At 64.9% G+C, this 57,671-nt stretch carries 37 protein-coding genes and 2 pseudogenes (1 of these 39 running past the window's edge); 21 read left to right on the top strand and 18 right to left on the bottom strand.

Annotation, left to right across the window (positions count from 1 at the left end):
* Both ACFKCF_RS50115 and ACFKCF_RS50110 read right to left on the bottom strand, forming a co-directional pair.
* Positions 1 to 53, bottom strand: partial view of an NACHT domain-containing protein gene (locus ACFKCF_RS50115; RefSeq protein WP_394502941.1) — the beginning only. The gene continues 3,325 nt to the left of window position 1, outside the view; 53 of the gene's 3,378 nt are visible here — the first part of the coding sequence; the start codon lies at positions 51 to 53; its stop codon lies beyond the left edge, outside the window.
* Positions 54 to 411: 358 nt separating this feature from the next.
* Positions 412 to 3,069: a DEAD/DEAH box helicase gene (locus ACFKCF_RS50110; RefSeq protein ID WP_394502939.1), complete on the bottom strand. Its 2,658-nt coding sequence runs from the start codon at positions 3,067 to 3,069 to the stop codon at positions 412 to 414.
* Positions 3,070 to 3,234: 165 nt separating this feature from the next.
* On the opposite strand from ACFKCF_RS50110, the gene ACFKCF_RS50105 reads away from it, so the two are divergent.
* Both ACFKCF_RS50105 and ACFKCF_RS50100 read left to right on the top strand, forming a co-directional pair.
* On the top strand, positions 3,235 to 6,663 hold the full coding sequence (locus ACFKCF_RS50105) for a helicase-related protein (protein ID WP_394502937.1): 3,429 nt from the start codon (positions 3,235 to 3,237) through the stop codon (positions 6,661 to 6,663).
* A gap of 462 nt (positions 6,664 to 7,125) precedes the next feature.
* On the top strand, positions 7,126 to 8,994 hold the full coding sequence (locus tag ACFKCF_RS50100) for a DUF262 domain-containing protein (RefSeq protein WP_394502935.1): 1,869 nt from the start codon (positions 7,126 to 7,128) through the stop codon (positions 8,992 to 8,994).
* Positions 8,995 to 9,667: 673 nt separating this feature from the next.
* On the opposite strand, the gene ACFKCF_RS50095 is transcribed toward ACFKCF_RS50100, so the two are convergent.
* The 4 genes from ACFKCF_RS50095 to ACFKCF_RS50080 form a co-directional block, all read right to left on the bottom strand.
* Positions 9,668 to 10,366 carry a hypothetical protein gene (locus ACFKCF_RS50095; protein ID WP_394502933.1) on the bottom strand — a complete coding sequence of 233 codons (699 nt, stop codon included), beginning with the start codon at positions 10,364 to 10,366 and terminating at the stop codon, positions 9,668 to 9,670.
* A 37-nt stretch (positions 10,367 to 10,403) separates the two neighbouring features.
* The gene (locus ACFKCF_RS50090; RefSeq protein ID WP_394502931.1) at positions 10,404 to 12,338 is read right to left on the bottom strand and encodes a hypothetical protein; all 1,935 of its coding nucleotides are present in this window, start codon (positions 12,336 to 12,338) and stop codon (positions 10,404 to 10,406) included.
* Positions 12,339 to 12,340: 2 nt separating this feature from the next.
* The gene (locus tag ACFKCF_RS50085; RefSeq protein ID WP_394502929.1) at positions 12,341 to 13,282 is read right to left on the bottom strand and encodes a hypothetical protein; all 942 of its coding nucleotides are present in this window, start codon (positions 13,280 to 13,282) and stop codon (positions 12,341 to 12,343) included.
* Positions 13,283 to 13,827: 545 nt separating this feature from the next.
* Positions 13,828 to 16,236, bottom strand: a complete 2,409-nt coding sequence (locus tag ACFKCF_RS50080) for an HD domain-containing phosphohydrolase (RefSeq protein WP_394502927.1) — start codon at positions 16,234 to 16,236, stop codon at positions 13,828 to 13,830.
* 591 nt (positions 16,237 to 16,827) lie between these two features.
* On the opposite strand from ACFKCF_RS50080, the gene ACFKCF_RS50075 reads away from it, so the two are divergent.
* From ACFKCF_RS50075 to ACFKCF_RS50020, 12 genes and pseudogenes are all read left to right on the top strand, one after another.
* Positions 16,828 to 17,760, top strand: coding sequence for an HNH endonuclease (locus ACFKCF_RS50075; protein WP_394502925.1), 933 nt, complete (start codon positions 16,828 to 16,830; stop codon positions 17,758 to 17,760).
* 258 nt (positions 17,761 to 18,018) lie between these two features.
* Entirely contained in the window at positions 18,019 to 18,246 is a 228-nt protein-coding gene (locus ACFKCF_RS50070) for a hypothetical protein (RefSeq protein ID WP_394502923.1), read from the top strand.
* Positions 18,243 to 19,877, top strand: a complete 1,635-nt coding sequence (locus ACFKCF_RS50065; protein WP_394502921.1) for a DNA methyltransferase — start codon at positions 18,243 to 18,245, stop codon at positions 19,875 to 19,877. The genes ACFKCF_RS50070 and ACFKCF_RS50065 overlap by 4 nt, the downstream gene beginning before the upstream one ends.
* Before the next feature lie 184 nt (positions 19,878 to 20,061).
* Positions 20,062 to 21,144, top strand: coding sequence for a hypothetical protein (locus tag ACFKCF_RS50060; RefSeq protein WP_364856685.1), 1,083 nt, complete (start codon positions 20,062 to 20,064; stop codon positions 21,142 to 21,144).
* Positions 21,145 to 21,160: 16 nt separating this feature from the next.
* Positions 21,161 to 24,088: an AAA domain-containing protein gene (locus tag ACFKCF_RS50055; protein ID WP_364856683.1), complete on the top strand. Its 2,928-nt coding sequence runs from the start codon at positions 21,161 to 21,163 to the stop codon at positions 24,086 to 24,088.
* Positions 24,085 to 25,272 (top strand): hypothetical protein, encoded by a 1,188-nt coding sequence (locus ACFKCF_RS50050; protein WP_364856681.1) that lies wholly within the window; start codon positions 24,085 to 24,087, stop codon positions 25,270 to 25,272. Before ACFKCF_RS50055 ends, ACFKCF_RS50050 begins: the two co-directional genes overlap by 4 nt.
* A gap of 561 nt (positions 25,273 to 25,833) precedes the next feature.
* Positions 25,834 to 26,862, top strand: coding sequence for a hypothetical protein (locus tag ACFKCF_RS50045; RefSeq protein WP_394502919.1), 1,029 nt, complete (start codon positions 25,834 to 25,836; stop codon positions 26,860 to 26,862).
* A complete protein-coding gene (locus ACFKCF_RS50040; RefSeq protein WP_394502917.1) occupies positions 26,846 to 27,361 on the top strand; it encodes a hypothetical protein in 516 nt (171 codons plus the stop codon). The genes ACFKCF_RS50045 and ACFKCF_RS50040 overlap by 17 nt, the downstream gene beginning before the upstream one ends.
* Before the next feature lie 116 nt (positions 27,362 to 27,477).
* Positions 27,478 to 27,757: pseudogene (locus ACFKCF_RS50035) on the top strand (transposase family protein); the annotation flags it as partial.
* Positions 27,758 to 27,954: 197 nt separating this feature from the next.
* Positions 27,955 to 28,221: a transposase gene (locus tag ACFKCF_RS50030; protein ID WP_394502915.1), complete on the top strand. Its 267-nt coding sequence runs from the start codon at positions 27,955 to 27,957 to the stop codon at positions 28,219 to 28,221.
* The gene (locus tag ACFKCF_RS50025) at positions 28,218 to 29,588 is read left to right on the top strand and encodes a transposase (RefSeq protein ID WP_394502913.1); all 1,371 of its coding nucleotides are present in this window, start codon (positions 28,218 to 28,220) and stop codon (positions 29,586 to 29,588) included. Before ACFKCF_RS50030 ends, ACFKCF_RS50025 begins: the two co-directional genes overlap by 4 nt.
* Before the next feature lie 22 nt (positions 29,589 to 29,610).
* A pseudogene (locus tag ACFKCF_RS50020) lies at positions 29,611 to 29,807 on the top strand (transposase family protein); the annotation flags it as partial.
* 99 nt (positions 29,808 to 29,906) lie between these two features.
* Here ACFKCF_RS50020 and ACFKCF_RS50015 read toward each other — a convergent pair.
* The gene (locus tag ACFKCF_RS50015) at positions 29,907 to 30,581 is read right to left on the bottom strand and encodes a hypothetical protein (protein ID WP_394502911.1); all 675 of its coding nucleotides are present in this window, start codon (positions 30,579 to 30,581) and stop codon (positions 29,907 to 29,909) included.
* A gap of 123 nt (positions 30,582 to 30,704) precedes the next feature.
* Positions 30,705 to 36,143: a LamG-like jellyroll fold domain-containing protein gene (locus tag ACFKCF_RS50010; RefSeq protein ID WP_394502909.1), complete on the bottom strand. Its 5,439-nt coding sequence runs from the start codon at positions 36,141 to 36,143 to the stop codon at positions 30,705 to 30,707.
* 556 nt (positions 36,144 to 36,699) lie between these two features.
* On the opposite strand from ACFKCF_RS50010, the gene ACFKCF_RS50005 reads away from it, so the two are divergent.
* The 3 genes from ACFKCF_RS50005 to ACFKCF_RS49995 all read left to right on the top strand — a co-directional run bounded on the left by ACFKCF_RS50005 (position 36,700) and on the right by ACFKCF_RS49995 (position 39,975).
* Positions 36,700 to 36,840: a hypothetical protein gene (locus ACFKCF_RS50005; RefSeq protein ID WP_394502908.1), complete on the top strand. Its 141-nt coding sequence runs from the start codon at positions 36,700 to 36,702 to the stop codon at positions 36,838 to 36,840.
* 394 nt (positions 36,841 to 37,234) lie between these two features.
* Entirely contained in the window at positions 37,235 to 38,443 is a 1,209-nt protein-coding gene (locus tag ACFKCF_RS50000) for a plasmid pRiA4b ORF-3 family protein (protein ID WP_394502906.1), read from the top strand.
* 482 nt (positions 38,444 to 38,925) lie between these two features.
* Positions 38,926 to 39,975 (top strand): hypothetical protein, encoded by a 1,050-nt coding sequence (locus ACFKCF_RS49995; RefSeq protein WP_394502904.1) that lies wholly within the window; start codon positions 38,926 to 38,928, stop codon positions 39,973 to 39,975.
* Here the strand turns inward: ACFKCF_RS49995 and ACFKCF_RS49990 are convergent.
* Entirely contained in the window at positions 39,972 to 40,472 is a 501-nt protein-coding gene (locus tag ACFKCF_RS49990; RefSeq protein WP_394502902.1) for a hypothetical protein, read from the bottom strand. The genes ACFKCF_RS49995 and ACFKCF_RS49990 overlap by 4 nt on opposite strands.
* An 889-nt stretch (positions 40,473 to 41,361) precedes the next feature.
* On the opposite strand from ACFKCF_RS49990, the gene ACFKCF_RS49985 reads away from it, so the two are divergent.
* From ACFKCF_RS49985 to ACFKCF_RS49975, 3 genes are read left to right on the top strand one after another with little or no spacing between them, the layout of a single operon-like run.
* A complete protein-coding gene (locus ACFKCF_RS49985) occupies positions 41,362 to 42,201 on the top strand; it encodes a vWA domain-containing protein (protein ID WP_394502900.1) in 840 nt (279 codons plus the stop codon).
* 2 nt (positions 42,202 to 42,203) lie between these two features.
* Entirely contained in the window at positions 42,204 to 43,016 is an 813-nt protein-coding gene (locus ACFKCF_RS49980; RefSeq protein ID WP_394502898.1) for a protein phosphatase 2C domain-containing protein, read from the top strand.
* Positions 43,017 to 43,019: 3 nt separating this feature from the next.
* Complete coding sequence (locus tag ACFKCF_RS49975; RefSeq protein ID WP_394502896.1) at positions 43,020 to 45,149, top strand: hypothetical protein; 2,130 nt, start codon at positions 43,020 to 43,022, stop codon at positions 45,147 to 45,149.
* Between the two features lie 82 nt (positions 45,150 to 45,231).
* On the opposite strand, the gene ACFKCF_RS49970 is transcribed toward ACFKCF_RS49975, so the two are convergent.
* The 6 genes from ACFKCF_RS49970 to ACFKCF_RS49945 are packed head-to-tail and all read right to left on the bottom strand — an operon-like array spanning position 45,232 to position 50,201.
* Complete coding sequence (locus ACFKCF_RS49970) at positions 45,232 to 45,414, bottom strand: hypothetical protein (RefSeq protein ID WP_394502894.1); 183 nt, start codon at positions 45,412 to 45,414, stop codon at positions 45,232 to 45,234.
* A gap of 60 nt (positions 45,415 to 45,474) precedes the next feature.
* The gene (locus tag ACFKCF_RS49965) at positions 45,475 to 46,293 is read right to left on the bottom strand and encodes a class I SAM-dependent methyltransferase (protein WP_394502893.1); all 819 of its coding nucleotides are present in this window, start codon (positions 46,291 to 46,293) and stop codon (positions 45,475 to 45,477) included.
* A gap of 14 nt (positions 46,294 to 46,307) precedes the next feature.
* Positions 46,308 to 47,918, bottom strand: a complete 1,611-nt coding sequence (locus ACFKCF_RS49960) for an ABC transporter permease (RefSeq protein WP_394502891.1) — start codon at positions 47,916 to 47,918, stop codon at positions 46,308 to 46,310.
* Positions 47,915 to 48,847, bottom strand: coding sequence for an ATP-binding cassette domain-containing protein (locus ACFKCF_RS49955; protein WP_394502889.1), 933 nt, complete (start codon positions 48,845 to 48,847; stop codon positions 47,915 to 47,917). Before ACFKCF_RS49955 ends, ACFKCF_RS49960 begins: the two co-directional genes overlap by 4 nt.
* Positions 48,848 to 48,880: 33 nt before the next feature.
* Entirely contained in the window at positions 48,881 to 49,531 is a 651-nt protein-coding gene (locus ACFKCF_RS49950; RefSeq protein WP_394502887.1) for a TetR family transcriptional regulator, read from the bottom strand.
* A 43-nt stretch (positions 49,532 to 49,574) separates the two neighbouring features.
* The gene (locus tag ACFKCF_RS49945; RefSeq protein ID WP_394502886.1) at positions 49,575 to 50,201 is read right to left on the bottom strand and encodes a zinc-binding dehydrogenase; all 627 of its coding nucleotides are present in this window, start codon (positions 50,199 to 50,201) and stop codon (positions 49,575 to 49,577) included.
* Positions 50,202 to 50,641: 440 nt separating this feature from the next.
* Here ACFKCF_RS49945 and ACFKCF_RS49940 point away from each other — a divergent pair, with 440 nt between their 5' ends.
* The gene (locus tag ACFKCF_RS49940) at positions 50,642 to 51,808 is read left to right on the top strand and encodes a tyrosine-type recombinase/integrase (RefSeq protein ID WP_394502884.1); all 1,167 of its coding nucleotides are present in this window, start codon (positions 50,642 to 50,644) and stop codon (positions 51,806 to 51,808) included.
* A 784-nt stretch (positions 51,809 to 52,592) separates the two neighbouring features.
* Here ACFKCF_RS49940 and ACFKCF_RS49935 read toward each other — a convergent pair.
* The 3 genes from ACFKCF_RS49935 to ACFKCF_RS49925 are packed head-to-tail and all read right to left on the bottom strand — an operon-like array spanning position 52,593 to position 57,511.
* Positions 52,593 to 53,417, bottom strand: coding sequence for a hypothetical protein (locus ACFKCF_RS49935; RefSeq protein WP_394502882.1), 825 nt, complete (start codon positions 53,415 to 53,417; stop codon positions 52,593 to 52,595).
* Positions 53,418 to 53,463: 46 nt separating this feature from the next.
* On the bottom strand, positions 53,464 to 54,036 hold the full coding sequence (locus tag ACFKCF_RS49930) for a DUF4240 domain-containing protein (RefSeq protein ID WP_394502880.1): 573 nt from the start codon (positions 54,034 to 54,036) through the stop codon (positions 53,464 to 53,466).
* Positions 54,037 to 54,079: 43 nt separating this feature from the next.
* Positions 54,080 to 57,511 carry an RHS repeat domain-containing protein gene (locus ACFKCF_RS49925; protein WP_394502879.1) on the bottom strand — a complete coding sequence of 1,144 codons (3,432 nt, stop codon included), beginning with the start codon at positions 57,509 to 57,511 and terminating at the stop codon, positions 54,080 to 54,082.
* Between the last annotated feature and the right edge of the window lie 160 nt (positions 57,512 to 57,671).

Here is a 57,671-nt window from a genome sequence, read left to right as displayed (position 1 = left end):
ACAAGTGCCGAATCCTCACGCCCCAAGAGGCGAACGGCCTCGTCGTACGTCATAGACACCCGCCGCGCCATCCGCTCCCCCTCCAACCAACTGGAACTCTCAAGAGAGATGTAGCACACGTCCCAGTTCCCGATGTGCGATCCAGATCACGAGAGATATACAGAAACGATCACCTAGGGTGATTAGTCCAAGATTGCAATGACTTGTCCGATTCATTCCTCGATATAACTGACGCGGTGAACCCTTTCATCCTGGGTAGCGGCGCTTTTCGACGAGCTGCCGATACGTCCGTGTTCAGCCGCAGGAACGCGGCCGCATGTCGCGGTTCCTGTGGCCCACGCGCCATCCGAAAGGGCCAGAACGACCGATGGTATCGAGGAAGACCCGCGAGCCGCTGCAGGAGCGCGAAGGTCAGGTCTCGGCGGAGGCGCGCTCGGCGAGGCGTTTGCGCTCAGCGGCCACAACTTCCCGGACGAGTTCAGCCTCGGTCAGGTCCACCGCTTCGGGAGTGGAATCAGCCATTTCGCTGACCCGGGCAAAGTCGTTGAACAGCCGCTTCTTTCCGGCCAGCAGCTCGACGATCCGTTGATCGACACTGTCCTCTGACAGCAATCGGTGGACCTGCACCGAGTGCACCTGTCCCATCCGGTGCGCGCGGGCTATGGCTTGGGCCTCGGTCGTAGGCTTGAGCTGAGGCTCACAGAGGACGACAACGGATGCGGACTGGATGTTGAGCCCAACGCCGCCGGCCACGATCTGGGCAACCAGAACAGCGCCGTGCTTGGCCGACGAGAACCTGTCGACCATCTGCTGACGTTGGCTCGCTGGCACCGACCCTGTCAGTGGCCCGAACACTGGCCCCGGCAGCGACCGGGCAACCAGGTCGAGTACTTCCCTGAAGTGCGAGAACACAATGACCCGCCGCTCGTTCTCCTCCGCCTCGCGGACGATCTCGATCAGCCGTTGCACTTTCTGGGACTGGGGTCCTCGGAGCATGGCCGCCTGACGCATCTCCATGAAGTTCCCACGCTCGACGGCTGCGCGGTAGCGGGAAACATCCGCTACGGACATGGGCAGCCATTCCTCGATCTCGATGAGTTCCGGGAGTTCAGTCAGCACGTCCTCCTGGTTTCGGCGGAGGTATGCCGGCGCGATCTGCCGACGGAACGTCCTCGGCGAGAGATCCGTGGCATCGACGGTGATGTCAGGGCGCACGTAGGACGCCAGATTGCGGAACTCGTCGACTCTGTTCTCCAGCGGTGTGCCGGTGAGGAGGATGGCGCGGTCTGAGCGCGTGATGAGGTCGTTGGTTCTGATCGTTCGTAGCGCCTGTGGATTCTTGATGTAGTGGGCTTCGTCGACCACGACGCACGGCAGATCGCGGAGCTCCTTCAGGGCTGGCTCCCACCACGCCAGGGTTTCGTACGTCGTGATGGCGACCCCGCCATCACGCATCCATGTCCGGGCTGCGCGGTCGCGTTCCGGTCCGTGGACCCGATGCGCTCGCAGCTTCGACTTACCGGTCACCTCTCGCACCCAGTTGGTCACCACGGCGGCCGGGCACACCACCAAAAAGTGGGTCTCACCCCGGCTACGCAGGTGGGCGAGGACGGCGATGGCCTCGACGGTCTTGCCCAGGCCCATCTCGTCTCCGATGATGACCTTGCGTTGCACGAGGGCGAAGCGGGCCGCGAAGCTCTGATACCCGCGTAGTGATGCGGTCAGGTGTTCACCACTGAGCGCCTGGTCGCGCACCGCCTTAATGATCTCTTCTGGGAGATCTCCGTGCACCTTGTTCTCGTCCTCGGTGATAAAACCGAGCTCGGAGAGCATGGCGAAGTAGTCGGCGGGTCGTGCGAGGAAGTCGTCCCACGGGTCCGCACCGGCGCTCTTCATGCCGGACGTGGAGGAGGCGCCGAGCAACTCGGCTCGCCGTTTGACGATCTGGATGCTCTCGCGGAGTGCTGAAGGTGCGAGCATTCTGGTCGGAATCACGAGAAGGTGACTTGTCTCGCCTCTGATGGCTGTCCGCAACGGTGCGAGCTCGGCTGCACGTTCAAGGTCGGCTGACGCACCTCGGGTCTGACGACAGGCGTCCCATTCAGCGAGGCGGCGCAGCAGAAGGGTGGTCTCTGGACGGCGGCTGTTGATGTCGATGCGGACGGGCATCTCGTCGTACGTCGTCTGCCAGAGCGTCTGCGCCGCTCCGAGCATGCGCCGTGCTGAGGTCTCCCCGACGCCTGGAAGTGTCTGTAGGGACATGCCTATGTTCAGCACCTCCTGCACGCTGCTGATCTGCGCCTCGGAAAGCGCTCCCAGTCGGAGACGGTCGCGAGTGGCCGTCTTCAACGTCTCCACGGGCATCCCTTGCAGGATCCGCTGGACCTCGGCGCGTCGAACCCTTTCGCCCGCGTCGCGCGCAGCCGAGCGGTACGAGGCTTCGCTCGCGACAACCTTGGCGATGACAGCCAGCGCCTCAGGCAGGCCTTCGACGACCGATCGATCAAATACTTCGGGCTTTGGATCGGTCCGCCCGGAGATGAGGCCGAAGCGAAGGGCCGGGTCGAGCAGTGAATCGAATCCGAGTCGTGCCGGGCCGGACGCAGCGAAGACGGCGAGTTGCTCCACACGCGCGGGGGCGTTGGCCTTCATGAGCGCCGCATGCTGATGACGCAGGAACTCGCCCGCGGCGTCCGCCGACTGCTTCCTCGCCGATCCGGTGAAGAATCGACGCATACTGAGCAAGGGGTCGACGTCGGCGACAGCCCGCGGTACGTCCCCGGTAAGCAGTCGCAGCAAGGCACGGTCGTCGGCCGTCAGCCTAGGGAGGTTCGCGCGCTCCCACAGATGCCTGACGACGCCTGTGTCGCTCATCTCGAGTGGAACCACGTCCCATGTGGCCTCGCCCACCCGTGAGATACCAACGCTGCGTAACCGAAGATCTCGTTCGCTCTTGCTGGCGGCGTCCTGGACAGCATGGTGCCAGGCACTCACCTCGGCGGCTCGTTGACCCCACTGCTTAAAGTCCGCGACAAGGCGACGGATCTGCGTGCGTTCTGTTTTATTCATGCCTCGCCACAGGAATGATCGATGGGTTAGCGTAAGCGATGGTAAAGCACCCACCCGCGACAGGGAATGGAACCTTCCAAGGACGTAATGGGTGTCAACGTCCTACTTGTCAGTAATGTCGGTGCTCCTCGAAAAATCTGCAGGCTGGCGATCTGGAGGTAGCCGGTGAGGCTTGAGGATCTCTCGTCCGGCTCCCGGGTGGTCGGGGTAGTACCCGGCGAGACGGTCTCGGTGGTCGCCGCGCAGTGGCACGGCTCCGATGCCTTGGAGCTGACCTACAAGACCCTCAACGGGGGACTGGGCCAGCAGGTGCTCTTCCGAGCCGACGAGGCCAAGCTGAGTTTCTCTGATACAGGCAGCCGACCGTTCGACGCTGACGCCAAGGAATTCCGGCTGGTCGCCGAGGCACAGCGGATCTCCTTGGCCGGGCTGTTCGACCCAATGCTTGCAGTGGCCACCAGCGACGTGCAGCCGCTGCCCCACCAGATCCGCGCTGTGTACGGCGAAATGCTCGACCGCACGCCGCTGCGCTTCCTCCTAGCGGACGACCCTGGCGCCGGCAAGACGATCATGGCTGGCCTGTACATCAAGGAGCTCCTGCTTCGCGACGACGTGAAGCGCTGCCTGATCGTGGCCCCCGGGGGGTTGGTCGAACAATGGCAGGACGAGCTCTTCTTCAAGTTTGGCCTGCGCTTCGACATTCTTACCCCGGCCATGGTGGACGCCGCGTTCGGGGTAAGTGTGTTTGAGCACTACCCGCTGGTCATCGCACGGATGGATCAGCTAGCGCGCAACGAGGAGCTGGCTGCCCAGCTCCACGATGCCGAGTTCGACCTCGTCATCGTGGACGAGGCCCACCGGATGGGCGCGCACTACTTCGGTGGCAAGCTGAACAAGACCCGACGCTTCCAGCTCGGCGAGAGCCTGCGCGACCGCACCCGTCACCTGCTGCTGATGACTGCCACCCCACACGCGGGCAAGGAAGAGGACTTCCAGCTCTTTCTCACCCTGCTCGAGCGCGACGGCTTCGAGGGCAAGTTCAAGGCCGGCGTACACAACGCGGACACCACCGGGCTCATGCGACGCATAGTCAAGGAGGACCTGCTCACCTTCGAGGGCAAGCCGCTCTTCCCTGAACGCATCGCCCAGACCGTGCCATATGAGCTCACCGCGGACGAGCAGGACCTCTACGAGCGCGTCACCGAGTACGTGCGCGAGGGGATGAACCGGGCCGCGCGGCTGGACGACAAGCGCCGCAACACCGTCGGCTTCGCGCTCACGGTGCTCCAGAGACGCCTGGCCTCCAGCCCTGAAGCGATCTATCAGTCCTTGGTCAGACGCGCGGAACGACTCAAGCGCCGCCGCGACGACCTGATCCAGGGTCGTGGTGTCGCCGACGAGCCCACCCCGATTGACCTGGGCGACTGGGACGACGACGAACGCAGCGCCGAAGAAGTCGAGGAGGTCGAGGAGGAATTGCTGGACGCCGCCACCACAGCCCGCACCATTGAGGAGCTCAATACCGAGCTGGCCGACCTCGACCAGCTCATCCACGTCGCCCGCCAGGTCCGCAATCTCGATACCGACCGCAAGTGGGTCGAGCTGCGCAAAATCGTGGAGGACAACGACCTCATCCACCCCGGCGCCGAGAAACCACGCAAACTGATCATCTTCACTGAGCACCGCGACACCCTCGACTACCTGGCCCGCAAGATCCGCGCGATCTTCGGCAAACCCGACACGGTACAGACCATTCACGGCGGTGTACGGCGTGCCGACCGACGTACCGTCACCGAGGAGTTCACCAAGAACCCGGCCTGCCAGGTGCTCCTGGCCACAGACGCAGCCGGCGAGGGGCTCAACCTCCAGGCCGCCCACCTGATGGTCAACTACGACCTTCCGTGGAACCCCAACCGCATCGAGCAGCGCTTCGGCCGCGTCCACCGCATAGGCCAGACCGAGGTGTGCCGCTTGTGGAACCTCGTGGCCGCGAATACCCGCGAGGGCGAAGTGTTCACTCGGCTGCTGCAGAAGGTCGAGGAGCAGCGCAAGGCCTACGGCGGCAAGGTCTTCGACGTACTGGGATCGGCCTTTGACGAGACGCCTCTGCGCGAGCTGCTGATCGAGGCCATCCGATACGGCGACCTCCCCGAGACCAGGGCCAAGATGGAGCAGGTCATCGACGACTCAGTCGCCCACGGTCTCAAGGAGCTCATCGAAGAACGCGCACTCACCCACGACGCCATGTCGGACGCCGACCTGACACAGATGCAGCGGCTCATGGAGGAGGCACGCGCCCGCCGGCTACAGCCGCACTACATCGAGTCGGCCTTCCGCCTCGCCTTCGAGCGCCTCGGTGGCCGACTCACGAGACGTGAGCGCGGCCGCTACGAGATCACCCACATCCCCGCGACCATCCGCGCCGTCACCAAGTACGGCCCCGTCGCCACCCGCTACGAGCGAGTCACGTTTGAGCTGGACCGCATCGACGTCGCCGACAAGGCACGTGCCGACCTGCTCGCCCCTGGGCATCCGCTCCACGATGCCGTTGCCGACCTCACCATCGCCAAGCTCAGACCCGTCCTCGAGCGCGGCACCGTCCTGGTCTCCCCGGAGATCGAGGAGCCGAGCCTGTTGGTCGGTGTCGTAGAGGAGATTGTCGACGGCACCGGGGAGTCGATCGCCCGGCGTTTCGGCTACGCCTACGTCAGTGCCACCGGCCAAGTCACACCCACCGGCCCTGCACCATACCTCGACTGCGAGGCGGCCCCGCACACTCCTGCCGTGGCCGCAGCCACGAAACTGGCCTGGCTCGGTGAGGCAGAGTCTCAGGCCCGGACATGGATCATCGGCCACCAGCTCAAGGAATACCTCGCCGAGGTCTTACCCCGCCGGCTCGCGGAGGTCGAACGGACCCGGACGCGGGTAGAGCAGCGGCTGGCCCACGAGTCGAATCGGCTCATCAGCGAGGCAATCGCAGCCCGGGAAAAGGAGCAGACCGGCACCAAGCCGAAGGAAAGCTCCGACAGTCTCATGCGCAAGGCACAGGACCTCCAGACCCGCCGGGAGACCCGTTTGGCGTTACTGGACCAGCAGGCCCAGCTCGCCACCAAACCGCCCCGCATCATGACCGCCGCGCTCGTGCTGCCGCTGGCCATGGTCGATACCGAGATCGCAGCGGACGCCCCCATCCAGGCCAAGGAGACCAAGGCCGTCGAGCGGCGCGGCGTTGACCTGGTGCTGGCCGCCGAGCGTGCTCTCGGTCGGAAGCCACAGAAGCAAGCGTTCTACAACCCCGGTTACGACGTCCTGTCCATCCCCTCCGACGACGGCCCCTCGATCCGCATCGAGGTCAAAGCACGTCTGGAGGGAGCCGAGGACTTCTACGTCACCTACAACGAGATCGTCACCGGAAGGAACTCCGTCCCCCACTACCGGCTCGCCCTGGTCACCGTCAGCAAGGCAGGCCCTGAGCACGACCAGGTGCGGTACGTAGCCGATCCTTTCGTCGGCATCGACTTCGGCGACCTCGCTGCGACCGGCATCCGCGCCAGCTGGTCGAAGACCTGGACCGCCGGCATCGCGCCCTTCTGATTCACACAACTAAAGGAAAGTTGATGAAGCGCAAGCTGATCGGGGCAGCTCTCCCGCCGCTGGGGACGATCAACCGCGAGTCGGCTCAGGAGAAGTCAATCCGCCATGGCCACGCCACTACCGGAGTAACCCGGCCCCTGCTCAGGACACGCCGGTGGAGCGAATGGACCGCGACGGGGTCCCGACCAGCCCCACCGGCAAGGTGATGTTGATCAAGCGGCCAAGTGCGTACCGGCGGCCGGTGCATTTCTGCCGACCGCGCAGAGCCGTCGGGACAGCGCTGTTGACCCGGACCTGATGAAGAAGCTCGCGTTCCTACTGTTCGCCATCGCGGTGAGTTGGCCAAGAACGCGATCAGCTTCACTATCGTTGCGCAACTTGGGGCGACGTGGTCAACGCTTCCAAGACTGCCCCGGTCCAAGGTCTACAGGGCAAGTTCGATTAGAGCGGAGGACAATTCTGATGGGGTTCCAGACGCCGCTCTACAAGCTGGCCGACTACCTGAAGTGGACCACCAACGGGGAGATCCAGCTGCCTGACTTCCAGCGCGGCTACAAGTGGGAGGAGGAGCGGATCCGTCAGCTGCTCGTCACGGTCCTACAGCGCCATCCCATGGGGGTGGTGATGCTGCTCAAGACCGGCAACGACCAGATCCGCTTCAAGCCGCGTCCGATCGAAGGTGTGGTGCTTGCCAGCGGTACCGAGCCGGAATCCTTGCTCCTGGACGGGCAGCAGCGACTGACGTCGCTGACCCAGGCGCTGACCGGGGACGGCGTGGTGTCCACCAAGGACAGCCGCGGCAAGCTCATGGACCGGCGGTACTACGTCGATATCAAGCTCGCTCTCCAGGGCACGGACCGCATGGACGAGGCCGTCATCTCAGTTCCTGGTGACGGCGTGATCCGCACCAACTTCGGTAAGGACATCGTGCTCGATCTCTCCGATGAGGACAAGGAGAGAGCTGCTGGCTACTTCCCGTTCCGCCTGCTGTATGACCCGTTGCAGGCCGCAACGTGGCTCACCAAGCTGTTCGACATCTCGCTGATGCCGGAGTTCATGGCGAAGGTCCTAGGTCCAGCGGCGACGTACGATATCCCGGCGATCGAGCTGGACAAGGAGACGAGCAAGTCGGCTGTCGCCACCGTCTTCGAGAAGGTCAACACCGGTGGTCTGACCCTCAACGTGTTCGAGCTCCTCACCGCAACCTTCGCCGGCGACAAGGACTACTTTGACCAGCACGGCGAGGACTTCCGTCTCAACGAAGACTGGCTGAAGACCCAGGAGGTCTTCGCTACGCACCCGCTGTTGCATGCAGTGGAGAACACTGACTTCCTGCAAGCGGTCGCGATGCTTGCCACGCTCAAGCGTAACCAGGCCGACACCTCAGAGCGGCCCCCAGCGGTGTCGGCCAAGCGTGAGGACGTCCTCAAGCTCCAGCTGAGTGAGTACCTGGAATGGGTGCAGCCACTGCGCGCGGGCTTTCTGTGGGCGGCTACCTTCCTTGCGGACCTGCACATCTTCGACCAGCGCTCGGTGCCCTATGCCAAGCAGCTGGTGCCGATGGCGACGCTGCGGGTAGTGCTGGGCGACGACATAGATCTCCATGGGGTCCGTAACCGGATCAATCAGTGGTACTGGTGCGGCGTCCTGGGCGAGCTCTACGGCAGCGCCAACGAGACCCGGTTTGTCCGCGACCTCGAGCAGGTGCCGGACTGGGCACGCGGCAAGGACGGCGCCACGGTGCCGCGGACCATCCAGGACGCGGCGTTCGTGGAGTCCCGACTGCACTCGCTGCGGACACGCGGAGCAGCGGCCTACAAGGGAATCCATGCACTCGTCATCGCGGACAACGCGGCAGACTGGATGTACGACAAGACCTTCGACAAGGTCCAATACGTCGACATGAACGTCGACATCCACCACATCTTCCCGTACAAGTGGTGCCTCGACCACGGCATCGACGACGAGCGCCGCGAGAGCATCGTCAACAAGACGCCGCTGTCCGCAGCCACCAATCGCAAGATCGGCGGCGTTGCACCGTCGAAGTACATGACCGCCATCGAGAAGGCCGCAGGCATCCCTTCCGACCGGCTGGATGCCCTGGTCTCATCGCACCGATGTGATCCGAGTGCGATGCGTGCGGACGACTTCGACACCTTCTTCGTGGCGCGACGCGAGGCTCTGGTCAAGCTGGTGGAGAAGGCCATGGGCAAGACCGTCCAACGCGACGCTTCCGAGGGTGAGATGCAGGAGTCTGCTGACCAGTTCGACGCTGGCGACGACGCCATCATCCCGGACGAGGAGGAGCCTTATGGCGACGAGCAACCGTGATTGCATCGAGGAGATATTCGAGGTCACTGTGGCGCGACGTCAACACGAGTCCGGCCGATTCCAGGGGCGACCGCGAGCAACGCGCGGGCCTGCTCCGGGACGCAACTTTGCGAGACTCGATGGTACCCGCGCAACCGGCGGCTGACGTCGCCGGACTCTGCCAGGGGACGGTCCTAAAATCTCGCTATGGACCTTCAGGATGTGGGTAGCTCGGCCAAATTCCTCATCCATGACCGGGACGCCAAGTTCACCGCGGCCTTCGACGCGGTGATGACCGACGCCGGAATACGCATCGCCAAGCAGTAGCAAGGCCCGAATGGAGGCGCGGGTGGACGGCCGGCCGTGGCTATGGCGCTTGCAGGTCCAACCCGCCATACCAGATCGGCGTGCCAGCACAGCAGCATGCCCCATGTCACGAACAACCGCCGACGACCGGCCGGAAACAGCCGCGCCAGCGCGCTGATCACCGCCCGACCCTTCCACGACGGCCGAGGCATTGCCACCTGCCGACGCAACACCGCGAGCTGATAATGCAGGACCAAAATCTCCTCATACAGGGTTCGTGTTCCGTTTGCCCGCGCCAGGATGACACCCGTGGCAGGCCGATCGAGCCTTTGCTCGCGTCGAGTTAGTCACGAGACACGAGCACCCCGGTTTCGGGACGACGGCCGCCTCAGCCGGTCCGCCGTTCAAGTTCCTCTGTCATCTCCGCAAGGTCGCTCCAATCGACCAGGTCGAAGGACTTCTTCAAGAGCCAGAGGAGCCGTTGTTGGAGTACAGGTTCCTCGCTAATCCGGCCGGTGGCCGCCAGCAGAATGTGAGCTAGCCGTTCGACGTCGTCCTTGGAACTGTGGACTTCGGCGACGAGGGGGCGTACGTGCCGATCGAAGGTCTCCCAGGAAAGGTCGGGGTTCGGTTGGCTGAGGTGCTGCCTGAGCCACCAAAGGCTGGCTCGCGTGATATTCGACAGGTGGTCCTCACTCAAGGAAATGACGGCGTCGTCGGCGAGGACCGTTTCGAGACGGCCTGCCCTGCGTGCGTCCGAGAACCGCTCAGAGCGTACGAGATCCGGCTCAGACATGGAAACATACATGCGAGCCCGGAACTCTATATCCCCATAGGCAGGTGTTGGTTTCCAGCCTGCAAGCTTCATGGTCAGCTGCTGCTCAGCTTCGAACGCTTCTTCAGGGAATAACGTCTCAGTAACGTTCCGAGACGCTGCTTTCGTACCAGCAAGTGCAGCGGCGCGTGCCGCGTCGGCATTCGGGTGCTGCGGACGCTCCGGGTCGTGATCTCTTCGCGGAAAGGGCCGATACCAGACCCGCCCCCGTCCCTCAAAGGCGATGCCGGGCACAGTGGTCGGTAGGGTCATCGTTACCTTGACTGACCGTACTCGCCTCAGCTTTGCCTCATGCCTCTTCAGCAACGAAGCCCTCTTCCCTGCCGAGCAAGGATTCCGCGCTGTTGGACAGGTCAGTCGCAGCCGGCGCCTCAGCGGAGTGCTTAGGTCCCCAGATCAGGCGCCTCAGCATTGTGTCGCCGAACCTGTCGGTCTGGTCCGGGTCGTTCTTGGTGAGTGCCTCGAGGAAATCGAGGTTCATGTCCTGCTTGATAACGGTGGTGAACAGCTCGTCGACAGGCTCCTTCGGTATCAGGGCCTGCTTTACGGCTTCTCTCCAGAACAGCGCAGCACCGATGGCGGCCGTCCGGGTCTCAGCGCGGTTGTGAGCCTTCCGGAACGCGTCTGCCAGAGTCGCGAGACGCTCCGGGGACTCGAGATCTCGGCCGCCTTCACCACAGAGCACGACGAGCCCCTGGCCGGAGTTGGCGAGGCAGAGGAACGCTACGATGCCCGCGCGCTCGAGTTCGACCTTGCCGAGCCACTTGCGGATCGTCGTCAGCACCAGGGCCCGATGCTTGGAAGCCCCAAGAGCGGTGAAAGCGTCCACGAGGGCGGGGCTGACAGGGTCTGGGGACTTTAGCGCGGCCCGCCCCAGCCGGGTGAGCGCCAAGTTCGGGCTGGCCATCCCGAACTGGCCGCCACAGACTGCGGCGACGACGTCGACCTTCTCCTGCGACGGCTTGGCCGCGAGCCAGGTGTACAGGCGACCGCGTACGTATGCACCGAGCACAGGATCAAGCGAAGCCTTCATCAGTTCCTCGACGAGGAGCTCCGGCCGCTTACCGGATAGCTGTTCGAAGAGCTCCTGCACGAGGGAGCGGTCGTTCAGGCGGACCGCGAGCTCCATGAGCGAACTGACCACCCGCCTGGCATCGTCAGCATCGAGCTTCTGGACAATGTCGAGCGCCCAGGTTCGCAGCGTCTTCCGCTGATTCGGAAACTGATTCCACAGGTGGAGCCGGACCGCAGCGGCGAGGCCGTGAGACTGGGGATCCACCCTCACACCGCCGTCCACCTCGACGAGCTCGGCTGAGTCGAGCCGCTCGGAGGTGAAGGCGTCGGAGAAGATGTCGACGAGCGAACGAGTCTGGCCGATCTCCTGACGGAATGCCTCGGACATGGCGAGTACAGAATCCCGTCGGCCGCCATCACACATGGCCGCAGACCAGAGAAGAGTGCGGGCCCCAAGGTCAGAAGGGCAGACGGTCTTGAACCAGTCCCGCCAGCCGCGGAACTCCTCCGCGATCTGCTTGCCCGGGGTGTCCGGTTTCGCGGTGCGAAGGATATCCGTCAGGCGGAGCACTTCTCTGGCGCGTGGGGACGACTCCCAGATCTCGACGAGTGCTTCGTCCACCAGCCGGAAGGACAGGTGGCCCGCACCAGTGCGCTGCAGGATGCTCTCGGCGAGCTCTTTGCCTGGTGGAGTGGCCAGACGCACGATCCGCGCGCCGAGCTTGCCCAGCCACTGCTCCTTTACCTTGGCCTCGCAGGTGAGCACGACGAGCCTCGCGCCTCCGTCCACAGCCCAAGAGAGCAGCTCTGCACCGAAGTCGGCGGACGGGCACTTGTCGTACTCCGACATGTCGAGGACATAGCCGTGTCCCTGTGCTGCGGCGGGGAGAAGCTGCTTGCGTGGCTGCTCCCAGTTGGTCTGCAACCGGACGACCCGGTTGGTACCGCACTGCTCGCGGAGTCTGCGCAGGGCCGCGGTTCCCCGTCCTGTGCCGGGCGCGCCAACAATGACGAGGACACCGGGGTCGGAGACGATCACTTCGCTCCTCTTCCAGTCGTCGCTCTCTGGGTGGACGAAGAGGCCGTCGGCGGTGGGTCGCAGCTCCTCACCGCTAACAGGAACGGGCTCGACCGACTCGTCGCCCATGATGAAGGTCATGTTCTGTCCGAACCAGGTCGGGCCTTGGAACGTAGTCTCGGGAATGCTCATGGTCACTCCTTCGGCGAAGCCGGGGGGTAATGGGTGTTGATGGTCATGCCGTTGAAAACCTGCTGGGAGGCGAGATACGACGGGCCTTGGAACGTGACACCGCCCTCGAACCGGATTCCGCCTTCGAAGGGTGAGGTCTGTGCCGGCAGCGCAGGGAGTGCAATGCCATGCTTGCGCTGGAACCGAGTCCTCACCTGCTGGGCATCGAAGTCACCCGCGTGAGGGCCGATCGCTTCGGCGAGCTCAGCAAGCAGCACCAGCAAGACCGCGGCCGACTGGCCAGTGTTCCGGGCAAGTTCGGCGAGATTGTCGAGCCCGTCGCGCCAGTCTCGACCGTCCTCGAACGGTTCGACGCGCCACACATGTAGACGTGACAGCACCCGGTGGGTCAAGTGCTCGAGTCCGTCGGGTTCGGTGATGCCCGTCGCAGCGGACATTGCCTTGACGATCTGCGCATGCCGTGCACGTAGTCGCTGGCTCGTCACCTTCTCCACAAGGAGGCGCTGGAACGAAACGTGAGTGCTGTGAGCGCGTGCTCGAACTGCCAGATCATCCAGGTCAGCGAGGTCGTCGCTCGGCCCTGGCGCTGCCGCGCCGAGGAGGAGACGCCCGGTTTCCAGGGCATGCTCCCGAGTCTTCCAAGTCTCCGCAGCCTGGCCGAGTAACGAGATCAGCGCCTCACTGCTTCCCGTGACGGCCAGCTGCTTCTTGACCTGAAATTCGATCGTCGTGCTTTGGTGCGCCAGCCCTGCCCGCATGACGACGTCATCGAGCAGACTCCCTGCAACTCGCTGCTGCAATGCGACGCTCTCGACGGGCAGATCGATCCCCACGGGAACGTGCGCTCCGCGCAGCAGCCTGCTGAACGCCAAGGCTGCAACCCGGTACTCAAAGATCGTCCCTGCGCCCCCCGTTGCCTCTGGGGGCGCCACTCCGTACGCCATTTCCCCTCCCTGCTTCTGCGTTACTCACCACATTAGAAACGACTACCGACAAAATCGTAACTCGAATATCTATTCGATATTAGAGCGTCAGAGTTCCCGAGGGGGCACACGACTTCACCTAGTCATTCCTGTGGAGCTCCTGCTTCACCATGGGTGGATATGACACGTAAGCCGAGTGATATCGCTTATGGATCGCCAGCGGCATCGCCCAGGCCACGGTCGCATAGCGGATGGTGCCCTGGAGCGCTGCGGGCCTAGTCCTGAAGATCTCCCGGTCTGGCTACAGTGCCGCCCGTGCACCGGACCAAAACAGCCGTTAGTCATGGCAAATACGTGCGCAACTCCGACTTGCGATGCGAAATCTACTTGCACCGCATTGGGGCGGCGCCGGGTAACGGGCGGGACGTGTTCGTCGCCGGCGCCCAAGGCATCCCGTCCTACCTCGTAGCCGCCCACGCCGGGCGGACGCCGACCAGCGATCGATCACTCGGCAGGCTGCCTTGTACGGGTAAAGGAATGATCACTGGCGCGCACAGGACAACCGCTCACATCGGTTTCTTACCGTCGTTGCGGGCGAGTCCGGCGTTGAAGAGCGATTCAAGCTGGTCGTATCGGCCGTCAGCGATGCTTAGGAACGCTGTCACCATCTCAGGATCGAAGGACGCCCCCGATTCCTGACTCATGATTTCAAGAGCCGCTTCGATGCTCCTCGCAGGCCGGTAAGCACGTCCGGTGGCGACGGCGTCGAACACGTCGGCCACGGCAATCACGCGAGCGCTCTCCGGAATCTCCCTGCCCGCCAAGCCCCTCGGATAGCCGCGGCCGTCGAACCGTTCGTGGTGGTGAAGAATCCCCTCCATGGCAGCCTCGGTGAGGAGCATTCGAGCAGCTGGTTCCAGGAACTCGTCGAAGAGCTCCACCAGCCCCGCGACGATGCTCACGCCACAGCTTGTATGCGATTGAATCAGCACATATTCCTCCTGGGTGAGAGCTCCGTCTTTGTTGAGGACAGCGCCAGGGACTGCGAGCTTGCCGATGTCGTGAAACAGCCCAGCCAGACGTACCACCTCCAACGCTTCAGAGCACATCCCCATTCGATCGCCGATCATGGCGGCCAGCCGCGAGATACGTTCGCTGTGCCGGCGCGTGTGGGGGCTCTTGATATCCAGCGCAATCATCAGCATCTCTGCCAGATCATCTGCAGTCACTTCGCCGTCGAACGGCTCAGGTGGCCGAGCAGTGACGAGGTGGCCGGCATCGGCCCAGGCCCGCCATAGTGTGGGCGCGTCCTGCGGGCGTCCCTGTGCGATCAGGAGACCGGCCATTCGTACGGCGGCCGCTCTGTCACCGGTGCCAGCATCATTGGCCTGCCTGCGCGCGAGCTCCCGTTCTGCTCGGTTCTGTTCGTCGAGAAGGCCGATCAGCGTCGTTCTCGCAGATCCCTCACCCGCATCGGCCTTGGCCCGCCACAGCGCCAGCGCGTCATCTGTCCGGCCCTGTCCAACCAGGAGCATGGCCAAGAGCCCAGTCGCCTGCCCGCTACCAGAGCGGATGGCGTGACGGTACAAAGCTCCAGCATGCTGGTACAAGAGGCGATGTTGTGCGGCGTGGGCGACGCGGGTCTGGTCACCAGGGTCAGTGAGATGGTCGACCAATGCCTGCCAGCAGGTGCTTGGGACCTCTGACAGATGGCGGTGCTGCCCGACGTGTTGCTGGAGGTAGTCGGCGACCTGGTAACCGTTGATCTGCCCCATGGTGGTGGAGCTGGCGACCGGCGCGAGGGCGGCCGCGGCGCCGTTCAACATGCCGGTGGCGTACGCGAGGGCGGTCTCGAACCAGTCGGGTGGGGCGATGGCGCGCTGGCGAACGTCGCAATACCCGGGTGATGCGGCACGTAGCAGGTCCGGGCTGAGCGGGGAAACAGCACCAAGGCGAGTTGCGTCGATGGCGGCATTCAGCACAGCGGCGGCGTAGGGGTCTGCGCTGCGCCATCGATTCACCAGTTGTGGGGCTGCGGCGATGATTTGGGTGAGCCCGTAATCCCCCGATCGCAAGGCCAAGGCGATCCGTTGATCCCCGGAGGTCGCCACGGCTTCGGCGCGCTCGCGCTCCGCGGTACTGAAGGAGCCCCGCAGATGAACCACATCGGCCAGATCGAGCAGCTCGCGTTCAGCGGCGTACAGATCCGGCTGACCTGGGCCCGGCACCGCTGTGTAGGCGGTATAACGCTCGGGCCAGATGGTCGCGATCAGGACCGTGCCTGCCTCCAGCAGGACGCGGACGGTGGCGGCGCTCAGGCCGGCTGAGCCGCCCAAGTACCGTTGCAGCTCATCCAGCCACACGACCAAGCGTCCGGTCACCTGCTCGGCGGCCTGACGGACCTGCCCGGCATCAGCGGGATGTAGCAACCACCAGTGTGGCAGCACCGCTCCGATCGCTTCATACGCACTTCGGGACTTACCCACCGATGATTCGCCGACCAGCACCACCATTCCGCCTCGACTGGCGGCCTTGGCCAGCAGACTCCGAACTCCACGTGGGGCGGTATCGGTGTCACGAAGGATGTAGGCGGGAAGGTCGCCGGTCGCGCCCGGAGCATCGATCGCGGCATGCACACCCAGCCGCCGCGGGTCGGCCTGTGCCACCCGGATCAGACCGGCAGTGCCAGGGGCATCGGCGGTTAGCGCACGTTCTCTCGCCTCTTGCCACGCCTTCCACTGCTCGCGGGGAACCGCGCAGGCACGCAGGAACACCTCCAGCGTCTCCCGGCTGGCCCTACCCTTGTTGAGCAGATCCGACAACGTCGAACTCGGTAACCCTTCCTTCGGCCGGTTTCCGGGGTTGGCTGCTTTGTCGAGGTCGGCGTATGAGTGGCCCGCCCGTAAGGCCCGTAGCGCAGATATCAGCTCGAGGACGGTGTGCACCTGGCTGGGGTCTGGCATCTCAACGTGCACCAGCGACGCTCCTCCCCGTCCTGAATCCCATCCAGCCGCAGAGTCCTTCGCCCACTGGCTCGGACGGCGCCGGACCGGTTCCACTCCCATCGTCGGTGCGACCCCAGCAGCCGTCCAGCCTGCAGGTCAGGTTCGCCCTGCGCGGTGGCGCCTCCGGCATGTTCCGTATCCGATGCCGGACCCTCGTCCTGCGCTGACTATGAGAGCAGCCAACGCACATCTCGGAGGAACCCAATGGAGCTTCTGGTTGACCTCATCCCACTGGCCGTCGCCGCCCTCAATCTGACCACCGCCCTCATCAACCGCGAAAAGCACGCCGGCCCGACGCCCGGCACACGGGGAAGACAAAAGGCGGCATCTTGCGGGCCGTGTGACCGCTGCTTTCCGCAGTCGGACGCCGGACAGAGCGCGGGCCCGTCCCGATCAACAGCACCGCCAGCCACATGAGCACGTACATCGGCCGGCATTCCCGTCTGCGGGGGACGTGGCGCAATGGTCCGGTTGTGGACCATTGACGAGAAGAAACCTCACCACGAAGATCAACCAACGGCCTGCTGGCAGGCCTGATCAAAAACCTGCACAATTGCCCTCGTGAAGGTGTACGTCGGGGTCACTGACGGAAGTTGGTACCGGTTCCTCTCCGCACGCCCATCGCTCACCGAGGTCAACTTCTGGCGCCCCTCCAGCAGCCGCGAATTCCGCGCGCTTGACCACGGCGAACCGTTCTTCTTCAAGACCCATCACCCACACAACCGCGTAGTCGGCGGTGGCTTCTTCAGCGGCTTCGCCCCGCTTCGCGTCTCAGAGGCCTGGGAGTTCTTCGGACAAGGCAACGGCTCATCAAGCCTCGGCGAGTTACGCCACCAGGTCGGGCGATACCGCAGCCAGCCGATAGACCCCGGAGAGGACCCGGTCATCGGCTGCGTCATCATCCGCGCCGCCTTCTTCTTCCCCGACGATCGAATTGCCGGCCCGCCCCCGGACTTCGCATCCAACATCGTGCAGGGCAAAAGCTACGACCTCGCAAGCCACCCGGCCGCCGACTACTTCCATGACCTGCTGCACAGAATCGGCATCGGCGTCAACATCGACCTGTCCGAGCCGTGGCACCGTGACGGGCCGGTCTATGGGGATCCACGGCTGGCCCCTCGCAGGCTCGGCCAGCTGGCCTTTCAGGCCGTGGTCCTGCACGCCTACGAACGCCGGTGCGCGATCAGCGGTGACAGAATCCGACCGGTCCTGCAGGCGGCCCACATCCGCCCAGTCGCAGCAGGCGGTCAGCATCGCCTGGACAACGGGCTACTTCTCCGCTCGGACATCCACACGCTGTTCGACCGAGGCTACTTAGCGATCGATCCCAAGCATCGCCTGCTGGTCAGCCCCAGACTGCGCGAGGAGTTCGGCAACGGCGAGGAGTTCTACCGCCGGGCCGGACAGGAAATTCACGTCCCGATCCGACCACGAGACCGACCCCATCCCGAGACCCTCGAGTGGCACGTCGACGAGGTCTTCTTACGCACATAGGCTGCCCTGACAGATCCGGCTCTCCCTTCACTTCCGGCTCGGTCGAAGGGCACATCAACCGCGTCATCCGTCTGGAAGCCAATGTCAGGCTGGGCCATAGGGCCTGCCAGTAGATTTGGCCGGCCGGGTTCCGCGGCGGCCCTAAACAATCACCTCTCGTGATGGGCATCTCCGGCTTCGAACCAATCTTCTCGTCGGATTTGAGGCCGTCCGCAAGGAACATGGACCGGACTGGCCGCGCTTGGTGGCCGGCGTCTGATGGGATTCGTGCTCGTGCGTTTCGCCAGGGATGGGTACTGGTTCGCTGACTGCCCCGTCGTCTGGCGCTTCGACGGCATCCAGCCGGAGATCAGCCACTTGCAGCTCGACGAGCTTTCGATCGACCGGAACTCCATCGTATATCGAACACAGTTTCATATTGCCTCGTTCCAAGTTCCGATCTATAAAAAAGGGAGATCCATCTATCAAAGCGGCTCGGTTGCATGAAGCGGGTGCCAATGCTGGATGCATGGAGAAATCGCCTCTTCTATGGCGATAATCTCGACATACTCCGCCGACACATCGACGACCGATCCGTTGACCTCGTCTACCTCGATCCGCCATTCAACTCCAACCGCTCCTACAACGTCCTTTTCCGTCATCGCACAGGCCAAGAGTCTCAAGCCCAGATAGAGGCATTCGACGACACATGGACATGGAGCCAGGAGAGCGAAGCTCAATATCAACAACTATTGAACGGCGGCGCCCCTGCACGACTCGCGGACGCGATGGAAGCTATGCGCAGGGTGCTGGGAACTAATGATGTGCTGGCCTATCTGGTAATGATGGCCGCTCGGCTGATAGAGCTGTATCGCGTTATGAAGCCCACCGGTTCGCTCTATCTTCACTGCGATCCGACCGCATCGCACTACCTAAAAATCCTACTCGATGCGATATTTGGTGGCGAGAATTTCCGGAACGAGATTTCCTGGCTGCGGGCAGGCGCGAAGAATGATTCCCTACGTTATGGCAGATCACACGATGTGATTCTTTTCTATACTGCGGGCAGGACATTCATCTGGAACGTTCAATACACCCCCTTCGATCCGAAGTCAATCGAAAAGAACTACACACACGTCGAAGCTGAGACGGGGAGGCGATATCGGCGAGGCGATTTGACCGCCGCAAAACCCGGCGGTGATGTCGACTTTGAATGGCAGGGCGTCCGCCCATACCGCGGTCGGCATTGGGCATACTCCCGCGAGAAGCTCGACCAGCTGCTGGCAGAAGGCCGGATAGAGTTCCGTAGAACCGGGATGCCGGTGTTCAAGCGCTATCTGGATGAGCAGTCAGGGGTTCCTCTGCAAGACGTCTGGACCGACATCCGGCTCACCTCTGCAGACAAGGAACGTCTGGGGTACCCGACGCAGAAGCCACTTAAGCTCTTGGAACGCATCGTCTCCGCTAGCAGCAACCCTGGCCAAGTTGTGCTAGACCCATTCTGTGGCTGTGGTACCGCTATCGACGCAGCCCAGAAAATGGGCCGTCGTTGGATAGGAATAGACATCACATATCTTGCGATAGATTTGATCGAAAAGCGCCTGCGTGGAGTGTACGGCGATGCAGTTATGGACTCCTTTACAGTCCTAGGCATACCTCACGATATAGAAGCAGCTCGTTCACTGTTCCATCGATCCCCGTTCGAGTTCGAACGCTGGGCGGTCTCCCTCATCGACGGACAGCCTAACGAGAGGCAAGTCGGCGACAAGGGCTTCGACGGTGTAATTAGATTTCCTATCGACGGCCGAGGCGGAACCGATCGGGTTTTGATCTCTGTCAAAGGCGGGCGACAGCTCGGCCCTCATATGGTCCGTGATCTCGCTGGTGCCGTCGGCCATCAAGGAGCTGCAGGCGGCATCCTTATTACCTTGGAGCGCCCGACACGAGGAATGCTCCACGAGGTCAACAGGTCCGGACTCTTCCATGCCGAACGCCATGGCCGGTCCTACCCTAAACTTCAATTAATTACAGTAGAAGAGCTTCTCACTGGAACACGCCCCGAACTTCCACCCGCACTTCTACCCTATATACAAGCACAACGCCGGCCCGCAGCACACACGCAACTGACACTCGACTGACTTCGCGATGCAGGTACGCGGCCTGGACGGTCAGCGGCAGCGTGTCCGTCAGAGTGATTACGCCGTTCCACATCGCATGCCTTAGATCATGACGGATTGCCGATGGCAAGCAACTGGTGCAGCGAGGCGCGGGACTTCTGCGGGACAGCCGTCGTCTGGGAGCAGCAGTCGCTACCATCCTCGGGTGGCGCAAGCTCAGCGCAGGCACATCCCCAACGAGATCCGGCGCGCACTCTTCGACGCGACCGACAGGCGATGCACCATATGCCGCAGACCCCTGGACATCGAGGGCGGCACCCACCACATCGGCGAGATGGGTCACATCGCGCCGCACTCCCCGGACGGGCCTCGCCGGGAGGCGGCCAGGCCGGCGGAAGTCGATGGCCTCGGCAACCTCATGTTGCTGTGCCCGAGCTGCCATCGAACTATCGACAAAGAGCCGGGCCTGTGGCCGGATGAGCATCTGCGCGCCATCAAGGCCGAGCATGAGGGGTGGGTGGTCGTCGAACGGGCCCGACCGGAGCCCGACAAGCCACTCGACGAAGAGCCGATGGGCCTCGGCGAGATCGTAGAGATCGGGGACGTCGCCTACCGGGTCACGAGCGATCCCGAGGAGAAGAGGTCCGCGGACGGCACAGCGATCGTGTCCCGGGCGTTCGCATTCGCGCCGGACGGCCGTCACGTCTGGATCCGCAGGATCGCCACCAGATGGCCGGGTTCCGAGGCTCTGGAACGCCGCGTCGCCCTGGCCGACGAGGCCGGCCTGCTCACCGAGGCACTCCCCGGCCTGCCGCCGCCCGTCGCGGCATCCATGACGGCGGAGACGGCGGTGCTGGTCACCGCGGTTCCCTCGTTCACCACCCTGGCCCACTTCTATGGCGGCCGGGGCCGCGAGGCCGAGGCCATACGTGTCCTGGCCGCCGGAGCCGCCGGGCTCTGCGAAGGGCTGGCCTCCCTGCATGCCAGAGGCCTCGCCCATGGCGCCCTCCACCCTGATTCGATCATGACCGACCGGGACGGAGGGCTCTTCCTGCGCGACGCCGGCCATGCATTCCTGCATCCCACCGAACCCGCCGAGGACATCCGCCGGCTGGCCGAGCTGATCCACATGACGGTAACCGGGCGCCCACCTGTGCCGCTCGTCTCGGCCGCAGTCCTGAACCCCGCCGTCCCGGAGCGCTTCGCCCGCGCCCTCAACCGCGCGCTCTCACCCGACCCGGCCAAGCGCGGCGACATCGCGGAACTCGGCGCGGAACTGCGCATCTGAGGCGAAGGAGCAGATCGTGGAGAGAAGGGTCGTCGACCTCGGTCCCGAGGTCGGTCTGCTCTGGTCCAAGAACTTTCCCAGCAAACTGGTCGGACAGCGCGAACGCCATCCCCTACTACCAGGGCTGGAAGGGATCTGCCACGACCTGTGGGCGGCCGGCCCGCAGAATCTGATCCCCGCTCGCCTGGAACGCGGCCGCGAGGGCCGGGACGACTTCCTCAAAATCTACATCGACGGCCGATACGCGCTCATGCTCTTCCCCACCCAGGACTTGCGCGGCTACCGGATCGGCTGGATCCATCCGATGCGCTTCAGCGACCACGACCAGATCGTGCGGGGCGGCCTGCTGCTGCGCGCCGGGCAATGGCGGGTCTTCGACCACCCCTACCAGCTGCATCACTCCTCCGGCTGGCCAGCCGTCCAGACCGCCTGGGCCACCGGCGTCACCGCGCCGCCCGATCAAGACTCCACGGTACGGGCCTCCCACACCGCCTATCTCGACCGGCTCGCCACACTGGTGGACCAGGGACGACGAATCGAGTCCTCGGCCGGTGACGCCAGCCGGCTCGTCCCGTACCACCGCGTCACTCCGGTGGCCGCGACCCGCCGCTCCGCACGGTCGGTGCACGCCTTCCAGCTCATCGACGCCAACCGGCTGACCGCCGGCACCCGCGTGCACATCGACGGCGACCCCGACCTGCGCGGCCGGATCGAGCGGATCGACGAGGGCGTGGCAACGGTACGGTTCGAACGGCCCGTGGACTTCGGCCGCATTCCTGAGAGCGGCGCCTTCGCCGAATCGCCCAACCTGATCGCCTACGACAAGAAGCGGGCGGCCATCGAGATGCTGCGGGAGGGCCGCGCCCGCAATCCGCTGCTGCTGACCACGCTGGTCGACCGCCGCTTCCAGCCCTTCGCCCCCGCGCTCGGGCGCCGTCCCCGCGAGCATCTGGACGCCAGCCAGCTCAGCGCCTTTCACAAGGCGCTGACCGTTCCCGACCTCGCCCTCATCCAGGGACCGCCCGGCACCGGCAAGACGCACACCATCCGCCAGGTCGTCCTGGCCTGCGCCGAGGAGCAGCGCAAGGTCCTCATCTCCTCCTACACCAACCGAGCGGTCGACAACGTGCTCCAGGACCTGCCGGAGGACCTGCTGGTCCTGCGGATCGGCCGGGAGGACGGCGTCACACCGGGCTGCGAGCACCTGATGCTGGAGGCGCGGGCGGTCGAGCTCCAGCGGCGTATCGCCGAGCGGACGGAGCCCGTCCTCGCCCGCTACGGCGCCGCGGCTTCGGATGGCCCGGCGGACGCCCTGTTCCGGCAGCTCGTCGAGGATCTGCGGCGTCTGGAGGAGGCTGGTGCGGACGTCCGGCGGAGCGCCGCCGCGCTGGCCGAGCGGGAAGATGCCGTGACGGCCGATCTTCGACGGCGGACGAGTGCCCTGGACGACGAGGGGCGCCGCCACGAGGAGCTGCTCGCCGCGCACGTCCAGGCCCTTCAGCGGCTCGACCTCGCGCTGGGCAGGGCGCGGCGGGCCGCCGACCTCCCGCTGGTCGGCCGGTTCTTCCTGCGGCGGCTCACCCGCCTCCAAGGGGAGCGGTCCGCGACGGCCGCCGAGTCCGACGGCATCCGTCGGACGCTGGCCGCGATCGCGCAGGACCGGGCACGATTGGCGGCTGAGCTCGACCAGGTCCGTGCCACGCATCCCGACCTCGTGGCCGCCCGCCGGGCTCACGAGCGCGACCTGGCCGGGCAACGAACCCGCGCCGAGCGGGCCGCGCAGGTCGCCACGTCCCTGCGCGGACTGCTCGACGGCGAGACGCCCGAGATCAGTGCCGACCCGGCGAAGTTGGCCGCGTTCCTGCCCGGCGCGGGCTCGGCACTCGGGCTGATGCGCAGGCGGCTCGATCTCCTGACGTCCTGGCGCGGACAACTCGAGCGGCGCACCGAGCAGTTGTACGGCGAGCTCGTCAGATACGCCGACGTGATCGGCGCGACCTGCATCGGCACCGCGACGAGCGAGCATCTCGACAACGTCGACTTCGACGTGGCCATCGTCGACGAAGCCGGCCAGATCAGCACGGCCGACCTGCTCGTCCCGCTGGTCCGGGCACGCAGGGCCGTCCTCGTCGGCGACCACGTCCAGCTGCCGCCGCTGCCGGATCAGCGGCTGGTCGCCTGGGCCGCGGCGGAGCACCCCGGCGATTCCGGGCTGGCCCGGCTCATCACCGACAGCGCCTTCGAGCTACTGTTCCCCTCGACGCCCCCGGAGAACAAGGAGCTGCTGCGCTTCCAGCGGCGGATGCCCGAGAGCTTGGCCCGCTTCATCTCCCGCCACTTCTACGGCGGTCTCCTGGAAACCGACGTGAGACGGGTCCACCACGACGACCTGTTCGCCGCTCCCGTGGCGTTCGTCGACACCGCGGAGCTCCCAGAGCGCGCGCGGCGCGACCGCAAACCCCGCGCGGACGAGCCCTGGCCCAAGGACAGCCGGCTGAACGAGTGCGAGGCCAGGCTGCTGGCGCTCCTGGCGGCCCACTACCACGCGCAGTCCGATGACTGGGCGGTCATTCTCCCGTACTCGGCTCAGATCGGCTTGGTCACCTCACTGCTCGCCCGGCGCATCGGCGACGAGAGCGTCGTCGCCCGCCGGGTGGCGACCGTCGACTCGTTCCAGGGCGGCCAGCATGACACGATCCTCTTCGGGTTCACGGTCAGCAACCCGTACCGCAACGTCGGCTTCCTCCGCGAGGTACGCCGCTCCAACGTGGCCTTCTCCCGTGCCAAGCAGCGGCTGATCCTCGTCGGTGATCTCACCACGCTCCTCAACGCCACCGACCCCGGCTTCCGCGACCTCGCACAGGCGCTGCACGACCACGTGCGAACCCCAGGGGACCTGCGCGGCTACCGCGAGATCATGCGACGCCTCGGGGAGAGCCCATGAGCAGCACGTCGGCCGACACGATCCTGTACCCCCAGACCCGCGCCCTGGAACACGCCGCCGACCTGCCCGGCATCCGGCCACTACGGATCCACGCGCTCGCCTTCCCCCTACACGCTGCGGAGCTTTCGGCGATCATCGAGGAACGCGGCCCGTTCGACCTCCTCGACCGGTACGTCGGCCTCGCCATCGCCGAGGGCCGGTTCACCCGCCTCCAGGACATCGCCGCGTTCCTGGGCGTCTCCGAGCACATGGTCGACCGGGTGCTGCGCTTCCTGGGCGGCATCGGCCACCTGCAGGGCAGCGCCGACGCCCTCTCCCTCACCGAGCGCGGCCTGCGGTCGGTCCGCGACGACCGCCGCTACACCGAGAAGCAGGAACGGCTACGCCTGTACTTCGACGGCGTGCGATGCGAGCCACTGCGTACCGCCCACTACACCCGCGGCGTCCAGATCCTCGACCGGGATGCCGCATACGCCCAGCGGGCCTTCCGCCTCCTCCCCGAGGCGTGTGGCTTCCGTCCGGGCGCCGTCGGGGAGCTTGGCCGGCGTCCCGACCGGGGCGAGTACGACTTGCCGGACGAGCTGCTCAACCTCGAGGTCCTAGAGGTGGGCCGGGCGTTCCTGCCCTGCTACACCGTCAGGGCGCACGACGGCCAGCGGCTCACGACGCTCGTCTACTCCGGCGTCGCCGAGCTACGGGACCATCACCTGGAGGAGATCCTCAACTCCTGGCCGACGGCCACGCACGTGATGGAGAGCTCCGACTCCGAGCAGCCGCGCGACCATTTCGCGGAGTGGATGCGCGAACGAGGGATCGCCCCGCAGGCACTTGCCTGGGTCGACCACTACAGCTTCCGGCTCGTCCTGCCGCCTTCCCGCTACTTGGGCCGCACGGTCGGGGCACGGGACAAGGGCACCTTCTCCCTGAGGATGCTCGGCTCGTACGTTGCACCGCGCAGCCACGTCCTCCAACTGTGGTGCGACGACGCCCCTACTCGGACCAAGGCCGTCCTCAACCGAGCCTTGGCCTACGCCACGGCGACCCGCCGCACGGTGCCAGAAGTGACGGCATTCCTCGAACGCGTCTGCCGCCAGCTCGAACCGGACGCCCACGTCACCATCGATGACCTGCAAAGGCACGCCCGCGAAGCCGGATACGGCACTATCGACCTCGGCGAAGGATGAAGATCCGTCCGGGTCTCTCAGGTATGCCCTTCTCTTCTGCCGTCCTGAGAGATGTCGAAGATCATCGTCCGCTTATGCGCCCGATCCGGCACGCCCTCGCCAGCCATTGGCCGACTGTCTTGAACAATTCTTCCTTGATTTCGGACAGTAGCTACGGTCGGTGCTTCACGAACTGCCATCATCCTCGGGCGACGTAGTACCCCTTGTGCGTATTGGCCTTGATGAACTCCATCAAGTGCTCCCGGGAAATGAACTTGCGTGAGCCGATAGCAACCCACTCGACATCCCCCTGATTCATCATCTGGTACAGCGTCGAGTAGCTGATACCGACAGCACCGACCACATCAAGCCCCGGACCAAGCCGCCCCGCTACGCACCGTCCCCGATCCGATCATGGATCCGACGCGAATCACCGACCTGAACATACGCCGAAGAGACCGGCTCGGCGGAGTCATCCACAAGTAGTCACATGCGGCTTGAACTACATGGATGTAGTTTTCGGCAGGCGCGGCCGCGACCTGGACCGCTCAGGCGAACAACATCGGACTGGAGGAGCGACTGGTGCAGTTGCCCGGCAGAGAGGGCGGCCTGCCCAACCCTCTGGCGCTGGTAAGCGGGGCACTGCAGAGTGCCACCACCCAGTTCGAGGTCTGGCGTGGATTTGGCCACGGCGATCTTCATGTGCGCAACATTCTCGTGCCAGAACATGGGCTCATCAAGAAGTCCATCCGGGATGAATTCCAGCTCATCGATGTGGGCCGCTTCTCGCATGAAGCGCCGGTCAGCCGCGATGCCACGAAGTTGCTGCTGTCCATCGCCCAAGAGTGGTTGCCTGGTCTGACTCCGGCCAGTGCACTGCGCTCCACCCTCGCCGAGCTCGTGGTCAGGCCACACTCAGTCGCCGCATCCCCACCGGTCAAGGGCTACCTCGAAGTCGCCGATCTCATTCACACCGCTGCACAGACTTGGGCTCAGGAGAGGAAGTCAACACACAGGTGGGCGGAGCAGAACCTGCTTGTGACGGTCGGGTGCGCGCTCCGTTACGTAGCGCGCGATGACCTCCCCGTGGAGGATCGCTGGTGGTTCCTCGAGGTGGCCGCTCTCGCCACCCGCCTCCTCGTCAATCCCGAGTTGGCTGGACAATCCAGGCAGACCCGCCCCACTCGCCATCGCCAGGACAGACTCCCGGCGACTGTTCCGGCGAGGAACGCGGCGTCGGTGACCACGCTTCCCGTACGCCGGAACAAGACCACGCGAGAGACCACACCGGGCCCTTCCGCCATCGCAGAACGCCAAGCACTAGACCTAATAGCCATGGGCGACGACCTCGTCTTGGCCATGAGCGAGGCCAGGATCGTGACGGTTGCGGACACGATGCTGAGCAAGGCGGGCGAGTTGCAGATGTCTCTCAGGCGATTAACCAACGTCGGCGGCGTCCGCAGGGAGCTGAACGCGCTCATCAAGCAACTCGGCGCCCTACGATACCCGCCGTCCCAAAGTTCCGCTATCACCGATGCCAAGGCTTCACTCACTGAATTCGAGACCTACGTGAATCAGCGTTGGCCAGCGCAGCGTGGCACGGGAAGATAGCCTTCCTGAGTTCTTGCGAAAATGGGGTAACGAATTGCAGACTAAACGCGCGAAATTGGAAAGCGCCGTTGCCGCCGACGAGTTCAAGGATATCTTCACCAACACCCGCGAGGCCATCGCCAAGGTCCGGAGCACGCGCACGAAACTGAAAACTCGACTAGAAAAGGAGAAGCAAAATCGGGCACTTGAAGGCAACACACTCAAGTATGCCAAGCAGGTGATTAGCGACCACATTCCCGCTCTCGACACCAAACTCAATAGACTCGATATCTTTTTGAACGGAATCAAGACCCATGGGCAGGCCGACGTCGCCGCCATTTCCTTGGTATCGGACGAAATCAGCGAGCGTCTAGCCGCCATCATGAGCTCGATCGATGGGTTGCACGCGACAGTGGATGACCTGCGCGTTGCCCTAGCCCACCGCCAACAGAGCGCCGCCACCGAGCGGCGAGAGGGGGTTCACGCCCAAATCTGGCAGCGTAGAAGGAGCAGTGCATGACGTGTCGCCGAACGCCAACTGCCTGCGCCACTGACGAGCTATACAGGTTGAATTCATAGGGTCGGTCATGGTTTTGCCGGGACGTCGAGGGTGAGGCGAAGCGGGGCGGGCTGCATTACCTGGTGCTGGACGGCACGCTGATCCGCATCGATCGGATCGCCGCCGATCGGCCGTACTTTCCGGCAAGCACCGCGTGCACGGGATGAACGTCCAGGTCATCGCCTCCCCGGACGGGACGATCCTGTGGACCTCCGGAGCGCTGCCTGGCAAAGCCCACGATCTGAGCGCCGCCCTCATCTGGGGCATCCTACGTGCGCTGGAGACGGCGGAATCATCACCTTGGCCGACAAGGCGTACCAGGGAGCCGAGGGCCCGGTCGTCACCCCGTACAAGGGCGACCCTGCTGGCTAACTCGCAACGTGCGTGGTGTGGTTCGGGATCTACTAGGTCAGGTGGATCATGAAGGGCGGCCGTCGTTCCCCTATCCCGGCTGCGTTTGGGGTGGTTTGGTGTCTGTGCAGCCATGTCCGTGGCCGGAGCCGTCGCCGTTGGTGGCGGAGGCGATCCGAGCGATGTATCGGGGGCGGCGAGAGATGCCGTTACCGGTTCGGGTGCGGGATGAGCTGGGTGAGTTGTTCGCCGATGAGCAGTTCGTGGCCGCGTTCGGGACGGAGGGGCGACCAGGCTGGTCTCCGGGTCGCCTGGCGTTGATCACGGTGCTGCAGCGGGTGGAGAACCTGACCGATCGGCGGGCCGCTGAAGCGGTCCGGACGGATCTGTCGTGGAAGTACGCGCTGGGGCTGGAGCTGGATGATCCGGGGTTCGACGCGAGTGTGTTGAGTGAGTTCCGGCCCGGGTGATCGCCCATGGGCTGGAGGAGCGGGTTCTGGACCTGCTGCTGGAGACGCTGCAGGCCAGAGGCTTGGTGAAAGCAGGCGGGAAACAGCGCACCGATGCCACACACGTGATCTCGGCGGTGCGGGACCTGAACCGGGTGGAGTTGGCCGGCGAATGTGTGCGGGCCGCCTTGGAAGTCCTCGCCGCAGCCGCGCCCGGCTGGGTGGAACAGGTGCTGGAGGTGCCGGACTGGGCGGATCGGTATCAGGCGCGAATCGACTCCTGGCGGCTGCCGGCCTCCAAGACCGCGCAGGAGCAGCTCGCGCGGGCCTACGGCGCTGACGGGTACGCACTCTGCGCGGCCCTCTACGCGCCGTTCTCCCCTGCCTGGCTGCGGGAACTGCCCGCGGTGCAGGCGTTGCGCGTGATGTTGATCCAGAACTTCACCCGGACCGTTGACGCCCGCGGACGGGAGGTGGTCGAACGGCGGCGGCCCCTGCGCGACGGCGGAGCGGGGCTGCCGCCCGGCAGACACCGGCTGGCCTCGCCCTACGATCTCGACACGCGCTGGTCGGCCAAGGCCGACGTGTTCTGGAACGGCTACAAGGTCCACATCAGCGAAACCTGCGGCACCAGCAGGAACGGCGAGGACGGCGACGCGAGCTCACCGCCGAACCTGATCACGAACGTGGCGACGACCGACGCGACCGTCGCGGACATGGCCATGACGGCCTCGATCCATCAAGGACTCCAGCGGCGGAATTTGCTTCCGGCCGAGCACTATGTCGATTCCGGATACGCCACAGCCGAGCTGATCGTCTCAGCCCGTGATCTTTACGGGCTGGCCTTGGTCGCACCGGTGCGGTTCGACTCCTCGCCCCAGGCCCGCGCCGCCACCGGATACGGCCGGGCCGCGTTCACCATCGACTGGAACGCCAAGCAAGCCACCTGCCCCCAAGGACAGACCAGCATCTCCTGGACCCCGACCATCCAGCGCGGCCTGGACACCATCGTGGTCAGATTCTCCGCCAAGACCTGCACGCCCTGCCCCGCCAGGACCGCATGCACCAGCGGCCGACGCCAGATCACCCTGCGTCACACCCAAGCCCAGCAACAAGCCCTCGACACCGCCCGCACCCAGCAGAGCAGCCAAGACTGGCAGCACAAGTACAAGATCCGCGCCGGAGTAGAGGGCACCATCCGGCAAGCCATCGCCATCACCGGCATCCGCCGAGCCCGCTATCGCGGACTGCGCAAGGTCCACCTCGAACACGTCATCTCAGCCACTGCTCTCAATCTCACCCGGCTCGATGCCTGGTGGAACGGCCACCCCCTCGACCGCACTCGTACGAGCCACCTCGCCCGACTCGGCCAGACCCTCACGGTCTGAACCCGAGTTAGCCAGCAGGGTCAAGGGCAAGAACAAGCCAGAGCCTCAGAAGCGGGCCAATCGCGCCACGCCAAGCTCCGTGGGCCCGGCGAACGCGCAAACGCCCAGCTCAAAAGCTGGAAGATCCTCCGAAAGCTCCGCTGCAGCCCGTCAAAGGTTGGCCACCTCTGCAAGGCCATCACCGTTCTTCAGAACCATCGCATTGCCCAAGCCGCGTGAGCCTGAAAATGGGTTCACTGACAGTCAGTCGCGGCCTGACGTCGCGAATCGAGCAGCACACCGTCTGCGAGCTGGTCACTCGGCGAATGCCCGCCAGCTTCACCCAGGCATGTGCATGAATTCCGACAGGAGAATCGGTGCAATCGGCAGGGATGTGCTGAGGATGAAGTGGTGGTCTAGATTATCGGGACTCACCATACTCTCCTCAAGATCGGCACACATGAATCTTTCCAGAGCCGTGATACAGGCATATCGCCAGTGAGCCACGGTGACGGAACCCTCGGCGCCGTAGCCGATTTCCTGATCGGCCATCCTTCGCACAGGAACCGTCTCATAGTCGAAGCGTGCGCCGACGAGGTAGGGGTCGAGGGCCGCAGTGTCATGACCGAACCGTCGGCCCGGTACGTCCGAGGGATCGAGCGCGGAGAGCAGTTGGCCGTCTGCCGCGAGTGCGAGGAGATTCTCCCATCCCGGCCACATGGGGCTGATGCCCCGGTCATGCCAGCAGGCCGTCATTACGGAGCGACCGCCAGTTGCCAGAGCGGCCAGCGTCTCAGGTTTGGCGCATCGGGTTCCGGAGCCACGTTGGCAAATGAGGATGCCTTCGCTCCACGAGGAGATCGTAACGAGCTCTGGAGGGGGATTTCTGTCGAGGCGTATCTGGTCGGCGCGGCGGAACGGTGACTCCACGCCGACGGCCCGGCGGACTGACTCGATGTCATGACCTTTGACGGCGGTGAGGCAGATGAGGTCGATCCAGGTGATGTCGAACATCGACTTGCAGATCCTTGCTGGCATTGAGGACGCGGCGGGAAGGGGACGCGAACCCCTTCCCGCCGCGATCAGATCATACGATGTGGTCGTGCTTTGTCATCGTGACGGGGCCTCGATCTTCACTCAGGGTCCCGTAACGGCTTCGTTGTTGGTCGTTATCATGACCCAGAACGGTGTCCCGTTGAGAATCCTGTAGCGGTTGTAAAAAAACCGCAGACTGGTTCCAGCGGATTCGTTCGCGCTGTGCAACACGTATTTCAGCGAGTAGTTGTCCGTCAGAACTCGTGTCTTGTAGACCCGGCCGGCGCCCTCCCATGTGGACCTGAACGGGTACTCATCGCACTCGTGAGCCACATAGAAGGTGAGTGTGGCGCAGACCCTGCGGCGTACGGATTGGGTTTCGTTCAGGACATCCGCCTGCGTGGTCCTGTGCAGTGGTTTGCCCTGTGCGCTGCCACGGGGTGCCATGAAATTGCCCGGCACGACCTTGTTGGCGTTCACCGGTGCGAGGCCTCGGGCGCCGGGGTTGTAGAACGTATCCTTGATGTGCATGGCCACTGCCCCGTGTCTGGCGGTGGTTTCGTACTGCAGAATTCTGCTCGCTTTCTGGAAGACGCAGCCACCCACATAGGTGGTGTTGTCTCGCTCCGTGTCGCAAGCGATCTGCATGGGATCGTTGAACTGGGCGAAGTCCTCGTCCGCTATCGGGGACGCGGCCTCGATGAACGGACTGATGGTGCAGGTTCCCAGATAGTCGGGACCGATGCTGCCCTTGTTTGACCGAATGGTGAAATGTGCGTACTTGTCGCCTTCCCAGCCTTCCAGTGATGACTGTCTCTCGATTGCGGTGAGAGGCTGACATTGTGAGCTGGAGGGAGAGCCCGCGAGTTTGACATAGGTGCGGATCGTAGCGTTCTGCGTGTTTCCGGTCTTGCGCAGATGGTTGATCTTCATCCACACGTCGATGTCGCGGCTCTTGCGGTTCGGGTCGTCCCACGCCTCATCGTTGTTCTGACGACCGATGCGGGTGTTGATCACCGTCGATCCACGGAACTGGGCCCAGCCGACAGGGACTTTGATGTATTTCCCGCTGGCGGCATCCCACACCTTCGAGTAGTAGGCGACGCCGTACCAGTGGGTGTAACACCAGGTGAAGGGGAAGGGGACGTCCTTCCATATGTAAACGCCGCCAGGCCCTCTGTCGCTCTCGCATTCCTCCGCGGTCAGATGGCCGACGGAGAACTCCGGCGGTTCGACCGCCGCCGCCGAAGTCGTTGCTCTGCGTGCCGCCATTCCTTGTGCGGAGTCGTCGATGACGAGGTTCTGCCATGTGGACCAGACGCCATTTGTCCCGCCGGTGGTCATCCGGGCTCGCCATCTGACCTTGTCGCCGTCCTGGAGCCGGCCCTTGGGGACACGCAGGGTCACCCGGGAATCGCCTGGCTCGGCGGCGGCTCGGCCAGACCATATGGAGCGCGTATTCACGCTCACTTGGCCCGCCTTCACGGACTTGGCCGGCCGGCGAGTGACCTCTATCTCCACAGTCTCCGCACCGTGGTGCCCGGCAGGCAACCAGACGGTCAGCCGGGGAGTCAGTGTTGTGGTGGTGACCCCTTCCATCATCGGGCTGCCGTCCGCTCCGAGCCTCTCGACCTGGGAGGCCGGATCGGCGGTAGCGTTCCCGCGCCGTTGCTGCGCCGCCGTGTTGGTCGCGGCACCGACGGGGGTGTTCATGTCGGTCTGGATCTCGGCTGCGGATTGGACGCGGTTGTAGACGCGTACCTCGTCGATAACGCCGCTGAAGAACTCTCCCCAGATGCTGTTGCCGCCGAGGCGTAGCACGCCGCCGTCGTCGCGGAGGTCGCCGGTCATCGGTGTCTGGTCGATCTGGGTGCCGTTCAGGTACAGGGTGATGATCGTGCCGTTGTAGGTGACGGCCAGGTGACTCCACTGGTTGAGCGGCAGCGGGTCGTCGCCCACCACCGACTTGATGGTGGTGGTGTTTTGCAGAATACCCAATGGGGCAGGATCGACGGACGCGTACAGCCCGTAGGAGGCTTCATCGGTGTTCTCTTTCATCAGCACGGTGCGCCAGTCGTCCACTGTCGTCGGGTTGACCCACGCCGAGTATGTCAGCGCGTTCGTCAAGCGCAGCGACTCGGCGTGCGGGATGGTGACCCAGCTCGAGGAGCCGTTGAAGGACAGTGCCTTGCCGTGCTTTCCGGTTGCCCAGGTGGTGTCGGTGGCCACTCCAGTGTTGTTCTTCCCGGAGGAGTCGCCCACGATCGTGCCCGTGCCCTCTTCCATGCCGTACGCGGCCACCAGGCCCGGGTTCGAGGGTGGGGCCGTGACGGTGGCCGCGACCTCGTTCGAGGACGGGCTGAGGTTGCCGGCCGCGTCGGCGGCGCGAATCCGGTAGTAGTACGTCCCCGCAGCGAGGCCCGCGTCCGTGAACATGGTGGCCGACACGGAGCCAACCTGGTTCGCGTCCGACGGGGCGAAGCCCGGCGTCGTAGAGCGGTGGATCCGGTAGCCGGCCACACCCGCGTTGTCCGTCGAGGCCGTCCAGGCGAGCTGCGCGCTGCCGGCACCGCCGGTCGCAGCGAGCGAGCCGGGCGCGGTTGGCGCCTGGGTGTCCGGCGGCGACGTCCCGCCGATCGGGGTGGTCATGTCGGTCTGGATCTCGGTGGTGGTCTGCGCGCGGTTGTAGATGCGTACCTCGTCGATCAGGCCGCTGAAGTACTCGTTCCAGACGACGTTGCCGCCGATCCGCAGCGGGCTGCCGTCGTCGTAGAGGCTGCCGCTCATCGTGGTCTGGTCGACCTGCTGGCCGTTGACGAACAACCGCAGGGTCGTGCCGTCGTACGTGAGCGCCAGGTGGCTCCAACTGTTCACCGGCAACGGTGAGGTTCCGTCGGCGGTCGACGGGGTCTCGGGCCCGGTCTGCACCCAGCCGGACGGGACCCCGCCGCCGTTGGCGGCGTACAGGGCATAGGAGGCCCCGTCATTGCTCAGTTCCTTGGTCATCACGCTCTTCCACGGCGTGCTGGCCACCGTCGCCGGATTGACCCAGGCCGACAGCGTCATCCCGGTCGTCAACCGCAGCGACGCCGCGTCCGCGACCGTGACCATGCTGGACGAACCGTTGAACGACAGGGCCTTGCCGTACTTGCCATTCCCCCATGTCGCGCTGGTGGCCGTTCCGGTGTTGTTCCGGCCGGAGGCGTCGGTCACGCTGCTGCCCGAGCCCTCGTTCATGCCGTACGCCGCTACCAGCCCTGGGGTTTGAGGCGGAGCGGTCGTACCAGTGGTGAACGACCAGATGTGAGATGCCATCACGTTCCCTGCGGCATCCTTGGCCTCGGTGACCTCGACCTCATAAGCGGTCTCGTTAGCGAGTTTGGAGAATGGCTTGAAGATCCACTCGTTGTCGCCGCTCGGAGCTTCTAGCACGCCCTGCACCGTGGCGCCCGCTGCGTCCTTGACGGTCACCTGAGGACCAGTCACCGCTTCGCTGAAGGTCACCTTCACCGTAGTGTCTGTGGACACGTTCCCGGCATCTGGCGCCGGGACGGTCTCGGTCACGGTGGGAGGGCCGGAGTCGGGCTCGCCGCCCGTGGTGAACGACCACGAGTACGGCTCCATCACATTGCCCGACGCGTCCGTGGCTCCAGTGATGACGACGTTGTACGTCGTTCCGGCGGTCAGAGGCGCGTTCGGCGCGAAGGTGAGCGCGAAAGTGTCCTCGTCAACAGCTGGATTTCCCGCCACCACGTCGCCTTGGGCGTTCTTCACCTCGATCGCGGCATTGCTGATCGCCTCAGTAAAGTACGCCGCTATCCGAACGTTCGTAGCAACCGCCGTCGCGTCGGCCGTCGGCGTGGTCATCCCCACTTCAGGCGCCGTCGTATCAGGCTCGGGGTTGGGATGCTCTTGAGGGAGATCGTGTGATCTCACGCGTGTAGGTACGGAACTGGGAGTCTCAGCGAGAGTCTGGAGCTGCTCATACGTCACTGAGGAGGGGGTTGGGCCGTCAGGATATGTCTGCGCCTGCATTGCGACGGCCTGCTCATATGTGGGCTGTTGGGTCAGCTCCTCTCCCTCGTAAGAGTAGTAGACGGCTTCCGTTGTTGCCGGCGCTGGGGTGTATTCCACGATGAGGGTGGGCGGGTGGCGGTAGCCCGGGTAGGGCTCGCCGCTGTATTCGCTGGAGTAGTACTGGCGCCAGTTGATCGACGCGGTCTCGGGAAGGGCCCGCAGCACCAATCCGTGGTTGGGTTTGTCCTCTTCGATCCAGGCGCGGGCCATGGCGTTGACCTCGTGCAGCAGTGTCTCTTCCTTGGCGCACCAGCTGGCAGGGTCGGCCTCGTAGTTGTAGCCGGCCTTATTCCCTCCTTCCAGGGTGCCTAAGGTAAGGGGCTGGTTGGACCAGCTCAGGGTGGTGGTACTCCACGAAGAGGTGATGCGTTCGGCCGCGATGCCGTTTCCGAGGTTCTCGCCGCACAGTTGACCGTTGGGGCCGCCGGACTTGTAGTTCCACATCCACAGGTCCGCGTCGAGGACGGTGGCGCCTTCGAGCTCCGGGGCGTCGGTGTTGAACTTGAGGTACACGCGGGCGACGTCGGCGCTGGTGGCGGTGGTGCCGGCGCGCAGCCACCCGGCGGCAGCGTTGTTGGAACTGGGGTTGTTCTTGTTGACCCAGGCGTCGGTGGGAATGCCGCCGCCGAACCATTCGGAGGCCGCGGCGATAGTCACCGGATAGGTGACCGCCGGGTCGGCCAGGAACTTCTCGTCCGGGGTGAACACCAACTCCGGCGTCTTACCGGATTTCGCCACGCGCGCGGTAACCGGGGAACTCTTACCCTCGTCGGGCGAGGCCTCCACTTTGGCATCCATCGCGGTCAGCACGATCGGCGCAGCCTTCGCCTTGCCCTTGGCATCCTTGAGCTGCGGCAGCCCTTCCGGCGTCTTGCCGAACGCGGTGCCCTCGGGCAGCGTGAGCGGCAACCGTACGGTCACCGCGCCAGCCGGCTTGTGCCGGAAGACCACCTGGGAGATGAACCCATCGGCTTGCGCTAGCACCACCAGATCCACACCCGGCGCCACAGCGTCAGGGTAGGTGATCGAACTGCCAGAGATCTTCGGCTCCGGCAGCGCCTGGGCCACGTCGAGGCCGCTCGTGCCCTGCTTGCCATCCGCCGACACCAGATGCTTGGTACCGCGTCCACCGAAAGTCAGCGGGGTCTTGACCCGCGCCGCCTGCAGTTTGCCGTCCTTGGTGACGATGCGGGTGTCGATGGGCTCCCAGGCGCCACTGGCCGGGTTCTTGAGCTGCACGGGGCGGGTGTAGAGCTCGGCCCGCATGTTCTTGCCGTCCGGGTTGGCCCATACTTTCATTGTCTCGGTGAACCGGGAGGGCACCTCCACGGGCTTGCCGGACTTGGCCGCTGCCTCCCAAGCGCTCTTGAGCGCCGACTCAGAAGTAGCGGTCGGCGGTGTTGTCGGCGTGGACGATTGGGCGGGGGATGGAGTGGGACTCTGGGCGATGGCGGGCGCGCTCATGAGCGAGAGCGGCAGAGTAGTACCGCGGTGAGGGCAGCGCGGCGGCGCGTCCGAACGGCTAAGCCGGACGCTGATCGTCGTGTGTTCATCACGACCTTTCGAACAGAGCTAGCAAAACATCCCGATCTTCACATAAGGAGCAAATAAGAGTAAAGATCGTTTTCCGTGACGGGAAAGGCGCCTGCCGTAGTCGCTAACTTGCCGTTCCAGAGGGCAGCGACGGTCTTCGCCCGCCGTCATGAATGAGGACCGTGCGACTCCGCTGCGCAGAGATCCTCGCCACCCCCCGAAACACCGCACCCTTCGTTCAAGGGAGAGTCAGCATGGGTAGGCAGCCTGCTATACGGCAGCGCCATCGACCCACCCGGCCGCTTGGTGGTCGTGTTATTCAGGCTCTCGAACGCCACCTCGTCAGCGGCAGACACGAACGCTTCGACTGCCCTCAGCCGCAGCCGTGCCAAATACGTGCGCACTTTGCCTTCCGTAACCACCACAAGCGCCTCGCGGCGCGACGCTGGCGCTGGCCGCGCACACCGACCTGAAAGTGGTTCAGGCCATGCTCGGGCACGCCAGCGTCGTGCTCACCGCCGACACCTACGTCTCGGTGCTCCCGAAGGTGGCCCACCAAGCCACCCGGGAGACGGCCCGACTGGTGCTGAAAGCCGCGTTCAAACTGGGGCGAACGCTCGGCGACTGACTCAGCTTGCCTCACATCTGCCCCACACCATCATCAAGCGTGACCATGATGTGGGTCTCCGCTGGTGGAGTGGCGCGCCCTGCAGGATTCGAACCTGCGACCGTCGGATTAGAAGCAAGATCTTTTAATGCGGCCCTGTGCCTTTAGGTGCTGGTTCGTGCCGCCTCAGCGCGTTTTGCGTGTCAGGCAGTGCCGGGTCCTGACAACGCGTGACGGAGCGTACGAGCACGCACCGAGCACGGCGGCATTCCTCACCCCCAGGGACCCGAACGACCATAATGGATATCCTGGCGCGTGTTCGCTCAGTCCTTGGACCACATCACGCGGAAAGCGCAAGGCTCGTTCGCGCGACGCGGGCGGCTGAGGCCAGGCCTCGGGTCATACTCTGAACTCTATGCAAGAGGAGCTGCGGGCGTTCACCGAGTGGGTGGGCGCAGGCCGGAAGCTGACCCAGACGGGGAAACTGACGCTGTCGGACGCGCGGACGCTGGTGGCACTGCTGGAGACCGGCGACGAGATCGACCCGAAGATCGGCGACCGGGTGTTTCGGACGAAGAGCAGCACCGAACTGCCCGGATTGAACCTGATCGCGGAATGGGCCAAAGCGACCGGGCTGGTTAGGGTGGTCAAGGGACGGCTGCTGCCAGTGAAGAAGGCGGCGCCACTGCTGAACAACCCGAAGCGGTTGTGGGAGGCGTCGTTCACGGCGTTGGGGAAGATAAGCCAGGCGCTCTTCCCCAAGAACTACTGGTACTCGTCCCTGGTCGGCGAGGAGTTCGCGCTCATCTGGCCGGCGCTGCAGCGTAGGTTGTACGGCGGACCGGTGCCCGTCGCGAATCTGCGGGAGCTGGCCTGGCAGATCGCATCGCCGTACTACGAGATGCGCGACCCGCAAGCGCAACGGCGAATGGCCGATCAGGACATCGATCGGCTGCTGACCGTCCTGGCGCGGCTGGGCGTGGTGGAGCTCACGGAGGAGACGGCGGCTCTGACCCCGGCAGCCGTGCACGCCGTACAGCGCACCCTGGGTGAAGCCGCACCGGGAGAGCCGATCTACCAGATCCGGGTGACGCTCCAGGAGAGCGCGGATCCGGTGATCTGGCGGCGCCTGCTCGTCTCCCCCGGGATCACCCTCGCCAGGCTGCATGACATCCTGGTCACGGCGATGGGCTGGGAGAACAGCCACCTCCACCTGTTCACGGTGGGCGGCGTCCTGTACGGCCAGGCGTCACCCGAATGGGACCTGGACGTCCGGGACGAGAAGAAGACCCGGTTGCAGGAGGTGCTCACACAGGCGGGGGCGGCCATGGAGTACGAGTACGACCTGGGCGACAGCTGGCGACACGACATCGTGCTGGAGGAGATCCTCACCGCGGAGGAAGGAGTCCGTTACCCGGTGCTGGTGGACGGGGCGGGCGCCTGCCCGCCAGAGGACGTCGGCGGCATCGGAGGCTACGAACACTTCCGACGGGCGCTGGCCGATCCCGGACACGACGAGCACGATGAATATGTCCATTGGGCCGGTCTGGACAGCGCGCAGAAATTCGACCCCGCCCGGTTCGCGCTTGAAGCCACCCGAAGGGCGTTGACGTCGGCCGGGTGATCCATCTCCCCTTCTGCCGGCAGCCATGGGGGGGACGCCGCGGCGTTCAAGGCCGGCGACGCCATGGCCTCTGACGTCGGGAGGACACAAGCGGTAAATGGGTGACCTGCTTCCGATCATGACGGCTCGGCGGTGACAAGTCACTGGCGTTACGAGTCCCCAACGAGAGCCAGCGCGCGCTCTTCGACGCGACGGATAGACAATGCGCCAAATGCCGCAGACCTCGGCAAGAGTCGCAACTTCTTCTCCTCTTGCCGCAAACCAACACATAGGCATTATTTGCTCTAATGCAGCTCGTAACTGGATCTGCCCCATGTGCACCTGCCGTCAACTCTTCGATGTGAGGATCTGGCTCTCCGGATATTGACGTGCTGACAGGCAGAGTTCACCGTCGGTGGCACCGGGCCGTGGCGGTCTGCCCACAGGCGAGGGATGGCCGCTTCACCCGCCATGAGGTTCACCAACCGCACGGAGAACCAACCATGACGGTGTACGTGGTCATCATCAACAGTCGCCGGCCCAATCTGCTGGCGCTCCGGCATATGAGTGACCGGATATCGGACAGCGTCCGGCCTCTTATCGAGATCGTGGCGCGCGCTGAAGATGAGTCGCCGAAGGTCGCGGTCCAGCGAGTACTGTCGGAGATCCACCGGAACCGCTTGCTGGACAAGAGCATCGACTTCGCACTGGATACCAGGCCCCTTGCCGACCGGTTCGGGCCCTCAGGAGCATATGAGGCACTCAGGCTCCTTGTCGCAGACCTCGGCGTCGGCTCTTTCCGTCCCGTCATCCATACGGATGAGGCGCCGGAGAACCTGGAGGAAGTGCGACGCGCCACGGAGAAACTGCACACTGGCGTGTGCCTCCGCGTACGGCGCCCCTTCGCCTTCAACCTGTCTGATTCGCGTGTACTCCTGGATCAGCTGGAAGCCGTGGGGGAAACGGCGGAGCGAACGGACCTGGTGCTCGACTGCGGTTACTTCACCTCTGCCTCCGAAACTTGCACAGGCGTTGGAGGCCCTCTGCGCCACCTCCTCGACATCGCCTGGCAATCGGTGACGGTCGTAGGAGGGTCGTTTCCCTCCACCGAGGATCTGGTGAAGCCTGCCGTACCGGAGGTCAGGCGCATCCCACGGCGGGAAGCAGACCTCCGGTGCCGGATCAGTCGGCTGTGGAACGACGTCAGCTACGGGGATTACGGAGTCGACCATCCGGGCCCTCCCCCGGCAGACGACAAGTGGCCGCCCCCGAACCTGCGTTACACGGTCGGACGGCAATGGTCTCTGTACTACTGGCCGAAGGGAACAAGTCGCGGCAACAAGGGCTTCTTCGAGCTCTGCAAGAGGCTGGTCGGCTCCTCAGATTGGCCGAGCTATGGCACGGGCTTCTCCTGGGGTGACGAGCAGATCGCGAGGGCGGCCTGTGAGGACGGCGGCCCTGGCGGGAGCACCGAGTGGAAGGCGTACTCCCTGTCTCACCACCTGGCTGCCGTCGTCGGCATGCTGCGCGAGGAGGCTTGCCGAGCGCGCTAAGCGCCGTCGGCACCGTAGCGGGCGTGGATGGCCTCAAGCCAGCTCACGGCCAGTGCCGCTAGATGCGTGACCTCGTCATAGATGCGCTGCGTCTGCGCGTCCTGCTCGGACGCGGACGCGGGTTCGTAGGCTTCGGCGGCGAGCTTGCCGAGTTGCGCCATCATCGCCACGACCCGGCTGCGGTCGAGCTCGTACAGGTCCGCACCGGCTGGGCGGGGGCGCAGGCGCTCCCGTTCGCGCAGGATGTCGTCGAAGGCGGCGCTGAGCCGCAACCGGGTGGCGTGTGCTCGCACCGCCTCGACGATGAACTCGGCGACCTGCCGGGGGTGGGCGGCGTCAGCGACTTCGAAGTACAGGGCGTACTGCTCCTCGTCGCCGGCCGTGACGGCCCAGGCGCCGTGTTCGTCCTTGTCCTGGTTTGATGGGCCGGGAACGACGGCCCAGGACGCCAGGTCGACAGTGCCGATCTGATCAGGAGTGGGAATCGGTGGCTGCATCGCGATCTTCCTTCTGCTCGGACTGGGAAGAGGACGCGTTGAGGGCGGCCTCCCATGGTGGCGGAGGCGGCACATGATCGCCAGTCTTGTCGCTAGAGCGGAGGTCAGGGTTCCACCTGATGGCTCGGGACGACCAGGGGTGAGGGTCAGCGTGTGGTGGGCCCACCTCGTACGATGTGACGCCCCCTAATGAGCTGAGGGCGTACGCGTTCACGCTGTCGGAGGCGAACCAGCGCCAGAGGGCCGGACAGACGATCGTGGCGCCCACAGCGAACGTGAGCAGCAGGGTGAAACGAACGACATCTTCGGCACGCCCTGCGCGAGTACGAACACCTCTACAACCAGCACCGAGCCCACCAAGCCCTGAAGCAAGCAGCCTCGCTGGGTCCCGTCCCGATCCGATCACCGGTCCCGGACGAATCATCGATCTGAAGGTATGCCGCAGAGCGGCTCGACGGCGTCCTCCAGGAAAACTCACATGCCTTGAACTGCATTGATGCAATTTCCGGCAGGCGCACTCCTGAGGAGCTCGAACGCGCGTTGAGGTGATGCGACCGTCCCTCGCGTTCGTCAACACGATGCTCACCATGCTCGCGGAGAGCAAGTTTGGAGCTCCGTCGCACCGTATCGGCACGATCCTTGGCGTCCCTGTCCCACCTTGAGCAGCGAATTATTCAAGGCCGCCACAGCAACCGCGCGTATCGCCACAACCTCGCCCTGCGCACTCAATTCGCAACAAAAGAGACACGGGGCCATGCAGTCCGCGCGAGCTTTATCAAACCGCTACATGAAGGCCTCGGGTTGCTCTATATCCGTCATGGACATGTAACGTTCCACGCTCTAGGATCACAAGGCTCACACAGGTGGTCGCGAGAAAGGGCGATGGCCCATGCCTTACTCGGCAGAGATCAGCCGGTCGAATCCGACCTGTTTCGTCTTCCTCGTCGATCAATCCGCGTCCATGAGTGACCCCATCGGTCGGGAAACGCCCAGCAGCAAGGCAGCTGTGGTCTCCGACGCGATCAATCGGTTGCTCACTGAGCTTTCTGTGAAATGCGCCAAGGAAGAGGGCGTACGCGACTACTTCCATGTCGCCGTCGTCGGCTATGGCCACAACAACGTCGGCTCCGCCTATGGCGGAGCGTTGGCCGGGCGCGATCTGGTGCCGCTGAGTCAGATCGCGGAGAATCCGGCCCGCGTGGAGCAGCGCTCGAAAAAGGTCCCCGATGGGGCTGGCGGGTTGGTCGAGACCACAGTCACTTTCCCCGTGTGGATGGATCCGGTGAGCAACGGCGGCACACCGATGCGGCAGGCCATCGAGTTCGCGCACCGTCTCGTTGACAAATGGCTTTCTGAGCACCCCGCGTGCTTCCCACCCATCGTCCTCAACCTTACCGACGGCGAGGCCAACGACGGCGATCCGACGGTCCCTGCTGCCGCCATCCAGTCCCTGGCCAGCGCCGACGGCCCCGTGCTGCTGTTCAATCTGCACGTTTCGGACGCAGGCGGCTCGCCGGTGACGTTCCCTGACTCCGACGCGGGCCTCCCCGATGCCTACGCTCGTACGCTCTTCGGAATGTCCAGCTTGCTTCCCTCACACATGCGCTCGTACGCCGCGCAGGAGGGCTTCACCGTCAGCGACGGCACGCGAGGCTTCGTCTACAACGCCGACATAACCTCTGTGGTGCAATTCCTCGACATCGGCACGCGTGCGTCCGAGCTGCGGTGACGATGCGAGCCAGCATCTTCTCTCACCGCCTGCATAAGGGGGGCGGCTCGGAGGAGGAGTACGAGGACGCCTTCGCGACCACGCTGGACGTGCAAACGCTGGAGGACGTTGCCGCGGACGGGCTCGGAATTGCCATTTCAGATGGCGCTTCGGAGAGCATTCTCGCCGGACGGTGGGCGCGGCTGTTGGTGCGGCACTTCACGGAGGCCATGCCGGGGGTGCTCGGCACCCGTGACGCGTTCGCCTCCCACGCTGTGCAGGCCGTGAAGCAATGGGAGCTCTCCATCAGCGAGTACGTTACGGAAAGGGAGGCGGAGGGACGGCCGATCCAGTGGTATGAGCAGCCCAAGATGGATCGCGGCGCTTTTGCGACCCTCCTGGTCGTGGGCCTGTCGGTCACGCTAGGAGAAGATGGCGACTCACTGACGACATGGGTGGCCGCCGGAATAGGTGACTGCGCTCTCTTCCACGTCCGCGATAACCGGCTTCTCACATCGTTCCCCATGACTGACTCGGCTGCGTTTACCAACAGTCCGGCTTTGCTCAATAGCAAGAACCACGACCACGATCTCATCGCTGAGCGAATGCAGACGCACGTAGGCATCCTGCGACCGAAGGACGACCTCTACATCTGCACCGACGCGGTCGCCGCATGGTTTCTCGGGCAGGCCGAGCGCCAAGGCCGTCCGTGGGAGACCCTTGGAGACCTTGACGCTGCCAACGGCCCGACGTTCGCCGACCTCGTGGATGAAGAGCGGGCGGGCGGCCGGATGCGCAACGACGATTCCACCCTGATCCACTTGACCGTGTGGTGACGGATGGCTGCTGTCACACGCTTCCCGAGCGGCGGCCAGTACGTGGACGCCCTGCAGAATCCCCGCCTCTGCTTCCGCGACCCCGAATTACAGACGGCGCGCCCGCAGACCGATTCCCTCGGCCGGCCCAAGGCGATTTCCGGCAACTTCGCCAGTGTCTTCTCAGTGACTACAGTGGCGGGCACGAGGTATGCCATCAAGTGCTTCACCAGGAACATTCCTGATCAGGAGAAGAGATACCGCGCGGTCAGCGACCACCTTCGAACGCTGCCGCACCGCTGGAAGATCGGCTTCGATTACCAGCCTGCAGGAATCATGGTGGCAGGGCAGTCGTATCCCATTCTCCGCATGGAATGGGTGGAGGCCGTCGGTCTGATCCGCTGGATCGAGGATCATCTCGGCGACCGCGCCGCCCTGTCCACCGTAGCCAGCCATTTCGCCGAACTGGCCGATGACCTGGCCAGAGCCGGCATCGCCCATGGTGATCTCCAGCACGGCAACCTGCTCGCCACCCCCGGCGGCGCCTTGAAACTTGTCGACTATGACGGCATGTACGTCCCCGCCCTCGCGGGCATGCCCGCCACCGAGCATGGCCACCGCCACTACCAGTCACCGAACCGCGCCCATGCGGGATTCGGACCGGACCTGGACCGTTTCTCCAACTGGCTCATCTACTTATCTCTGGTCGCCATCTCCGTAGATGCAACGCTCTGGCACACCCTGCACGAGCCGGGCGGCGAACATCTCCTGCTCATGGACACCGACTTCGCAGACGTTTCGACGTCCACCAGGATGGCGGCGTTGAGGCAGCACCACATCCCCGACATCGGCCAGCTGGCCACACAGGTCGCCGACCTCGCCACGCGGCCGCTGTCCGCGCTGCCAGACCTCGTTCCGCTCCCGGAGATCTCCCTCCCGGCCCCAAGCAAGCAGGCTCCCGCTCAGACTGGCCTGCCGCAGTGGATGGCCGGCCATGTGCCCCAGGAAGCACCTTCGCCGCCGCCGGTACCCGTGCCGCTCGGCGACCACCACCGGCTGGTGCGGTGGACCCGCCTCACCATGGTCGGGCTGGCCGTCGCGACCGCTCTGACAGCGATGATTCTCGCCGTGACTGGCATGGCCGCAATCGCGATTGCGGAGTTCGGGCTTGCCCTCGCGTTCCTGTCCAGCCGGGTCTTCTACACCTTCCTGCCCGAACACAAGGCTCGAAAGGCGATCGCCGACCGGCACCAGCACGCGCACCGACGCACCAACCTTGCGGCCAAGGCGACCGCGGGGCTCGAGAAGGAGCGCGACCGACGTCAGGCGGATGACACCCGACAGGCACAGGCCAGCGCCAAGGAGATGCAGGATCTACGACAACGCCAGCGCCATGAGCTCAACGTGTTCGACCGGACGACGACCGAGAGGGTAAGCCCGTTCGAGGCACACATTCAGTCGGTGTTAGCCAAGGAGCGGGAGGAGATCAACGACGCTCTGGCGCTACTGCAACAGCAGTACGTCATCACCTATCTCAAGCGCTTCGTCCTGCGATCCGGCCATATCACCGGCATCGGTGACGGCATCGTGGCCAGCCTCCGGGCTCACGGCATCACCACACCCGCCGATTTCACGGATGCCGTGTACACGGCCGGCGGCTACGGGCAGCGATCAGAAGTGCACATCATCCTCGCCGATGGACGGTCCGTCCACGTGAACGGCGTGGGTGAGACCCGCGCCAACGCGTTGCGCGAATGGCGCAGAGCACATCTCGACCGGGCCATGCGGCAGCCCGGCTTCCCCACCGCCCTGCCGCAACACATGCTTCAGCAGATCGAAACGAGGTGGGCCGCTGAGCGCCAACGGGTCGAGGCTCAACGCGACGCCGTCCGACGGGACAGAGCATCCCATCGCGTCGCGCTCAGCCAGAGGCAGGCCCAGGAGATGAAGCAACTGACTGACAAACAAGCCCAGCGCAGTGCGAGCGCGACGCTCGCGGCGCAGGACATCAATCAGCGCATCTCGGAGGAGCGGGCGCGGCATCAGGCACTTATCCGACAGGAGCAAGAACTGCTCAGGGAACTGCATGCCTATCGGCATGTCTCCTACGGGCGCTTTCTGCGTAGGGTGCTGCTCGGCACTGTGAGCAAGTGACAGGACATTTCTGGCTCCGGCAGACGACGTCGCTTCGCGTCTGCGTCAGGCCGCAGCCCGATGACGATGGCGGCCCCTCGCCCTACTGACCACCGAGGTGATCGCGCTCGCCTTCATGTTGCGTGGTCTGCTCATCAACGCTGTTGGGAGCTTCGTCGTCGGAGAAGTACGAGCCGTTGTCGTCCGTCCAGAGGATCACCGGCTGTCCCTCCCGGTCGAGCGTCATGGCCAGGCCATCGCCAGGCCCGTTGCGCATGCCGGTCACCGCGGTACGCGAGCAATGGCCATCCGCGCAGGACCTGGCGTGAGTCGCCGGCCGGAATCGTCAGAAACGGTAGTGCGCGACCGTGGTGCCCAGCCTGGAGAAGGCCGCGCTGAGCGCCGACAGGCGGGTCCACAGGCGCAGGGCCGTCGGGAACTGGTCGACCTCGGGCTCCCGGGTGAGCAGGATGTGCCGGATCAGGGTCAGTCGCGGGTTCCACCGTACGGGGTCGAGGCGGTCGAAGCCGGGGGACTTGAAGAGGGGGACCAGGAATTGGCTGCCGGAGTAGTGTTTCGCGGCCCAGACGGTGAATCGGGTGTAGACGTTGAACGCTATCTCCCCGCTGGGGAAGTGGCTGGTGAGACGGTCCAGCAGAGTGATTATCTCTTCCTGGGAGAGGAAGGGCAGCACGCCGTCGGCGACGATCACGGCGGGGCGGTCGGCGGGGAGCGCCTCCAGCCAGCCGGGCTCGGTCAGGTCCGCGCCGATCGTGTGCGTGTGCGGCCGATCGGGGATGACCCGGTGCCGGGCGTCCACGATTTCTGGGAAGTCGACGTCGTACCAGTCCGCTGTGGGTGGAGGGTCGATGCGGAGGGCTCGGGTGTCGAGGCCAGCTCCCAGGTCGATGCCGATCGCGTCGGGGTGGCGGGCGATGAACTGCTGCGCAATCTCGTCCAGTTTCTTGGCGCGCTGGGCGACGTCGATGGCCGAGGCCGCGCTCCAGCGGAGTTTGCGGTGGTCGTAGCCGGTCTTGTGGATGATCTCGTAGGCCATGCGGTCTCCGAGTATGGGGCTTGGCAGGCGGCTGTCGAGTGCTCGGCCACACAGCGTCACCCACAGGGTTTCCTGCAGCGGGGTCAGGGTAGGAAGGGTCACTCCCATGATGTCCTCCAGTCTCAGGTGGTGGGCATGTCGCGTCGGGTAAGGCCGGCCAGGCCGGCCGCGACGAGGGCCGCCGCGACGACGGTCATGACGATCAGTGGCGTGGGCGTCATGACCCCGCCGGGGAGTTTCGGTACGTGCTCGAAGACCGACAGGTTGATGACCCATCGGTCGAGCTGCAACTCCCCGCCGACCCAGCCGAACAGCATGCTCACCATGGCCACCGCGAAGGTGCCGGCGACCAGCCGGGGCAGCAGCCCGAACAGCGCGAACGCGATCCCGGTGAACACCCACACCACAGGGAGCTGCACGAGTGCGGCGGTCAGGAGGCGGGGCAGCTCACGGGCGATGTCGCCGGTGTTGAGGCCGTGCGTCAGGCCGGCGGCCGCCCCGAAGGCCACCACCCCGAGCGCAGGACCGAGCAGCGCGAAGGCGACGTGGCTGCCCGCCCAGTGCAGCCGGTTGACCGGCGTGGCCAGCAAGGGCTCGGCCCGACCGTCGCGCTCTTCGTTCCTGAGCAGCAGCGCGGACTGGATCGCGAAGCAGGCGCTGACCAGGCCGAGCATGGTCATCATGGGAGCGAGGAACTGGTCGACGAGCGTGCCAGGACCGCCGAGCCGGGCAAGTACCTCTCGCGCCACGGCACCGCTGTTGTCCATCAGCGCGCCGAGGCTCGCCGACATCGCGCCGATCACCAACCCGACCAGCGTGAGCCCCGCGATCCTGCTGATCAGCGGGCCGCGGTGCAGCCGCCAGGCCAGCGCCAGCGGGCTGCTCAGGTGGGGTCCGGCCGCGGCCGGGCCCAGGCGGGCCTGGAACATGCCGACGCCGAGGTCGCGCCGCTCCGACAGCGCCACGGCCAGCACGATCAACGCCAGCATGGCGCCGGCCGCGAGCGCGAGCACCCACCAGCGTTCGCCGCTGTAGGGCCGCAGCGCCTCCACCCAGCCGAGCGGGGTCAGCCAGGACACCCACGCGGGCCCGTCACCGGACTGCGTGGCGACGTCGCCGACGCCGCGCAGCAGGATCGCGGCGCCGAGCGTGCTGATTCCGATGGCGCGCGCGCCGCCCGCGCCCGTCGTGAGCTGCGCCGTCACCGCGCCGATCGCGCCGAACACGCAGCCGGCCACCGTGAACCCGAGCCCCAGCGCCAGGGAACCGGCGGCGGGCAGGCCCTGGCCGATCAGCGCCACCGCCGAGGCTATGCCCAGGACGAGGGCGGCCCCGCAGGTGACGATCAGGGTGGCGGCCAGGTCGGCGTGCCGGGACACCGCGGTGGCCCCGACCAGTTCGCGCCGCCCTGCCTCCTCTTCCGTACGCGTGTGCCGGATGACCGTGAGCAGCGCGAACAGCGCGACCATGAACGTGACGAATCCCGACCGCCAGGCGACGAGCTCGCCAAGGCTGGAGCCGTTCAGCACGCCGTAGGCGATGGTGAAGGCCCTGGTGTGGACGCTGGTCTCGTAGTAGTGCTGGCGGGCCTCGGCCGTGGGGTACGCGCCGGTGAACGCGCCGACGAACACCACCGGGATCATGCAGATGAAGGCCACCCACAGCGGCAGCAGCACACGATCGCGCCGCAGCACCAAGCGGACCAGCTTTCCCGTGCCGGCGAACGCGTTCATCGTCCCGCCTCCGCGTGCCGGCCCTTGACGTTCACGGTCGCGCGGTCGTAGTGCCGCAGGAACAGTTCCTCCAGCGTCGGAGGCCGGCTGACCAGGCTGCGCACGCCGGCCTGGGTGAGGTGGCGAAGTGCGAGGTCCAGCGCGGCGGTGTCGACGCTGAAGCGTACCCGGCCGCCGTCGGCACGCAGGCCGTGCACGCCCGGCAGGCCGGCCAGCCCGTCCGGTGGGGCGGCCAGCTCGGCGTCGATGGAGGTGCGGGTGAGGTGCCGCAGCTCAGCCATGGTGCCGGTCTCGACGGTACGGCCGTCGCGGATGATCGTGATCCGGTCGCAAAGCGCCTCGACCTCGGAGAGGATGTGGCTGGACAGCAGCACCGTACGGTCACCCGCGCGCCGCACCTCCTGGATCGTCTGCCGGAATACCTCCTCCATCAGCGGGTCCAGGCCGGAGGTGGGTTCGTCGAGGATGAGCAGCTCGGCGTCGGAGGCCAGCGCGGCGACCAGGGCGACCTTCTGCCGGTTGCCTTTGGAGTAGGTGCGGCCCTTCTTGCGCGGGTCGAGGTCGAAGCGTTCGATCAGCTCGTCCCGGCGCCGCCGGTCGAGGCCGCCGCGCAGCCGGCCGAGCAGGTCGATGGCCTCGCCACCGGACAGGCCGGGCCACAGGGTGACGTCGCCGGGCACGTACGCCAGGCGGCGGTGCAGCTCAGCGGGCTGTGTCCAGGGGTCGCCGCCGAGCAGCCGGGCGGTACCCGCGTCGGGGCGCATCAGGCCCAGCAGGATCCGGATCGTGGTGCTCTTGCCCGCGCCGTTGGGCCCGAGGAAGCCGTGCACCTCGCCAGTCTGCACGACGAGGTCGAGGCCGTTCAGTGCCCGTGCCGGGCCGAACGACTTGACCAATCCAGCCATGCAGATGGCATCGGTCTCAGTCATCATGGGTGTCCTTGTGTGGTGATGAGGAGAGAGCTAGAGATCGTCTCCCCGCTGGGCCCCCCAGGCGGCCTGGGCGGCTTTGAGCATGGTGTCGTCGGCGTACAAGCCGTGGGTGTAGATCTCGAGCATGGGCAGCCCGATGCGCCGCAGCACGTCGGGGCCCATCCGCTCGAAGCCGAGCGCGCGAGTCAGGGGCGGCGCCATGGTCAGCGTGGCCAGGCTCACCAGCACGGTGAGCACGGCCAACGCCCGCACGTCGGAGGACTGGCGCATCGAGCCGCTGGCGATCCCGTCCCGGAAGAGCTGCTCGGTCTCCTCCACCAGCGTGTTGACGAACGTGGTGGCCGCAGAGGAGTCCTCCTCGATCGCGCGCACCATGTACTGCACATGGAGGCGGTACTCCTCCGAGTCCGACAGATATTCCTGGGACAGATCCCGCACGCCGACCAGGTCGGCCACGGTCCGGGCCCTCCTCACCAGGATCTGCAGGACGTGCTCGTCGCAGACGCTCCGCAGGTTGTCCTTGCTGCCGAAGTGCCGGATGACCAGGGCGGCGCTCACCCCCGCGGTGGCCGCGATGGCGCGCAGGTTCGTCTTCTGGAAGCCGTCGCGGGCGAAGTGCGCGATGGCGGCGTTACGGATCTTGGCCTGGGCGGTCAGATCCGCCGACGTGGCTGAACACACGTTTACTATAGTAAACACGTGTTCAGCACCGTGGCAACCGGGGTCAGAACGTGGTGAGGATGATCTTTCCGTGGACATCCCGTCGTTCCAGAGCGCGGTGCGCCTCGGCGGCCTCGGAGAGTGGGAAGCAGGCCCCGATCCGTGGCCGGATGTGACACCCCAGTGCGAGCTCGAAGAGGTGCGTGAGTAATGCCTGGTGCTGGGACGGGTCCGTGGCGATCTCCCGGGGCAGCGTGCAGAGGGCCGTGCGCTTGCCAGGCAGCAGGTTCAGCATTCTGTTGCGCAGCGCGCCGCGGACAGTGTCGGCCAGCACGTGTCCTGGCCGGCCCATGAAGGCGTAACTGACCAGCACACCGCCCGGCGCCAGGAGACGATGGTTGGCGCGCATGCTGGCGCCTCCGAGGTGGTCGTAGACGATCCGGACGCCTTCGGGGTGCTTGGCGCGTACGACCTGGGCGACGTCCTGGCGGCGGTAGTCGATGGGCACGATGTCGTAGTCGCGCAGCCGGTGCAGGCTACGCTCGGAGGCGGTGCCGTACATGACTAGGCCCCGGTGAGCGCCGAGTTGGCACAGCGCGTCGCCCACGCCGCCGGTCGCGCCGTGGCGGATCCAGAGCCAATCGCCGAGCTGAACATACGCAGACGGGACCGACTCGGCGGAATCCTCCACGAATACTCACATGCCGCTTGAGCTGCATGGATGTAGTTTTCGGCAGGCGCACTGCCCGCGGCCATCCCAGCTACAGATTGATCAACTTAAAGCAGCGGCTTTGGTGCCCCAAGCCCAGTCCGACGGCGAACCGAGTCCTCTCAGGTTGACGGTGAAGCGGGGAATGCGTGGTCAGTGACTGAGGCGCTTCGGGGCCTCCGCGTCACGCAGGTGAGCTTCCCTCATTCCCCGGTCACTTGACCTGCGGTCCCCCAGTCGGATACGAGCCCTAGCTACCACGCCTTCCAGCGCACACAGTGTGTGTGGAGGTGGGGCACATGCCGAAGACTCGTGTGCAGGTGAGTAGGCGCTGCGGCTGTATCGACCCAGGAACGGGACGCCAGCGAGGCGGGACGTGTCCGCGCCTGCCGGCGGACGACGCTCACGGCAGCTGGTACTTCGTGGTACAGGTACGCAGCCTGGACGGGCAGCGACAGCGCGTCCGCCAAGGCGGTTACGACGACCCCGAGGAAGCACAGGCGGCAGGCCGTGCCCTGGCCGCTGCCGACCGCGACGGCGCGGGGGCCGGATGCACGCTCGAACAGTGGCTGGCACGCTGGCTGGCCAGCAAGGACGCCCTGCGTCCGTCGACCCGGCAAGGCTACGCCACGCACATCCGCCTCTACCTCATCCCGCAGTTGGGACGGATACTGCTCCACCAACTCGGCTCGCGCGATGTCAACGAACTGCTCGCGACGCTCGCATCCCGTCTCTCGCCGACCGGTCGCCGATTGTCACCCGCTACCGTGGTGCGGATCCACGCCACCTTGCGGACCGCGCTGAACGCGGCGGTCCGTGCCCGGCTGATCCCGGTCAACCCGGCCAACGGCGCCGAACTCCCCCATCCCCGGCGACCGCATCCAGTCGTCTGGACCGCCGGACGGACCGCCCGGTGGCAGCAAACAGCAGAACGTCCGGCGGTGGCGGTCTGGACCGAACAACAGCTCGCGACCTTCCTGACCGGCGTCGCGCAAGACCGCCTGTACGCCGCCTGGTGGCTGGCCGCGCTACGCGGCCTGCGCCGGGGCGAGCTGGCCGGGCTGCGCTGGACGGACGTCGACCTGCAGGCGGCGGAGTTGACAGTGGCGCAGCAGCGGGTGCACGCCGACGGCCAGGTCGTGATCGGGCCGCCGAAGAGCGCCGCCAGTTACCGGGTGGTGGCCCTGGACGCGGAGACCGTACGGGTGCTCACCCGGCACCGCGAGCGGCAACAGGAGCTGAGTGCGAGGGCGGGCATACGCTGGCGGGACTCGGGATACGTGTTCACCACCGCAGACGGCGAGCCGCTGCGACCGGACTACCTCACCGGCCGGTTCCGCCGGCTGGTGGCCGCCTCCGGACAACCGCCGATCCGGCTGCACGATCTGCGGCACGGCGCCGCCACCCTGGCGCTGGCCGCGCACACCGACCTGAAGGTGGTGCAGGCCATGCTGGGGCACGCCAGCATCGTGCTGACCGCCGACACCTACGTCTCGGTGCTGCCGGAGGTGGCCCACCAAGCCGCCCGGGAAACGGCCCGGCTGGTGCTCAGCGCCGCGTCCGAGCTGGGGCGGCAGCTCGGCGTCTGACTCAGCTTTGCCTCACATTTGCCCCATGCCGCCACCGGCCGCGCCCGCGGCTGGAGTTTCCGCAGTGGAGAAGCGCGCCCTGCAGGATTCGAACCTGCGACCGTCGGATTAGAAGTTGGGTGACGGTTCGTGCCTCCTTAGCGTACTTCGCGTGTCAGGCGGTGCCGGGTCCTGACGGCGTGTGACGGGGCGTACGAGCACGCACCGAGCACGGCCGACACCCTATTCGGCCATTGCATCGTGGCCCCGCTGATTGAATTCCACACACCAGAGCACGCCGACCTATGTAGAGATGACGGCCGCTGCGCTCGGCGCGTGCTCCATACCAAATTTCGAGGCTGGGCCGCCGCGAGTACTCGCCGACCGACGTGCCAGTGGTTGGCTGGGTTTTGGCGGCTGAGACCGACGATCTGCCTATCGCTGATGGTGCAGTGGACCCCGCAGCTGAACAGCGCCACACCGAAAGTTCTCCATCAAGCCGGCTCCTCGGCTTCGGTCATCTCTGCCGCACCTATGCGAACTTTTCACTCCTTGCGCTCCCTGCTCAGGGATGCGAGTCGCGGGTGAGCCATACGAGCGGCGAAAGACGCGGCCAGCCACACTGGTTCGGTGTCAGGCGCCGCCCACCGGCACTCTGGCCCGGCTGTCACTGGTGAGGATCGCGATCATTCCCGCGTCCAGGCCTTGACGAGGCCGGCCGCCTCTCGGCTGACCGGCATGAGCGCGGAAGACACGCACACCCTCTGCGCACGACTGGCCGTCGCATTCACGCTCAGATGTGGATTCAGCCGCCCGGTAGATCGTCCGGTTTGAGTTCGTCATAAGTCGCTACTTGATCCTCAGAGGGTGGCTGGATGTTCACCTTGAGGCCCCACCTGAACAACCGAATATCCTCGATGGTGAGAAATCGCTCGTCGCTCTCCATGCCCGGAGCGATGACCGGGTTGTCGTGCGAGCTTCGGCATCGGCGTACGAGCTGGTCCGTGCCAAGCCAAAGTTGCCATGTCACCGGGATCTCGGCGTACTTGCCGGTCGGTTTGATATCGAGTGAGATCCTAAAATCGGGGTTCACCTTGTAGATCTCGCCCAGAGTGATTCGACCCTGGTAGAGAGTGGTACGAACCTCGTCGTACGTCCCTGCCGGACGCTTTACTGTGGCGGTCGCCAGAACGGCCTTCAGCGTGGCCGGATGGCTCAGCTCGATCGGTCCGCACCGCACTGCGAGATCGCTCGGCGCGGGCTGCAGGAGCCAGCTCTTTCCTGCGGGCAGATCCTCTTCGAGCGGGTAGTCCCGCGTGTACCAGCGGTCCGGGAAGCGGACGACCCGCATCTTCGGGCTGGTTCCGCGCTCGCGAAAGACCACGTCGGTCGCTACAACTTGCCCCTTGCCGAATTCCACGATGCCATCGGATCGATCAACCATCATGCCCTTCTTCGAGTGGGGCTTCCAGCTGTGCAGTTGCGAGATCCTCACACCCTGACCGTCCACGAGCTGACGCTTGAGCGCGGTGACCGGATCGATTCGCGCTTCCGTGCTCGGCTCAACCCCGGAGGCCATGGTTGATGCCGCCGATAGAGCTGCTATTCCAGCTATCCATGGCCTGATCATGGTCGTCTCCTCCTAATACCACCAGTCCGGGAGGCACAGCACAGCCTCACTCCATCTCAGCCAAGTACTGATGAATGCGCGGCAGCCGCCACTGCGCCTCTTCAAGATCGTCCCAGGGCTCACCTTTGGGATTGAACGACCCGAAGACATCGATGCCCTTAGCCTCGAGGGCCTCCCAGAGAGATCTCGCGTCTTTTTTGGCTACTTGCACGTAAGCGTCGATCGCGACATAGCCTAGCATCTCGAATTCGGGATATAGCTCGTTCGAGAACGTACCCCCCGACCGTCGATACTGGATGAGGTCTCGGACTTCGTCAAGATCAATCAGGTTATCGGGATTCGCCACGACGGACTCGAAGGCCTCCCTACCTAGACCGATAAGCCACCTCGCGAAATACACGAAGCTCTCTTCCGAGGGAATCCAGAACAAACGCCCGGCTGCGTGAATAAGGTTCCAGGTCTCGGCTCGCTGAAGAGTCAGAAACATCCACGAGTGGAAGTCGATGATTTCTTCTGGCGAAGTTTCAACCAATCGGCATTGCAGCCAATGCACCCGCTCAGCCTTCGTCCCTTTGCTGATCGACGAATTTATCAGAGCCCAAAAGTCATCTTCACTCATGCCGAGATACTACTACACCCCCGGCTAGCATGCCGAGCCGGAATTACCGCGGAGGTTTGGCAAGTTCCTTCCAGCTGCTACCTCTACCCAGAAGTCCATTCCCGCCCTTCCGCCACCTAAGGGTTAAGATGTCGCCCGCTTCCGGCGCAAGACCTATACCCATACCGTCAAGCCAGTCAAAGCCTACTGTCCGATTAGGCCGGAGGTCTTTATTGTCCTTCGCATATCGCTGCTTATTCCACGCATCTCCAATCCTCCACCCTTCATAATTATATCCAGCATCGAAGATGATGTCTTCAATTCCTTTTCTAATAGAGACATCTTGTACGCGGAAGAGGACCAGCATCTGGCATTCACGGCAATTCACATAATCTTTATCGGTTTTTCTCTTATTGAAATCATGGGTCTCCCCCACCTTGACTAGCTTGTAATCCTTGATGATGAGGTATACGCCACCGTGCGTCGACCCTTTACTGCCTCCGATTCCCTCCTCGCCACTCCATTTAAGTATGAGGGTGGCAGGAACCCCGATGTTCACCATGAACACCTTTGCCACCAGCTCCTGCCCGGCCCGACGAGTGTCTTTCACACATTTGGCATTCGGCTGGCTGCACCAAGTTTTCTGCAGATGCGATTCGGTTTTGTCCAGCCACGACCAAGGCGAAACCCCCATACAATCTGCCATAAGGCAGATCTTTCCTTTTCCGTACTGGTCCATAATGTGTCCGTACGCTTCTCCCTTGGAGGAGAACGTGATGCGATGCCCGTTCCACCAGAGTACGTAATCGGGCAAATGATCAGGATCTCCTGCACCAGGAAGGACGAGGTCGGAACCGGCTGGATGTGCCTTTCTGTACTCCTTCCACAATTCTTGTATGATGCCGGCGGGAATGCCGTCGTAAGCCATCTTGATGACACCTGCGCGTACTCCCTTTGGCGCGTCCCACAATCCCTTGGGGACTTCCATGCCGTTGGGTAGCACGTTCTGCGTCTTCATCTGCTCTATGGTCATGACGATGACGAAGCCGCTGGTGATGATCTGGCCTGAGCTGATGCAGGCGATGCATTTCTCGACTGCGCCTCCGCCTCCGCAGGCTCCGAGGGAGTAGCCGATGCAGCCGCCGCTGCCGCTGCTGCTTCCACCACCGCCAACCACGATGCCGTGCTGCGCGTAGATGTTGGAGGCGGTCTGGTAGTCAACGCCTGAGCTGTAGGAGTTCCCGGGACCGGCAATGGAGCCGTTGTCGATGACGGTGGCGTGGCCGGTGGGGTCGGTGCCGGTCAGGGGGGAGGCGTTGGCGTATGTGTAGCGGTTGGCCTGCACGGAGGGGTTAGGAGTAAGTGTGGCAGTGTCGCGGCTGGTGAAAGTACCGGTACCGGGCTGGTACCAGCGGGCGTGCATGTTCACCTTGCCCGTGTCCACGTCGGTGTACTCGCCCTGGTAGCCGAGGTTCGTCTTGACGCCGGTCTGGGCGGTGACGGTGCCGAATGGGTCGTAGGCGGCCGAGGATTGCAGACTGGTGGTGAAGGTGGCTATCAGGTCGCCGTGCAGGTCGCTCAGCGCTGCTGCGGCTGTGCCCGTGCCTTCCTTGAGGCCGAGCAGGCCACCGCCAGGATCGCGGGCGTATTTGGCTTGGACGGCGCCGCCGCTGTCAGTGATGGCGGCCAGGTCGTTGCCGAGCCCACTGTAGGCGAAGGTGTTCTTGGCGGTGCCGCGGATCCGGCTGGTCATCCGGTCCAGGGCGTCGTAGGAGTAGAGGCTGTCGCCGTCGGCGATCAGACGATCGAAGGCATCGAACGTGTACTGCGTGGTGGCACCCGCCTTGGTACTGGTGGCCAAGGTGCCGCGCGCCGTGTAGGTGTAGTCGGTGCCGTCGCCGCTGGTCAGACGGTTGCGCTCGTCGTAGGTGAACGTCTTTCCGCCTGCCTTGGTGCGGTTGCCTGCGGCGTCCCACTCGTAACTGGTGACCGCTCCGCCGGGTGCGGTCCAGGAGGTCAGCCGGCCGGCGTGGTCGTAGCCGTAGGTGCTGGTACCCGCCCCAGCGGTACCGACGGTGGTCTTGCTGGTGAGGTTGTCATCCTTGTCCCACCCATAGGCGACCTTCGCCAACTGCGTACCAGAGCCGTTCTTCAGCGTCTGCCCGGTCAGCCGGTTCATGTCGTCATAGTCGAAGCTCAGCGTGCTGGCCGTACCGGTGGCGGTGACGGTCTTCAACCGGCTCGCCGGGTCGTAGCCGTAGGTGAGGGTGCGGCTGGTAACTGGGTCGGTGGCGGTCTTGAGGCGGTTGGCGGCGTCGTAGGTGAAGATGGCAGTGCCGGCCGCGTCGATCCGCTGGGTGGGGTTGCCCAGCGCATCGTAGGCGAAGGCAGTCTCTTGGGCGGTGCCGCGCGACACCTTTAACGGCAAACCACGATCGTTGAAGTCCACCGTCAGGTCACCGGCGGTAGTGCTGCGACCGGCCAGGTCATAGCCGAACGTGCGCTCGGCCGTGGCGGCGCCGCCACCTGCGCCGCTCTCCTTGGTGAGACGGCCCAGGCGGTCGAAGGTGCGGTCGATGCGCACCCCGCCCGGCTGGATGGTGGCCTTCGGGTTTCCGGCCTCGTCGTAGACGTGGGTCCAGGTGCGGTCGGCCGCATCCGGGTGCGCCGTTGTGGAGGGCTCGGTCACCGTTTCAACCAAACCGAGGCTGTTGTAGCCGGTCCACGAAGCGTTGCCGCGCCCGTCAGTGAACCGGGTACGAGCGCCTGCGGCGTCATAACCGAAACTCGTCGTGATCGACTCGCTCGCCGACACCGGCTCGATAAGCGAGGTCAGGCGACTCAGCGCGTCGAAGGTCTGCCGGGTGATATGGCCTTCGGGAGAGGTCGAACTGATCTGATTCCCCGCCAGGTCGTAGCCCATGTTGTAGGTGCGTAGCACCGCACCGGAGGAGTTCAGATCCTTGACCACCGTCTTCCGGCCCGCCAGGTCATACTCGGCGACCGTGGCGTTGCCGTTAGCATCGGTCGTCTTCACCAGACGGCCCGCCAAGTCATAGTCCATGGCCGCCTTGTTGGTCAGGGGATCGGTAACCGTGAGAGCCTCCCCGGCCGCGTTGAGCGTGTAGCTGGTAACCCTGCTGCCTGGGGCGGTCTGCTTCACCAGCCGGCCAGCGTCGTCGTATTCCATCGCGGTGGTGTAGGCGGCGCTGGCGGGCTTGCGCTCGATCTGGGTGACGGTGATCTGCCGGCCCAGGTCGTCATAGGTGGCCTGGCTGCGGGCACCGGTCGGATCGACGGTGGCCAGCGTCTCCCCCGCCAGGTCATACTCGCTCACCCACATACCCGCGGCCTGCCCATCAGGAGCAGGATCGGTAACCCGGACCTGACGGCCGAGCTGGTCATACTCATAGGAGGTGACATAGCCACGCGGATCGGTGGTGGACTTACGGTGCCCCGCCGCGTCGTAGGAGTACCGAACAACCGGCGTGATCAAGCTGCCACCCGGCGGCGTGTACGCGGGCGCACTAGCACCAACGCCGTTCAGTTAGGGCTGGGGTAGCAGCGTCAAGGGCTGGCCGGGATCATGTTGATGCTGATGGTGGCTTTGTAGGTGGTCCGGTCGATGGCGGGTCCGCGGGCGTTGTATTTGGAGA

Source organism: Nonomuraea sp. JJY05 (assembly GCF_043496855.1).
Taxonomy (GTDB): domain Bacteria; phylum Actinomycetota; class Actinomycetes; order Streptosporangiales; family Streptosporangiaceae; genus Nonomuraea.
The sequence above is the reverse complement of the archived record's forward strand: the minus strand, read 5'-3'. Positions and strand labels throughout refer to the sequence as shown.

Excerpts from the sequence above, each read along its gene's own strand:
- ACFKCF_RS50110 (WP_394502939.1), bottom strand. The coding sequence starts at position 3,069 with ATGAATAAAACAGAACGCACGCAGATCCGTCGCCTTGTCGCGGACTTT.
- ACFKCF_RS50100 (WP_394502935.1), top strand. The coding sequence starts at position 7,126 with ATGGGGTTCCAGACGCCGCTCTACAAGCTGGCCGACTACCTGAAGTGG.
- ACFKCF_RS50095 (WP_394502933.1), bottom strand. The coding sequence starts at position 10,366 with ATGACCCTACCGACCACTGTGCCCGGCATCGCCTTTGAGGGACGGGGG.
- ACFKCF_RS50090 (WP_394502931.1), bottom strand. The coding sequence starts at position 12,338 with ATGAGCATTCCCGAGACTACGTTCCAAGGCCCGACCTGGTTCGGACAG.
- ACFKCF_RS50085 (WP_394502929.1), bottom strand. The coding sequence starts at position 13,282 with ATGGCGTACGGAGTGGCGCCCCCAGAGGCAACGGGGGGCGCAGGGACG.
- ACFKCF_RS50070 (WP_394502923.1), top strand. The coding sequence starts at position 18,019 with ATGGGATTCGTGCTCGTGCGTTTCGCCAGGGATGGGTACTGGTTCGCT.
- ACFKCF_RS50065 (WP_394502921.1), top strand. The coding sequence starts at position 18,243 with ATGAAGCGGGTGCCAATGCTGGATGCATGGAGAAATCGCCTCTTCTAT.
- ACFKCF_RS50050 (WP_364856681.1), top strand. The coding sequence starts at position 24,085 with ATGAGCAGCACGTCGGCCGACACGATCCTGTACCCCCAGACCCGCGCC.
- ACFKCF_RS50030 (WP_394502915.1), top strand. The coding sequence starts at position 27,955 with ATGCCGTTACCGGTTCGGGTGCGGGATGAGCTGGGTGAGTTGTTCGCC.
- ACFKCF_RS50015 (WP_394502911.1), bottom strand. The coding sequence starts at position 30,581 with ATGTTCGACATCACCTGGATCGACCTCATCTGCCTCACCGCCGTCAAA.
- ACFKCF_RS50010 (WP_394502909.1), bottom strand. The coding sequence starts at position 36,143 with ATGAGCGCGCCCGCCATCGCCCAGAGTCCCACTCCATCCCCCGCCCAA.
- ACFKCF_RS50005 (WP_394502908.1), top strand. The coding sequence starts at position 36,700 with ATGCTCGGGCACGCCAGCGTCGTGCTCACCGCCGACACCTACGTCTCG.
- ACFKCF_RS50000 (WP_394502906.1), top strand. The coding sequence starts at position 37,235 with ATGCAAGAGGAGCTGCGGGCGTTCACCGAGTGGGTGGGCGCAGGCCGG.
- ACFKCF_RS49995 (WP_394502904.1), top strand. The coding sequence starts at position 38,926 with ATGACGGTGTACGTGGTCATCATCAACAGTCGCCGGCCCAATCTGCTG.
- ACFKCF_RS49990 (WP_394502902.1), bottom strand. The coding sequence starts at position 40,472 with ATGCAGCCACCGATTCCCACTCCTGATCAGATCGGCACTGTCGACCTG.
- ACFKCF_RS49985 (WP_394502900.1), top strand. The coding sequence starts at position 41,362 with ATGCCTTACTCGGCAGAGATCAGCCGGTCGAATCCGACCTGTTTCGTC.
- ACFKCF_RS49980 (WP_394502898.1), top strand. The coding sequence starts at position 42,204 with ATGCGAGCCAGCATCTTCTCTCACCGCCTGCATAAGGGGGGCGGCTCG.
- ACFKCF_RS49975 (WP_394502896.1), top strand. The coding sequence starts at position 43,020 with ATGGCTGCTGTCACACGCTTCCCGAGCGGCGGCCAGTACGTGGACGCC.
- ACFKCF_RS49965 (WP_394502893.1), bottom strand. The coding sequence starts at position 46,293 with ATGGGAGTGACCCTTCCTACCCTGACCCCGCTGCAGGAAACCCTGTGG.
- ACFKCF_RS49960 (WP_394502891.1), bottom strand. The coding sequence starts at position 47,918 with ATGAACGCGTTCGCCGGCACGGGAAAGCTGGTCCGCTTGGTGCTGCGG.
- ACFKCF_RS49955 (WP_394502889.1), bottom strand. The coding sequence starts at position 48,847 with ATGACTGAGACCGATGCCATCTGCATGGCTGGATTGGTCAAGTCGTTC.
- ACFKCF_RS49935 (WP_394502882.1), bottom strand. The coding sequence starts at position 53,417 with ATGATCAGGCCATGGATAGCTGGAATAGCAGCTCTATCGGCGGCATCA.
- ACFKCF_RS49930 (WP_394502880.1), bottom strand. The coding sequence starts at position 54,036 with ATGAGTGAAGATGACTTTTGGGCTCTGATAAATTCGTCGATCAGCAAA.